Annotated in this window: 54 protein-coding genes and 1 pseudogene (2 of these 55 cut by a window edge); 21 read left to right on the top strand and 34 right to left on the bottom strand. The window is 48.0% G+C overall.

Annotated elements, in window-relative coordinates; translation table 11 throughout:
• A protein-coding gene (locus tag C2M24_RS14995) for a cation:proton antiporter domain-containing protein (protein ID WP_105215950.1) crosses the window boundary here: on the top strand, positions 1-186 show its 3' end. 1,716 nt of this gene lie to the left of the window's left edge; the window shows 186 of its 1,902 coding nt (coding positions 1,717-1,902); its start codon lies beyond the left edge, outside the window; it ends in the stop codon at positions 184-186.
• 154 nt (positions 187-340) lie between these two features.
• Here C2M24_RS14995 and C2M24_RS14990 read toward each other — a convergent pair whose 3' ends face one another.
• From C2M24_RS14990 to C2M24_RS14945, 9 genes are all read right to left on the bottom strand, one after another.
• The gene (locus tag C2M24_RS14990; RefSeq protein ID WP_105215948.1) at positions 341-736 is read right to left on the bottom strand and encodes a hypothetical protein; all 396 of its coding nucleotides are present in this window, start codon (positions 734-736) and stop codon (positions 341-343) included.
• Between the two features lie 279 nt (positions 737-1,015).
• Complete coding sequence (locus tag C2M24_RS14985; protein ID WP_105215946.1) at positions 1,016-1,429, bottom strand: hypothetical protein; 414 nt, start codon at positions 1,427-1,429, stop codon at positions 1,016-1,018.
• Between the two features lie 120 nt (positions 1,430-1,549).
• Positions 1,550-2,854: a zonular occludens toxin family protein gene (locus tag C2M24_RS14980; RefSeq protein ID WP_105215944.1), complete on the bottom strand. Its 1,305-nt coding sequence runs from the start codon at positions 2,852-2,854 to the stop codon at positions 1,550-1,552.
• Positions 2,854-3,261, bottom strand: coding sequence for a DUF2523 family protein (locus C2M24_RS14975; protein WP_105215942.1), 408 nt, complete (start codon positions 3,259-3,261; stop codon positions 2,854-2,856). Before C2M24_RS14975 ends, C2M24_RS14980 begins: the two co-directional genes overlap by 1 nt.
• Positions 3,258-4,622: a hypothetical protein gene (locus C2M24_RS14970; RefSeq protein WP_105215940.1), complete on the bottom strand. Its 1,365-nt coding sequence runs from the start codon at positions 4,620-4,622 to the stop codon at positions 3,258-3,260. The genes C2M24_RS14975 and C2M24_RS14970 overlap by 4 nt, the downstream gene beginning before the upstream one ends.
• 121 nt (positions 4,623-4,743) lie before the next feature.
• On the bottom strand, positions 4,744-4,992 hold the full coding sequence (locus C2M24_RS14965; RefSeq protein ID WP_199775732.1) for a hypothetical protein: 249 nt from the start codon (positions 4,990-4,992) through the stop codon (positions 4,744-4,746).
• A 373-nt stretch (positions 4,993-5,365) separates the two neighbouring features.
• Entirely contained in the window at positions 5,366-5,662 is a 297-nt protein-coding gene (locus tag C2M24_RS14955; RefSeq protein ID WP_105215936.1) for a single-stranded DNA-binding protein, read from the bottom strand.
• A gap of 2 nt (positions 5,663-5,664) precedes the next feature.
• Positions 5,665-5,910, bottom strand: coding sequence for a hypothetical protein (locus C2M24_RS14950; protein ID WP_105215934.1), 246 nt, complete (start codon positions 5,908-5,910; stop codon positions 5,665-5,667).
• An 8-nt stretch (positions 5,911-5,918) separates the two neighbouring features.
• The gene (locus C2M24_RS14945) at positions 5,919-7,061 is read right to left on the bottom strand and encodes a phage/plasmid replication domain-containing protein (protein WP_199775731.1); all 1,143 of its coding nucleotides are present in this window, start codon (positions 7,059-7,061) and stop codon (positions 5,919-5,921) included.
• Positions 7,062-7,192: 131 nt separating this feature from the next.
• Here C2M24_RS14945 and C2M24_RS14940 point away from each other — a divergent pair, with 131 nt between their 5' ends.
• From C2M24_RS14940 to C2M24_RS14915, 6 genes are all read left to right on the top strand, one after another.
• Positions 7,193-7,558, top strand: a complete 366-nt coding sequence (locus C2M24_RS14940) for a hypothetical protein (RefSeq protein WP_105215931.1) — start codon at positions 7,193-7,195, stop codon at positions 7,556-7,558.
• 261 nt (positions 7,559-7,819) lie between these two features.
• Positions 7,820-8,200, top strand: a complete 381-nt coding sequence (locus C2M24_RS14935; protein ID WP_105199003.1) for a response regulator — start codon at positions 7,820-7,822, stop codon at positions 8,198-8,200.
• A gap of 5 nt (positions 8,201-8,205) precedes the next feature.
• Positions 8,206-9,114 carry an AAA family ATPase gene (locus C2M24_RS14930; RefSeq protein ID WP_105199004.1) on the top strand — a complete coding sequence of 303 codons (909 nt, stop codon included), beginning with the start codon at positions 8,206-8,208 and terminating at the stop codon, positions 9,112-9,114.
• 1 nt (position 9,115) lies between these two features.
• Positions 9,116-10,105 carry a DUF58 domain-containing protein gene (locus C2M24_RS14925; protein WP_158683788.1) on the top strand — a complete coding sequence of 330 codons (990 nt, stop codon included), beginning with the start codon at positions 9,116-9,118 and terminating at the stop codon, positions 10,103-10,105.
• A complete protein-coding gene (locus C2M24_RS14920; protein WP_158683787.1) occupies positions 10,098-12,035 on the top strand; it encodes a transglutaminase family protein in 1,938 nt (645 codons plus the stop codon). Before C2M24_RS14925 ends, C2M24_RS14920 begins: the two co-directional genes overlap by 8 nt.
• Positions 12,036-12,037: 2 nt before the next feature.
• Positions 12,038-13,354 (top strand): Na+/H+ antiporter family protein, encoded by a 1,317-nt coding sequence (locus C2M24_RS14915; RefSeq protein ID WP_105215925.1) that lies wholly within the window; start codon positions 12,038-12,040, stop codon positions 13,352-13,354.
• A 194-nt stretch (positions 13,355-13,548) separates the two neighbouring features.
• Here C2M24_RS14915 and C2M24_RS14910 read toward each other — a convergent pair whose 3' ends face one another.
• From C2M24_RS14910 to C2M24_RS14900, 3 genes are read right to left on the bottom strand one after another with little or no spacing between them, the layout of a single operon-like run.
• Complete coding sequence (locus C2M24_RS14910) at positions 13,549-13,986, bottom strand: acyl-CoA thioesterase (protein ID WP_105199008.1); 438 nt, start codon at positions 13,984-13,986, stop codon at positions 13,549-13,551.
• Positions 13,979-14,839, bottom strand: a complete 861-nt coding sequence (locus C2M24_RS14905) for a M23 family metallopeptidase (protein WP_105215923.1) — start codon at positions 14,837-14,839, stop codon at positions 13,979-13,981. Before C2M24_RS14905 ends, C2M24_RS14910 begins: the two co-directional genes overlap by 8 nt.
• The gene (locus C2M24_RS14900) at positions 14,832-15,689 is read right to left on the bottom strand and encodes a 6-carboxytetrahydropterin synthase (RefSeq protein ID WP_105215921.1); all 858 of its coding nucleotides are present in this window, start codon (positions 15,687-15,689) and stop codon (positions 14,832-14,834) included. The genes C2M24_RS14905 and C2M24_RS14900 overlap by 8 nt, the downstream gene beginning before the upstream one ends.
• 238 nt (positions 15,690-15,927) lie before the next feature.
• Between C2M24_RS14900 and fabA the strand changes: the two genes are divergently transcribed.
• Complete coding sequence (gene fabA, locus C2M24_RS14895; protein WP_105199010.1) at positions 15,928-16,443, top strand: bifunctional 3-hydroxydecanoyl-ACP dehydratase/trans-2-decenoyl-ACP isomerase; 516 nt, start codon at positions 15,928-15,930, stop codon at positions 16,441-16,443.
• A gap of 57 nt (positions 16,444-16,500) precedes the next feature.
• Here the strand turns inward: fabA and rmf are convergent, their stop codons facing one another.
• Together rmf and C2M24_RS14885 are read right to left on the bottom strand one after the other, a co-directional pair.
• Positions 16,501-16,671: a ribosome modulation factor gene (gene rmf / locus C2M24_RS14890; RefSeq protein WP_105199011.1), complete on the bottom strand. Its 171-nt coding sequence runs from the start codon at positions 16,669-16,671 to the stop codon at positions 16,501-16,503.
• A gap of 471 nt (positions 16,672-17,142) precedes the next feature.
• Complete coding sequence (locus C2M24_RS14885; RefSeq protein ID WP_105216161.1) at positions 17,143-18,960, bottom strand: protein kinase domain-containing protein; 1,818 nt, start codon at positions 18,958-18,960, stop codon at positions 17,143-17,145.
• Between the two features lie 168 nt (positions 18,961-19,128).
• On the opposite strand from C2M24_RS14885, the gene C2M24_RS14880 reads away from it, so the two are divergent.
• On the top strand, positions 19,129-20,868 hold the full coding sequence (locus C2M24_RS14880; RefSeq protein ID WP_105215919.1) for a hypothetical protein: 1,740 nt from the start codon (positions 19,129-19,131) through the stop codon (positions 20,866-20,868).
• Between the two features lie 63 nt (positions 20,869-20,931).
• On the opposite strand, the gene C2M24_RS14875 is transcribed toward C2M24_RS14880, so the two are convergent.
• The 7 genes from C2M24_RS14875 to C2M24_RS14845 all read right to left on the bottom strand — a co-directional run bounded on the left by C2M24_RS14875 (position 20,932) and on the right by C2M24_RS14845 (position 28,486).
• Positions 20,932-21,705, bottom strand: coding sequence for an SDR family oxidoreductase (locus tag C2M24_RS14875; protein ID WP_105199013.1), 774 nt, complete (start codon positions 21,703-21,705; stop codon positions 20,932-20,934).
• Between the two features lie 2 nt (positions 21,706-21,707).
• Positions 21,708-22,595 (bottom strand): 3-hydroxyisobutyrate dehydrogenase, encoded by an 888-nt coding sequence (mmsB, locus tag C2M24_RS14870; RefSeq protein WP_105199014.1) that lies wholly within the window; start codon positions 22,593-22,595, stop codon positions 21,708-21,710.
• A 9-nt stretch (positions 22,596-22,604) separates the two neighbouring features.
• The gene (locus C2M24_RS14865; protein WP_105199015.1) at positions 22,605-23,738 is read right to left on the bottom strand and encodes an enoyl-CoA hydratase/isomerase family protein; all 1,134 of its coding nucleotides are present in this window, start codon (positions 23,736-23,738) and stop codon (positions 22,605-22,607) included.
• Positions 23,738-24,514, bottom strand: coding sequence for an enoyl-CoA hydratase (locus C2M24_RS14860; RefSeq protein ID WP_105215909.1), 777 nt, complete (start codon positions 24,512-24,514; stop codon positions 23,738-23,740). The genes C2M24_RS14865 and C2M24_RS14860 overlap by 1 nt, the downstream gene beginning before the upstream one ends.
• Positions 24,515-24,523: 9 nt before the next feature.
• A complete protein-coding gene (locus C2M24_RS14855; RefSeq protein WP_105215907.1) occupies positions 24,524-25,681 on the bottom strand; it encodes an acyl-CoA dehydrogenase family protein in 1,158 nt (385 codons plus the stop codon).
• Positions 25,682-25,739: 58 nt separating this feature from the next.
• Positions 25,740-27,230 carry a CoA-acylating methylmalonate-semialdehyde dehydrogenase gene (locus C2M24_RS14850; protein ID WP_105199018.1) on the bottom strand — a complete coding sequence of 497 codons (1,491 nt, stop codon included), beginning with the start codon at positions 27,228-27,230 and terminating at the stop codon, positions 25,740-25,742.
• Positions 27,231-27,292: 62 nt separating this feature from the next.
• Positions 27,293-28,486 (bottom strand): thiolase family protein, encoded by a 1,194-nt coding sequence (locus C2M24_RS14845; RefSeq protein ID WP_105199019.1) that lies wholly within the window; start codon positions 28,484-28,486, stop codon positions 27,293-27,295.
• Between the two features lie 293 nt (positions 28,487-28,779).
• Here C2M24_RS14845 and C2M24_RS14840 point away from each other — a divergent pair, with 293 nt between their 5' ends.
• The 9 genes from C2M24_RS14840 to C2M24_RS14800 all read left to right on the top strand — a co-directional run bounded on the left by C2M24_RS14840 (position 28,780) and on the right by C2M24_RS14800 (position 40,181).
• Positions 28,780-29,196 carry a MerR family transcriptional regulator gene (locus C2M24_RS14840; protein WP_105199020.1) on the top strand — a complete coding sequence of 139 codons (417 nt, stop codon included), beginning with the start codon at positions 28,780-28,782 and terminating at the stop codon, positions 29,194-29,196.
• Positions 29,197-29,201: 5 nt separating this feature from the next.
• On the top strand, positions 29,202-30,377 hold the full coding sequence (locus C2M24_RS14835) for an isovaleryl-CoA dehydrogenase (protein ID WP_105189734.1): 1,176 nt from the start codon (positions 29,202-29,204) through the stop codon (positions 30,375-30,377).
• Between the two features lie 8 nt (positions 30,378-30,385).
• Entirely contained in the window at positions 30,386-31,993 is a 1,608-nt protein-coding gene (locus C2M24_RS14830) for a carboxyl transferase domain-containing protein (protein ID WP_105215902.1), read from the top strand.
• An 8-nt stretch (positions 31,994-32,001) separates the two neighbouring features.
• Positions 32,002-32,778, top strand: coding sequence for an enoyl-CoA hydratase-related protein (locus C2M24_RS14825; RefSeq protein ID WP_105215900.1), 777 nt, complete (start codon positions 32,002-32,004; stop codon positions 32,776-32,778).
• Between the two features lie 3 nt (positions 32,779-32,781).
• On the top strand, positions 32,782-34,746 hold the full coding sequence (locus tag C2M24_RS14820) for an acetyl/propionyl/methylcrotonyl-CoA carboxylase subunit alpha (RefSeq protein WP_105215898.1): 1,965 nt from the start codon (positions 32,782-32,784) through the stop codon (positions 34,744-34,746).
• Complete coding sequence (locus C2M24_RS14815) at positions 34,746-35,657, top strand: hydroxymethylglutaryl-CoA lyase (RefSeq protein ID WP_105215896.1); 912 nt, start codon at positions 34,746-34,748, stop codon at positions 35,655-35,657. The genes C2M24_RS14820 and C2M24_RS14815 overlap by 1 nt, the downstream gene beginning before the upstream one ends.
• 18 nt (positions 35,658-35,675) lie before the next feature.
• Positions 35,676-36,377 (top strand): CoA transferase subunit A, encoded by a 702-nt coding sequence (locus C2M24_RS14810; protein WP_105199023.1) that lies wholly within the window; start codon positions 35,676-35,678, stop codon positions 36,375-36,377.
• A gap of 10 nt (positions 36,378-36,387) precedes the next feature.
• Complete coding sequence (locus C2M24_RS14805; protein WP_105199024.1) at positions 36,388-37,047, top strand: CoA transferase subunit B; 660 nt, start codon at positions 36,388-36,390, stop codon at positions 37,045-37,047.
• A 350-nt stretch (positions 37,048-37,397) separates the two neighbouring features.
• On the top strand, positions 37,398-40,181 hold the full coding sequence (locus tag C2M24_RS14800) for a M16 family metallopeptidase (RefSeq protein WP_105215894.1): 2,784 nt from the start codon (positions 37,398-37,400) through the stop codon (positions 40,179-40,181).
• 415 nt (positions 40,182-40,596) lie between these two features.
• Here the strand turns inward: C2M24_RS14800 and C2M24_RS14795 are convergent, their stop codons facing one another.
• The 8 genes from C2M24_RS14795 to C2M24_RS14760 form a co-directional block, all read right to left on the bottom strand.
• The gene (locus tag C2M24_RS14795) at positions 40,597-41,304 is read right to left on the bottom strand and encodes a DUF6920 family protein (RefSeq protein ID WP_105215892.1); all 708 of its coding nucleotides are present in this window, start codon (positions 41,302-41,304) and stop codon (positions 40,597-40,599) included.
• Positions 41,305-41,831: 527 nt separating this feature from the next.
• Positions 41,832-42,278 (bottom strand): hypothetical protein, encoded by a 447-nt coding sequence (locus C2M24_RS14790; RefSeq protein WP_105215890.1) that lies wholly within the window; start codon positions 42,276-42,278, stop codon positions 41,832-41,834.
• A gap of 123 nt (positions 42,279-42,401) precedes the next feature.
• Positions 42,402-42,620, bottom strand: a complete 219-nt coding sequence (locus C2M24_RS14785; RefSeq protein WP_105199027.1) for a DUF6500 family protein — start codon at positions 42,618-42,620, stop codon at positions 42,402-42,404.
• An 82-nt stretch (positions 42,621-42,702) separates the two neighbouring features.
• Positions 42,703-42,972 (bottom strand): hypothetical protein, encoded by a 270-nt coding sequence (locus C2M24_RS14780; protein ID WP_199775730.1) that lies wholly within the window; start codon positions 42,970-42,972, stop codon positions 42,703-42,705.
• Between the two features lie 281 nt (positions 42,973-43,253).
• Entirely contained in the window at positions 43,254-43,520 is a 267-nt protein-coding gene (locus C2M24_RS14775) for a hypothetical protein (protein ID WP_105215888.1), read from the bottom strand.
• Between the two features lie 104 nt (positions 43,521-43,624).
• On the bottom strand, positions 43,625-43,939 hold the full coding sequence (locus tag C2M24_RS14770) for a hypothetical protein (protein ID WP_105199029.1): 315 nt from the start codon (positions 43,937-43,939) through the stop codon (positions 43,625-43,627).
• 80 nt (positions 43,940-44,019) lie between these two features.
• Positions 44,020-44,490, bottom strand: a complete 471-nt coding sequence (locus tag C2M24_RS14765) for a GNAT family N-acetyltransferase (protein ID WP_105199030.1) — start codon at positions 44,488-44,490, stop codon at positions 44,020-44,022.
• A gap of 117 nt (positions 44,491-44,607) precedes the next feature.
• Positions 44,608-44,937, bottom strand: coding sequence for a hypothetical protein (locus C2M24_RS14760; protein WP_105215886.1), 330 nt, complete (start codon positions 44,935-44,937; stop codon positions 44,608-44,610).
• A 435-nt stretch (positions 44,938-45,372) separates the two neighbouring features.
• Between C2M24_RS14760 and C2M24_RS14755 the strand changes: the two genes are divergently transcribed.
• Together C2M24_RS14755 and C2M24_RS14750 are read left to right on the top strand one after the other, a co-directional pair.
• The gene (locus C2M24_RS14755) at positions 45,373-45,708 is read left to right on the top strand and encodes a zinc ribbon domain-containing protein YjdM (RefSeq protein ID WP_105199032.1); all 336 of its coding nucleotides are present in this window, start codon (positions 45,373-45,375) and stop codon (positions 45,706-45,708) included.
• Between the two features lie 294 nt (positions 45,709-46,002).
• Positions 46,003-49,335: a S8 family serine peptidase gene (locus C2M24_RS14750; protein ID WP_105215883.1), complete on the top strand. Its 3,333-nt coding sequence runs from the start codon at positions 46,003-46,005 to the stop codon at positions 49,333-49,335.
• 232 nt (positions 49,336-49,567) lie between these two features.
• On the opposite strand, the pseudogene C2M24_RS14745 reads toward C2M24_RS14750, so the two are convergent.
• A pseudogene (locus C2M24_RS14745) lies at positions 49,568-51,579 on the bottom strand (urocanate hydratase).
• 15 nt (positions 51,580-51,594) lie between these two features.
• Positions 51,595-53,088: a histidine ammonia-lyase gene (gene hutH, locus C2M24_RS14740; protein ID WP_105215875.1), complete on the bottom strand. Its 1,494-nt coding sequence runs from the start codon at positions 53,086-53,088 to the stop codon at positions 51,595-51,597.
• A gap of 162 nt (positions 53,089-53,250) precedes the next feature.
• On the opposite strand from hutH, the gene C2M24_RS14735 reads away from it, so the two are divergent.
• Positions 53,251-54,144, top strand: a complete 894-nt coding sequence (locus C2M24_RS14735; RefSeq protein ID WP_105215873.1) for a LysR family transcriptional regulator — start codon at positions 53,251-53,253, stop codon at positions 54,142-54,144.
• Between the two features lie 215 nt (positions 54,145-54,359).
• Here C2M24_RS14735 and sucD read toward each other — a convergent pair whose 3' ends face one another.
• From sucD to odhB, 3 genes are all read right to left on the bottom strand, one after another.
• The gene (sucD, locus tag C2M24_RS14730) at positions 54,360-55,232 is read right to left on the bottom strand and encodes a succinate--CoA ligase subunit alpha (protein ID WP_105199038.1); all 873 of its coding nucleotides are present in this window, start codon (positions 55,230-55,232) and stop codon (positions 54,360-54,362) included.
• A complete protein-coding gene (gene sucC, locus C2M24_RS14725; RefSeq protein ID WP_105199039.1) occupies positions 55,232-56,398 on the bottom strand; it encodes an ADP-forming succinate--CoA ligase subunit beta in 1,167 nt (388 codons plus the stop codon). Before sucC ends, sucD begins: the two co-directional genes overlap by 1 nt.
• Before the next feature lie 180 nt (positions 56,399-56,578).
• Positions 56,579-57,671 carry the 3' portion of a 2-oxoglutarate dehydrogenase complex dihydrolipoyllysine-residue succinyltransferase gene (odhB, locus tag C2M24_RS14720; RefSeq protein ID WP_105215871.1) on the bottom strand. It continues 404 nt past the right edge of the window, so only the last 1,093 of its 1,497 coding nucleotides appear in the window; its start codon lies beyond the right edge, outside the window; its stop codon occupies positions 56,579-56,581.

Genomic DNA, 57,671 nt, shown 5'->3' with positions numbered 1-57,671 from the left:
ACCGCAGAGGCCTTTGATGCCAATTTGCCATTTCAGGATAATGATGAGTACGTGAAGTTAGTGAAAGACTATATGCAGCAATACGCGCCAGAATTAAAAGAGTCGGTTGCACGCATCATCAATACCGAGAAACAATCCGGTACCAGCGACAAAAATACTGACGCTGACTCAACAGACAAGTACTGAAACTCGGCAAAGAATACCTTGGTTAATCAAGAACAGGTAAAAAGGGCTGCGCAAACACATTTCTTATTAAGAGGAGAACCCTGTTTATACTTACAAATACGCCATTTAACATAAAAGGTATTCTAAGCAGGGCAATGAAGCCCTGCGGTAAATGTTACTCCTGAAAAGCTACGAGTATATTTAGTAGCTTGTCCTGCAGCTCGTGAATTTCCTCTACCGCGAGCTTTTGTTTTCTTAGCTTCTTGTATTCCGCCTGGTAATGCGTAGCAGCCCAGCTTTTACGATGGTGATAAGCACAATCACCAGCTGACATTGAGCCGTAAGGCGTAACCAAAAGATCCCCTTCAATTTTAAAATGCTGCCAAGGGCCATTAGCGGGAAGGTAACCCCGTGCGATGATGGAAACTAGGCTTTTAATTGGCTTAGGTGCTACGCCAGTATTCCAATACTTGCGATATGTCGAGTAAGAAACACCAAGCTCAATAGCAGCTCGTTTATGGTCATAACCAAAAGCAGTTCTAAGGTCTCTTTTAAAGTTATTATCGGACATCAAAATAACACTCCATTTTGTACCTGATATAGGTTTTTAATGTCAAAAAAGTACGGGATTCCATACCAAAGTGGGGGTGTCACTACACCCCCCACTAAATTTTGAACAACTGACACAGTGAAGTGAATTTAAACTTAGAAAGGTTTATCAGGGGTAGCGCGCTGCGCTAGGGGTGCATTTTTCCAAATGCAGATTGTATTCGCTTCGCGGGTTACGGCCAATTAGCAATATGGAAAATATCACTACTGGGGAGTGGCCTACATGGCGCAGGCGCCATTGTCACTTTTCAGAATGTGAGATATCTATAATTTCCAGTAATAATTTTGCTCTACCCTTTTCAGAAAGAGCACGAAAAGAATCAATAAATTCTTTCTCTATCTGAGTTATACGAACGGGCCGCTTAGGTTCTTCAGACTTCTTACGTCCAGCACCTTTACGTTTTCCACCATGAGCGCTTGGCTCAAAGTCAGATTCAACAAGACCAGTATGCATTATTAAACCGCGTTTATAATAGATATCGGCAACGTCTTGACGGCCAGATTCTGTGTTTATAGACGGTAGGATAGGGAAATTAATGACCTTGTTGCCGTATTCAAAGCGCATATTACCAAGACCAGCCACGCCAATAGCATCATTTGCACTGTTCTTAAACAAAACTGTTTCTGATAAAGGGATGATTTCGATAGTAACCATTTTGATTCTCGTAACGCTTTTCAAGTAATGAAGGAATGATAGTTCAACTTGATTTAAGTTACAAGAATCAAAATATTTTTTTATCGAGAAGTTTTTTTTGGTGACATCGCCTCGCTACGCTCAGGCTCCGCTAGGCGAGTCGCTGTCACCAAAAAAACTGATTGATGTGTTTATATTTCTTGGCAGGGCCTTTTGTTGAAGGAACGGTGAGCAACTTATCTTCTTTGAAAGCCCTGATTTAAAAATATTAACAGCACAATCATTTAGATAATGGACTGTATAACCAAACAAGCGAAAATCCTCAGAAGTAGCGCTGTAGTGCTGGCCGTCTATATCCAAGGTAAAAGTTAAGTCCCTGCCAACAACGTTGCCGTTACGATACTTAGTCAAAGAACCTGTGAATATTGCATGGTTAGCGCCGTAGGGTAGCTCTAAAGCATCAGACTGCCTAGAAGCAGCCTTATTGCTGTTAACGCTATAAGCATTACCAGAATCGACTTTAACACCCTCAACAACGATTTGAGAGGCGGCTTTATCATCGCCCAAAGTAGCGAAATAATAGGCGAGAAAACCAATAGCACCGAACAAGCAAAAAGTTGGAAAGGCCATTTTAGGATTGAGAAAGAAATTTTTGCCTTGTCCTTTTGTAATATTACCTGTGGCCGTGGACTTGTAGCACTGGTGGACTTCAAGGGGGATTTTCCGCCAGACTTTGGACTCGCCTTTACCTGGGGTTCGTCCGTTAAGTGTTGGGTTGTGTTCGTGGATTCGGGGCCGTCTGTAGAAATAAGGGATAGAGGCGATTCCATCGAAGTATCTGTGATAGTAGGCGTACTGGGCAACGTTTCGAATGAACTTGTTGACGGCGGTAATATCTGGGGTGCAGGCAATGATATCCCAGTTGTACTTACGGTGTCGCATGAATGATTCTTGGAGGTTTGCGGGGTAAATAATATGGCCTTTTGCATTAAATAATTCCTCGCCTAAGTCGTCTTTATCGCCTGATGTAAGTTCTTCGGGTTTTAAGGTATCCAGTTTGTGTAAATGGTACTCGTACCAAGCAGGTGGTAACGAATCCTCATAGGTATAAATGGGCTGATAGTCATAATGATCAGCGTTAAAACTGCGGGTATTTGGATAAATGTCTTGCACTTCATCCATGATGATAAGTGCGCCAACTGGCATCCAGTGATACCAACGTTGCCAGAGGTGTTTACCTTTCTTAGTCTGTGATGATAAGCGCCAGAGCTGCGCTTCTTCGGGAAAAGTCTCTTGCAAGGCTTCTTCGATTTCTTCAAGCGGAAGTATGCCCTCAATGTTAGTTACTACTAAGCGGCCCTTACGTAAAGCAGGCAATACCTCAAACCAAACAGCGCTTGCTGATTTGAATGAGCCGGGTGAACCGTGGAATATTGAAGCGGACATTAAATAAACCTCATGACAAAGCGGGCGACATAAGCATTAGCAATAATATTCATGCAATCCATTATTCTTAAATCAACAAGGGCGGCACGAACGTCATTGGGTAGCGCGTTCATTCTGGAGGTGACTTGAGATGCAAACTCTAAGTTTTGAAGTATTTGTTTAGCAACTGCCCAGCCAAGTTTCATAGCCTCTAACTTTATGCCAAGCCAGATAAGAAGGTACTGCTCGAAAGCGTAGGCCATGAGCCTAACGACAAAGTCAGGTATATCCGTCTCAAAGAAGTCCCAAAAATCGGTGACATAGTCGCCGAGCATCTGTGCAGCACCTTGATCGCCAGCATAAGAATCGGCAAATGCCAGACAAGGAAAAAGGAGGAAAATAAAATAAAGGTATGCAGGCTTAATCATTCGCGATTACTCCCTAGTAGTATAAAAACGGCCATTACGGTAGCAATAAATAACAGTACAGGAGCAATCGTTTGAAATGACTCCCTGAATCTGGAAAGTGATATATCTACAGCCTGACCTTTTATATTTAGCGGCCTAGATTCGTAATCGCCTACAGGCGGTGAACCAAATGTAATGAATTCTGATGCCTCAGATTGAATGGTGCCCCAGTAGTCGGTTAGGTCAGTTCTAGCAGTTTCAATTTTCTCTGATAAAGCATGCATATCTGATTCGGTAAAGTAATCAGACAAAGGGCCAGTCTTGCGCTCTGCGGTAACGGTAAATGATGCTTCAGGATCGTCTAGCTGGTCTATCTTGTCACCAATAGACTTTAGTAGCTTGTTGCCTTCATTGGTTAGCCTATTTCCTTCTTGGGCTGTGCCGATTAACTGGCCAATTGCAGTAGACAGCTCAGAGTCATCAAGCGTCCCATTTTCATCAGTATCGACTATCGGCGGTGTTTCAGTTGGTTGACTACCGTCATCAACACAAGCGAAAAGATCATCTATATAGCCGCAGTTAGAAGCGCATTTGTTGTATGAATCACCAGTTAGGGTGTCTGTGAAAACAGAACATTTATCGTCTGGATCAGCTTTGCAGTACTGGCCATTGGTTGTTTGATAGCAGCCATCTGGATCTGGCTCTATAGGTTCTTCTGGTAAGGGTTCTTGTGTGTCACATTTCACACCTTCCGAGCTGCCCAGTTCAGGCGGTATACGATACATGCCATTTTCAACTGAATAAGCGCACTGGCCTGGGCCATTTGGATTATCAAAACAAGCATAATCTGAGCTATCAACAGTAAAGTTAAGAATTGATAGAGAGTCATCGGTAATAGATGGGCATGAATCGTCATTATCGGGTTCAAATAACTTGGCACACATGGTCTGGCCGTTACTATCGACCTTAATAGTATGCTCTGGGTACGAGACGGGTGGACAAATGTAGCCATCGACAATAGCCGTTTTGTGTACGTCTGCATGATATAAATATTGGTGCTGCTGCCAAGCGCTGCTAGTGGTCACGGTAGCAGTGAATTTAAAAGCGACTTTTTTATATTGAGAGTCATCTTGAGTAACAATTTCTTCAGCAAAAACATATGTATAACCTGCATAACCACCGACACCCTCCTCAGTAGTTGATTGTAAACATACGCTATAATCTGTGCCTGCAACGTCGAATGATGGTTGACCATTATATTTACAGTACGTAACACCAGTAAAAGTGTGCGGTTCAGCAGGAACTAAATCAAAAGGATCTATAGTTTGACCATAAGAAAAAAAAGCGCTTATAAGCGCTACGGTAAATAGTAGAAATCGCATAGTAAGCGCCTTGGTTAGGAGAGGAAAGAGCCAGTATTTAACTGGCCCTTACTCCGCTTGTAAACCCAGCAATAAAGCAGTAGATGAGCATACAAGCGAAAAGTATTGTTGTTGCCACTTACTAGCGGCCTAACAAACGAAGTACGTAACCAGCACCACAGATAACAGCGGCCAGAGCAATTACACCCACAACGGCAGCGGTGACGTTGGTAGATGCATCAGTCTGAGCGGCAGTGATAGCAGCCGTATGGTCGGTAGCAAAAGCAGCACCAGAAGCAGCAACAGCAGAAACACCAGCAGTTAGCTTGGCACCAGTTTTAGCAAGCTTGGCTTGCAGGATATTAAGTTTTTTCATAACGTTGATTTCCATTAGTTTTTGCCCAAAAAGCGGACGACATGGCCGATTGAATGGCCGATTATAAAAGTGATTAATGCCGAGGCATGAATCATGGCGAACAAGTCGCCGTCAAACGCAAACAAGCTATTAAGCGTGTTCACAACACTGTTATCGCTAAGCGATTGAAGCTCAGTGGTAGTAAGTAGAACGAAATCGCAGAGTTCTTGCGTGGAAGTTACTAGCGTTCCGTCTGGTTGAGTTGTTACACACTGAGCCACAATTACTTACCGTTTAAATAAAGCGTAAATTAAGACGCATAAAGCTATGAACAAAAGCACAATTCCAACAGAGGTGAATTGTGCGGTATCAGCTGTTGACGAAACAGAACTTACATAAGGGTGCATGGTTAACTAGCCTTGCTAAGTTCATGCGGCTGGGCCGGTTTTAGAACTAAGTTGCGCTTTAACTCCAAATCGCCCCAGCGGCCAGCTTGGAAGCTAAGAGGGTCAAGAACATATTTACCAACGGGCAAGCAATCAGTGTGAGCATCAAAGCTCAAGCGGAATTCTTGAGGAAAAGCTCCGCCGTTGTACATATAGGCTCGCTGGTCGTACACATCGCGTTGCTTGTCGGTGCCACGTTGTACGGTGCGCGGAACAGGCTGCTCATGGCCCTTAACGATTTCAATGATTAGTAGTGACATGGTTAGTTCTCCGGGTAGTTATCAAGCGCGGTGCGCTGGCTTTGTAAAAATTGAATTCTGTTACGCTTTTCAAGTGCGTTAACTGCTGCCAAAGCGATAGGCATCATAAGTGCACACGTAAAAGCGCCCTCAGCCGTTGGGTACTCATGTATTGCTAGAGCAAACAGACCTAATAGAAAGAAAATCAGGTAAGAAACCAACGTGAGGATGTTGACGGTTGATTTGGCTGCCGAGTTTATGAGTGACATAAGAGTCCTTAAGCGACTAAGCGCAAGTGATTAGAAGTAGGGCGCTGATACCAGTGAGGGTATGCAAGTTCGCCCGTTTCGATTTCGACAGCGCGAGTAACCACTACTGGAGAGAAGCGGCTAGCGTCGAAGATGTTTTTAATATCGATACCGATTTTGCGAAGTCGGGCGCGGTGCGTCTTCACCTGGCTTTTGCTGAAATCGAAAATTTTACCGTGTGACCACTCGAGGGCGTACATGGCCGTAGTATTAGCGGCCTTAGTAGTGCCGCAAACGTTGTTGCTTAATAGCTGCTGCGAAATGCTTTCTAAGTTCATGGCGGTCACCTGTAAACGTGCGTCTATATCTCTGAATTCTTGGTGCTGTGTCTTAAGTTTAGTTTCGTCAAATAGGCCCCAGTAACGACAGTCGTCACGGGTTAATACTTCGGCTTTAAAGGATTGTTCAAATCGAGCCACGCCCTGAGCGCGGCAATAATCTCGTAGGCTTAATAGATACTGATACTGCTCAGATGAACGACCATATTTATTGGCGATTTTTGGCAGTGTGAATAAATCGAGTTCGTTGGCCTTGTCGTAGACCTTGGAGTAAATAAGGGGAGCGTTACCTTTTTCTGATTTCCAGTCACATGTACAGCCATTGGTGTACAGGTTCGGAATCGAATTACGATAGCGCAGGGTGCTGATACCCTTAATGTAATCTTTGGCGTAGCCGCCAGTGGTCTTGTTGCTGGTAACGTCGATGCGGGTAAAAATTGCCCCGTCAGAAAACTTCCTGTTTTTCTTCGTTTCGGGGCATTGCCCATACCAAACCTTGGTGCATTTAGTGAAGGGAGGAAGGCCAAGCGACAACAAGATGCGATTAAAAACGGCCATGCAATCATCTAAAGAGCCAATCCCTTCGAGGTTGTCTAGTCTATCGAATTTGGAAGGGTTGCCGCTCATAGTGATGCGATGGCCAGAGATGGCAATAGACACGGTGCTACAGTGTGAGCCTTCGTGCTGGAATTTAGGCTGGATGATTTTACCGAACTCGCCAGTTTCAACGTTAAGGCGCTGGTAAACATCCATATTGATAATAGGCAGAACGAAGTCAAAGTCCTGATGAACTGTGATCCAGTCGTAAAATATGTGATTTAACGAATCTGACATTCTGCTATCCCTAATCCAGTTCGCAACATTACGAACTGAGTGGGAGTTTAGATAACAATTATGCGAACTGTCAAGTTAACAAAGTTATGAATTTGGCCATATACTATTAAAAAAATTAAGAGGTAAACACGATGGGCTTTAGCGCAGAGCTAATTGATAAATACAAAGCACACAAAGAATATACGCAAGATAAACAGGTCGTATCTGACTTAGATAAGTGCCATAAGAGCTGTATTAGCGAGATAAGATCAGGAAAAAGGCACCTAACAGCAACGCAGTGTATTTTTTTGGCAAAGCAAGTAGGCATCGATCCAAAGGAAGCATTGTTGGAGTTAGCCATTGAGAAAGCAAAAACGAAAGAAGAAGAGTCTATTCTCAAGGACACCCTAAAAAAGATTAGTGCTGCTTGCATCCTAACCATTGCCATTGCGGCAGCGCACTTATCAGGCCCAACGATGGCCCCGCTTATGCGGAACTGGCAATTTAACATAATATAAATTATAGGTTATTAAGGCTTATAAGCAGCAGCACGAATCCATACGCCTGCATATGTCCAATACTAGACGGTATCGGACATTTTGATGATTTATATAAGTATTATTCGACTCATCTCTATAGCACTAACTATCACAGCGGCTATAGCTTCACATTAAATGTCGATTAAATTCACGATAAGTGTTCAATCATGCCTTGGTTGTATTGAGCAAATGCGCCTTATCGCATAGTATTGTTTAAAACAGCAATAAAAAAGATGCATTATGGAGTTTGTTCGCCCGCTGGAGCCAATTCTGATTATCGATAATGATCAGTCCATGCGTAGTTCTTTAGCCGCGATTCTCACCGAACTAGGTTATGACCAGATCACCGGTAGCGCGGATATTAACGACGCTAAACCTTTACTCGCTCAACTCGATCCCAAGGTTATCTTCGTTGATATTGCCTTACCTGACTGCGACGGTTGCGACATTATCAGCTACCTGTCGGAGCTACACCCGCACAGTAAAATCATCCTTTGTGCCGATCATAATTCTTACGAAAACGTTGAGCACAACTGGGAATTTGGCGCCGAGGAATACATAAGTAAACCTTTTAACGCCAACAAAGTCGACATGGTTATGAAGCGTTTAGAGCTTAACTAATCCCTATGCAAGAAAAATTAAAACAACTGACGCTGGGTTTAGCGGATGTCATCTATGGCAAAGAACAACAAATAAAACTCGCCCTATGCGCCATGCTATCCCGTGGCCATTTATTGCTTGAAGACCTGCCTGGCATGGGTAAAACAACCTTGTCTCACGGTTTGGCGCAAACCCTAGGCATGAGTTATCAGCGTATTCAATTTACCAGTGACTTATTGCCCGCGGATATTCTCGGCGCCAGTATTTTTAACACCAAAGAGCATAAGTTTACGTTTCATAAAGGCCCTATTTTCAGCCAAATTGTGTTGGCGGATGAAATTAACCGCGCCGGCCCTAAAACTCAAAGCGCCTTGCTTGAAGCCATGGAAGAAGGCTGTGTCAGTATAGACTCAGAGCGTTATACCTTACCGGAACCTTTTTTCGTAATTGCCACGCAAAACCCGCAGCATCAATCCGGTACCTTTCCACTTCCGGAATCCCAGCTGGATCGCTTTTTTATGCGACTTAGCCTGGGCTTTCCACCGGCAGACGCAGAAAAACTGCTGATCAAAGGTCTTGGTCCGCAAAGGCATAAAGCAATAGAGCCTATTATCAGCTGCACCGAGCTGCAACAGATGCAAAATCACGTGGATAATATAAGTATCGCCAACACAGTGGTCGATTATATTCTCGCCTTAGTGACTCTGACTCGTCACGACCGTGATATTACCCATCCTTTATCACCGCGAGCCAGTATCGCTCTGGCCCAAGGCGCTAAAGCCTGGGCGTTTTTGGAAGGCCGGGATTATGTGATGCCTGAGGATGTGCAGGCAGTTTTTTCCAGTATCTGTGAACATCGCGTCAATCCACATGACAATTACAGTCAGGCCAGCGTGTGCGACGATATCTTGCGCCGGGTTAAGGTGCCGCTCTAGTATGACCGCCCTGCTGCGCAAGGCATTCGCCCCACTCCATCATCAATTACAAGATTGGCTGCTAAGGGATAAACATAAAACCACGTCGCTCACCTTAGGACACAGCACGGTTTACGTGCTGCCCTCAAAGCTGGGTTTTGGTTTTATCCTGGTGGCTGCTCTGAACTTTATACTTGCCGCCAACTATCAAAATAATCTGGTACAACTGAGCTCCTATTTAATGTTAGTGCTGGTGCTTATGTCTTTGATCCAATCCTACGCCAATATCAAAGGGCTGCAGTTGCAATTTAAAGAAGTGGCCAGTGGTTACGCCAATCAAGACCGCACTTATCGCCTCAGTCTGGCTAATCAGCAACGTAACAGCTATGCCATTCAATTACAGTGGCAAGGCAGCACGACTTTGGTTGAGAAGGTTGAAGATAGCAGCCAGGATGTCTCCATCCAGGGTGGGAAGCAAGCGCGAGGCTATTATAAGGTACCGAGATTGAAGGTGTTTTCCACCTATCCCTTTGGTCTCGCAAAAGTATGGAGCTACCTCGATGCGAACGCCGATTATTATGTCTACCCTGCTCCTCAGCCCCATAATCATGGTTTAAGCAAGCAAGCACTTGATGACTCGCCGCAACAAACTTCCGGTGCTTTAAGCCAGTCCGGTAATGACGAGTTCGATGGTCTTAAAGAGCACAAACAGCTCGCCGATTATCGACGTATTTCCTGGAAACACTTTGCCAAGCGAGAGCAGCTTTTAGTCAAAGAATTTATCACCGAGGCCGACAGCGCCTACCTAGTAGATTTTGAAAAGTTCCCTGGCGATGTTGAAAATCGTTTAAGCCTGATGGCTTACAGTATTGAGCAGGCGCAAATCCAACATATGCCTATCGCCGTCGCACTGCCGGGCCTTATACTTGCCTGTAATAACAGTGATGAGCATTATGTCAAGGCGCTGCGTGCCCTCGCCCTTTATAAAAAGCGGGGCTCACACCATGAGTAATTTTGCCAGCAGCGCCCTTAGCTTTATTTATATCGGTATCCTGATGATGTTGTCGGCCGAGTTGCCGACCATGCTATTGAGTCTGTTGCTCTTGTTATGCCTTTGGAACCTGCTATTAGCAAACAAGGGGCTCACACGCCCAGCCATGCTGGCAACCAACCTGCTGGCGGCTGCCTTATTGGCGGTACTCTTTATCACAGTAAATTTAAAACAAAGTGTCTTGTTGTTTGTGACCATGCTGCTGCAGGCAAGTATTTTAAAACTCTTGCAGGCAGAGAGTGCTAAGCAACAACAAACCGTGATAGTGCTGACTTTTTTCTCTATCTCCACCGTGTTTCTTTATCAGCAGTCCTTGTATAGCACATTACTTGTAGGCGTTTTTTTCGTCACCTTAACCATTGCCCTGGCTAGCCTCAATGGCTTGCCAACCACACGTTTAGCCATGCGCAAGAGTATTTATTCGCTCTGTATTGCCGTGCCTCTTGCGGCCTTGATGCTGGTGTTTGTGCCTAAAATGCCGGCATTTTGGCAGTTACCCGGCGCCAATACCGCTAAAACCGGCTTGAATGAGCGCGTCGACCCTTTTGATATCGCCAGTTTGGCAAAATCCGATGAACTGGTATTTCGCGCCGAGTTCAATGATGATCAAGCAGCTCCGCCTTATTATTGGCGCGCCATGTTGCATACCAGTTTCGACGGCAAGGCCTGGGTAAAGGAAAAAGCCCCGGCCTACGAGCGTCAAAATATAGATTGGCCCGCCTATACAGGTTCTGCACAAATATACCTGGAAAAAAGTGCCAACGCTTGGCTTTATACGCTAGGCGATGGGGTTAGCCCTGCCGCCGATGTCAGAAACATCAATGACGGTTTATTGCTGCGCCAAGACCCATCCGCGTCGAACTTTAAATATCCATTGCGTTATCGTCCACAATTGCCCGCGGCGCTAAGCCAATACGAATATCGGTACTACACCCAATTACCACTACAAGGCAACCCGCTGGCCCGTAACCTGGCCAAGCGTTTGCTAGCGAAAAGTGATAATGTCGAGGCTTTTATCAGTGAGCTCTATGGGCATTACCGCTATCAAGGTTTTACTTATACCCTGACCCCTACACCCATTACCGGCAGCAACAGTCTGGATATTTTTCTCACTCAGACTCAGCGAGGCTTTTGCGGTCATTATGCCAGTGTCAGTGCCTTTATGATGCGCAGCGTAGGCATTCCTGCTCGTTTGGTATCCGGCTATCTGGGTGGAGAAAATGTCGGCGACAGTAATTATCTTTCTGTATATCAATACGATGCCCATGCCTGGGTGGAATATCACGATGGTGAACAGTGGCAACGTTTTGATGCCACCTCAGTGGTCGCTCCTGAGCGCCTCAATGGCTCTTTGTCTCAAGTCGACCAGCTGCAACAGGAGTTTCGCGCCAATCTGGATCTCGGACTATTACAGCTTAGTGGCTTTAAATCATTAAACTGGCTGCGGATTCAATTAGAGAAAATTGACTACCGCTGGACCAAATGGGTGCTTGGGTTCGACCAGGAAAAACAAAATAACTTTCTAAAAGAGTTGCTAGGCAGTCAGTTTGCACAATACAGTATGGCCCTTGTGGTTATTGGCATTGCCCTGGTATTATTTGTTATCTTGATCCTCAGTTCACGTCACCGCAAGGTGCAATTGACCTTCAGTGCCAAGCAGTTGGCCAAGCTATTTAATGCCGCCGATAATTCATCTCTTTTATCACCAGAGCAACTTACACCCGTGGCCCAGCTAAACTATCTGGCAACGCATACGCCAAGACTTAAAACACAGATGGAGCAAATTTCTCGTTTTTACATCCAAGCCACCTACGAGCAGAAACCGCTCACAAAAAAACAGCGCTCAGAGTTTAGAAAAGTAGTAAATAAGTCAATAAAAATCATAGGGTAAAAATGAATTCAGTCATTGTCGGCGTATTTCTTATGCTGTTATTGACCCTGTTTCGGGTCAATGTCATTGTCGCCATGACGGTCGCGGCGCTTGTCAGCGGCTTGGTCGGTGGGCTTTCCCTTACCGATACGGTCACAGCTTTCAACACAGGTCTCTCCGGCGGCGCTGAAATAGCCTTGAGCTATGCCATGCTCGGCGCTTTTGCCGTCGCCATCGCCAAGTCCGGACTGACCAATTTATTGGCGGCGCGCTTATTGGTGTTAATGGGCAAAGAGCAAACATCGGAGCGTTTTTTATCCTTCGCCATTATGGCCGTGGTGCTGTTTTGCGCCTTAAGTTCGCAAAACCTGATCCCCGTACATATCGCCTTTATTCCGATTTTAATTCCGCCACTTTTGGCGATTTTTAATCGTTTGCAGATGGACCGCCGTGCCATTGCCTGTATTCTTACCTTTGGTTTAGCCACCGCTTACATGGTACTGCCCTACGGTTTTGGCGGTATTTATCTATACAATATTTTGCACCTTAACCTGGTTGAAAATGCCTTAGTTATCGACAAAAGTGCCGTACCACAGGCCATGATCATCCCTGCCATCGGCATGTTTGTGGGGTTATTGGTGGCGGTGTTTATCAGTTATCGTCGCAAACGTGAATACAATCACACCTTGGTGAGCGAGGCGAAATCCTTAGAAGTTGAAAACCCAGGCAAGGTATTACTGGTCGGCACCTTGGCTATTGTTTTATCCCTGATCGCCCAGTTTATGAGTCAGTCTATGATCCTGGGTGGCTTGGTTGGGGTTATGGTCTTTACCCTTTTTGGTATCGTCAAATGGCATGAAAATCAGGATGTGTTTTCTAAAGGCGTGGCCATGATGGCGATGATAGGCTTTATTATGATCTCCGCTCAGGGCTTTGCCGAGGTCATGAAGGCAACCGGCCATATAGATACTTTGGTCAGCGGCGCCGCAGATATGATAGCCGGTAATAAGCCCGTGGCGGCACTGCTAATCCTGTTAGTTGGCTTGATGATCACCATGGGCATAGGCAGCTCGTTTTCCACCGTGCCCATTATCGCCGCCCTCTTTGTGCCCTTGTGTTTGCAACTGGGTTTTTCACCCATGGCTACCGCAGCCCTTGTTGGGACAGCCGGTGCGTTAGGGGATGCCGGCTCCCCTGCTTCGGACTCAACCCTAGGGCCAACATCGGGCTTAAATGTCGATGGCCAACACGACCATATCTGGGATTCAGTGGTGCCAACCTTTATCCACTTTAATATTCCCTTAGTCCTGTTTGGTTGGATAGCCGCCATGGTTCTTTAGACAAGCCAAGTAAGATTCAAAAAGAGCCGCATCGCGGCTTTTTATCCTTTGTAATACCGCAATTTGTCATTCACTTGAAAAACTTTAACTAATGTTTAGTTGGGAAAGCCAAGGTTGATCATGTCAAACCGATAGTATGATGTGTTCATTATGCGTGGGCAGATTAAAAAAGGGAGCCTTAGCTCCCATTCTTATTAGTCTTGAAATCCGTTTATCATTCGCTCGCAGACTACAGGAGTTGGCCTGTGGTTTTCATCAACGGCAACAAAGGTAAAGCTGCCACGAATGGCTAAATGCTTGTTATCTTTATGCATGGTCTCAAGGAAGATTTCGACATCCACCTTTAAGCTGGTGTTACCTACGTGTACTACCTTAGAAACTAACTCGGCAAAGGTACCGGCAGGAATAGCTTCTTTAAAGTCAACGCGGTCTGATGAAATGGTTACCAAAGGCTTGCGACAAAAGCGGGTCGCAGCGATAAAGGCGACCTCATCCATCCAGGCCAAGGCATCGCCACCGAACAAGGTGTTGTGGTGGTTGGTACGCCCAGGAAACACGGTTTTGGTTACATGGGTAATTGAGTCTTGAATACGCTGTGCAACAACGGCATCTTTATCTAGGGTATTAGTCATTCGTGTTAGCTTCGCTCGCTAAAGTGTCTATCATCATAAGTTGCGGGTCTAATCGGGTGTTAAACCAGTTAAAACGCCAGTCTAAATGCGGGCCTGTTACCCGCCCTGTGGCACCAATTTGGCCGATGCGCTCGCCTGTTTTTATCATTTCGCCTTTTTCCACCAACACCTTGTGCATATGGATATAGGTTGAACTGATACCGTGGCCATGATCGATAATCACAGTACCACCTGAGTAATATAGGTCCGGATGAGCGAACACCACGCGTCCTGGTAAAGGTGCATAAATGGGCGTGCCCGTCTTATTGGCGATATCCAAACCGAAATGAGGGCGTTTGGGCGTACCGTTGAAGTATCTTTGGCTGCCATACACACCAGAAATTCGACCTTTGGCTGGGCGATACACGGGCGCTATAAAATCTGTTAAATCCGATTCATTGGCGCGGGCCTCACGAACCATGGCTGCGTCGCTGCGAATGCGCTCCAACACCTCTTTAGGTGGTTCTACGTACTTTTGCTCCACCCCTTCGATTTTATCTATCTTATATTCGCGTTGGCTGACGTTAAAGTCCAGCTGCTGCCAGTTACCCTGCTTATCAAGCCATTTTAGCTGCTGCTGAGGCTCTGCATCACGGTCTATACCAAAGACAAAATAGCCTTCAGCGCTGCGTTTAAGTTCACGCTCGGCAAACACGACTTTTTGCGCATGGGGCAATTGGCCAATAAGCATGGCACCTTGTGTCAATGTCCCCTTAACCAAGGGCTGTGGCAACTGCGCAGCCTTGGCCGCGGCCGGCGAACTACTGATACATGCTAGGGTAATTAAACTCGAACAAATGAAGCGTTTAAGCATAACTGATGGATCCTTTCCCTACCCCTTCATAAGCCGTTACTTTAATCTGCTTGTCTGGGTATTCTCGTTTTAATTCTTGCGCCATAAAGTCGGCAATACATTCAACCGTGGTATCACAAGGGAGTATTTCAACGCGATCGGCGCTAATGGCCAGCTCAAATTCGCCCTGAGTTGAGCGATAACGGCTGCAGAGGTCACCCTCTTTGGCTTGTATATGTTGCAGTTGCGTCGCTTCAACCTGATCTTCTGCACTAAGCAGGTAGATATCTTCCCAGCGGTCAGCCCACTGTTTTTGCAGGCGCGGCATTGCCATCCCATCGAGCTCTATACCCAGGGTGCTGCGATGACCGTGAATAATACGCTGACAATTGCCATCGTGCTTTTTCAGGCCGTGAGAATAATGATAATAGAAGCTGTTGCTTGGCTCTGGGCGTAAATGCAAACCCATGCCGGTAACATTTGCAGGTAATTGCGGGGTGATCAAGGCAATAAGATGTGCGATTAAGGCCTGCTCATCAATGCGCGGCGCATCGATTTTGCTTACCGCTTGCAGCGGTGCACTCATAGCCAGATGCTGGTTGGCACCAAAATGCGCATCAAGAATCACCATGTCGTCATTTTCAATCAGGCTTATATCCGCCTGCATTGGCACGGCCAGGGTATGGTCGACGCTGTCATCGATAATGCGCTTTATCTGCTTTTTTACCAAGCCAAAATCAAGCACCATGGACTCATCATTCAAAGCACCATCCAGGGTCAAATCAACAATCCAACTTTCTCCTACCGGTCCACGGTCGGGACAAAAATATGAAAAATCGATAACGGTAAGATCGTTGACAAACAAAGTCATAGGTCAGCCTAACAAGCAATTGATAATTTTGCCCAAAATTATACAGAGGAAAGGGTTAAATTGCTGCCCTTTTGCGGATTTATTGAAGATTCTCGCCCCTTTAACAGCGACACAACGCCAGATTCACATAAATTAAATAAAAAACCTGTAAATCTAGGCCATTAAATGACTGCTCAGAGTTGTTTAGCGTACAGGTGTACGCTAAAGTAGCTGCAAATTTTCAAACAATAAGTGTGTTATGGAACGTAAGAATAGCTACTCGAAAGAAGACTTGGTGTTGTGTGGTGAAGGTAAAATGTTCGGCGAGAACAACTGCCGCCTTCCTAGCGACAATATGTTAATGATGGACCGCATCGTTTCTATTACCGAAGACGGTGGTGAGCATGGCAAAGGTCAAATCGTAGCCGAGCTGGATATTGACCCATCACTGTGGTTCTTTGACTGCCACTTCAAAGGCGATCCGGTTATGCCTGGTTGTCTTGGCCTTGATGCTATGTGGCAAATCGTGGGCTTTTTCTTAGGTTGGTCAGGTGGTCCTGGGCTAGGTCGCGCACTGGGTGTGGGTGAAGTTAAATTTACCGGTCAAATCCTACCTACGGCGAAAAAAGTAACCTATCGCATCGATATGAAGCGCGTTATTAAGCGTAAACTATTTATGGGTATGGCCGATGGTACGGTAGAAGTAGATGGCCGCGTTATCTATGAAGCGAAAGATTTAAAAGTAGGTCTTTTCCAAGATACCAGCGCGTTTTAATCATCTGCATTAACGCTACAAAAAACGCCGCTTTATAGCGGCGTTTTAATTGAAAATTTAGACTTTAAATTGGGCTCGTTCTTCGATGGCCTCTCGCCACCCGCCAAGCCATTGTGATCGCGGGTCGAGCTGTTGGTAGGGGCAGTTTTCTTTTGAGCGGCCTGCCAAGCCTGCTTTATAACCTTGAGAATGGGCGCGTTCTAGACGATCACGTTTTTGTCTCTTCATAGGTAAAGTCCTCACCATTGTAGTTTCGTCATTTGTAGTGTTTTTATCATCTACAAGTAATGGATAATTAATAGAACTGTCACTTTAGATAGCCATACTTATTACCACATTGGGTTATTTCGGCTAAATGAGCAGTTATTGACTGCGAAAAAATAAGTGGCCGTACCTCTGTTTCTTCGACCGATTACATGGACTCCGTAATAAAGGCATCGTCGGTAGTGCTAAAAACCCGTGTAATTGACGGTAATATTTTTTTGCACAAAACGGACAATACTTACAACTACTGACAGCAAAAGCGACTAATAAGTTCCGCTGTCCCTAAGGTCAATCTGCCGTCTCTTGAGACAGTTTTCAAGTCTTATTTTTTTGTCTGACTAGATATAATATGTGCGGGAATTGATAGAAAAGAAAAGTGGCGCAGATCTTTATGAAACTGCGCTGGCGTACCCCATTCTTATGTTAATTTTTGCATCAACTATGTTTTTTTGGGTTCTTTGATAAAAAATAATCCGGCTGTTTTGCGCACAGCGAAAACTCCCGAGTGTTCTTATAAGGCAGCTTCATAAAGCCTGCCACACCTACCCCGTCTATGCTCATGGCATACTGCATAATTTCATTCAGTAACTGGGTAAACCGCGCTTCCTGAGAGGCATCAAGCAGGCGATAATAATGGTGTATTTTCAAACGCTGAGCTAATGACTCAAAGATAATACAGCCTGTATGGTGAATTTTATTGAGCTCGAAAACGCATTGAATGATCTTTTTCGGCAGTTGCAACTGCTCGTCCGGATCCTTGCCATCCTCAAAGTAGGAGTGCGGCCTTAGCATTTCCTTGGTGGGAATATCCGTTACGTCATAACTCAGCTCAGGCAACTGCTCAAACACAAAGGCGCCGGTGTCGTCTCGCTCTAGCTGAATAGTTTGCCTGGCATCAAACAGACAACACTTAAATAAGCCCTTTTGTTCTATGCCCTGGGCCAGTTTCACCGTGTTATCCACCGCATCCTGAAACGCCAGTTGCAGGGATTCGTCATAAAGGATCAGGCTGGACTCAACAAACAGGTTATCCTGTTTCCAGTGAAAACTAAGGCCGCCCACCACAGGGTATTTAGCCAGGCGGCTAATGGCGGCAAGAAACGCTTTTTCCGTGTCGCCGGTGTCGAACAGGAACTCCCGATAATACCGCTCTAATTGAGCATCATTCACATCGGTTAAGCGCTTATCGCTGTCGGCCTGGCGCAGAAACTGTTTACGCGAGCTATATACTACTGTGTCGGGCAAGATATCGGCCACCGAGCTCCAAAACGGGATCAGCGACTTAGAGGGTACGCGCTGCTGGACCGGCACAAAGGCTCGCGCCATGGCCGGCATATTACGAATAAAATAATCACCGGCCTTGTCCCGCGTGGCCTTGTCCTTACTGAGCATGCCATCGATTACCCTGGCGAACTCCACAGGCAGGCCCAAAGAGCTTGCTGGAATAACCTGGGCGCCAAAGCGACATGACTGAGCCGAAGCCAGCGCATAGAGCGTTGACGCCACACCTTGCTCGTCAAAACGCGGCGACGATTTAGCACCCGACATCTGCTCATCACCGATAAAGTACACATCCCCCATACGGGCATTGGTGTTGGTAATATCCGCCGACATTAAATCCATCACATTGGCACCCACTGGGTGTCCTTCGGCATCCAGCTGGGCATAGACGGAGCTGCCCCAATCGACCAAGGATAAGGTGCTGCTATCAGGGTCCCACACCAGGTTCGAAGGTTTAATATCGCCATGAACCACGGGCGTGGGCGTAATGCCGTTTCTATGCTGGCGCAGCAGCAAAAGTAATTGGTGTAATTGCAACCCCAGAGCCAACAGTTGTTTTGCGGATATCTTTCCTAGGCGCAGGGAGAAATGCTCTAGGTCGTGACCCAAGGAGCGTTCCATCATCAGGATCCCCTGTTTTTTTATGCGCTCAAAGGCATAAAACTTAGGGATCATCGGATGATCGAAGCGAGACAGCATATAGGCTTCGTCTTCAAGACGATCGCGCACCGATTGCGCTAAGGTAATACGGGAAAACTTAAATACCCACTGCTGCTCTTTGTCATCAACACCGGCAAACACAAAGCCATAAGCACCAGAGCCGATCAGCTCGACATCCCGATACCCCAGCATGGTCAGTTGCTTAATACAAATATTAAGCCATTGCTTATGTTTTTTTGCATCACGATGTGAGAGCAGATAAATGGACTGCTCTTCATTGATGTAAAAATTCGTGATCGGCCGTTGCGCCACCGCCACCTCAAGGTTTGTTAAAGTGCTAACTATCTGCTCAGTTTACGCTTTTTTTGAGCTATTCGAAATAATAGGAAACAAATTCGTCATTCCCGTGCGCTTGTTAAGGGCCACACATTAACGTATTCTTTTTGCTCAAAATAATTATCAACTAGAAATGGAGTTCTTATGAAGAAAGTCCTTATTGGTGCTGCGGTCGTTGCCGCCTTAGGTGGTGGTATCTATTACCAGCAGAATAATCAGTCCAATGCCAAAATAGATCTTGCCGAGCTAGACTATGTGCCCTCTGACACTGTGTTTTTTGCCTCTCAGCTTACCCCCTTCCCCTATGAGCAATATGCCAAGCTGTTACCCGCAACCGAGTTGAGTGAAGAGCAACGCGGTCAGTTTAGTGAAATTACCGAGGCGCTAAAACAAGACGGCGACAAGATTGCGGTGTTTATCGCCGAGCTGCTAAGCAAGTACGAGCAGGCCATAGCCACACAAAGCGCCGATAAGATATGGGGCTTTGGCAGCGAATTGCGTTACCTTAGCTACGCGGTTGGTATTATGCCCGTAGCCCGCATCGAACTGGCCGAGCCAAACACCTTCGTCAACACGGTGAAAGAAGCTGCAGACAAAGCGGGGATAAGCCACGAAGAAAAAACCCTGAATAACACCGCTTATACCCGTTTTATCCTTGAAGCAGAGCAAGGCCAGTCTCTTGAGCTAGTCCTCAGCGTCCAGGGGCAATGGTTAACCCTCACCCTGAACAGCGATATGGTGAGCAGTGAAGACGATCTCGCCCTGGCACTCGCTGCTAAAAAACCAACTAGGTCATTGGCGAGCACAGGTCGCCTGCAGGAATACGCTGATAAATATGGCTGGGATGGCAGCTCGGTCAATTTTATCGATAATAAGGCCTTGGTTTCGGCCCTGGTTGCCGAGAAACCTTCACGCCTAGGTACCATGATCGACACCTTTATAGCCAAAGCAGGTAAAACCAATGCCTTGGATGCGGTACGTACTCCAGGCTGTAAAAAAGACCTGCCCGCCATCGCAACTAAGTTCCCGGGCCTGGTCTGGGGCACATCAGATCTGGAAGTGACCAGCAGCCATGCTAACTTCGATGTCGATGTGATTTTTGAAAGCAGTGATAGCGACCTTCTTGGAGCATTAGCGACCCTGCGTGGCTTTATTCCTAAGCATGTTACCGATGCTGACGACGCCATTTTGAGCCTAGGCTATGGCATTGACGTAGCAAAGGTGGGTTCGCTAACCAACACCTTATGGAGCTCCTTCACTCAGGCCGAGTTTGAATGTGAACCCTTATTAATGGCCCAAGAGCAAGCACAGGGAGCCAACCCTATGGCCATCGCCATGGCCACGGGTATGTTTGCAGGGGTTAAAGGTGTCAGCTTCACCATTAATGACCTGGACTTGGATTTGACCAACCCACACGTTCCCGACATCAAGCAGTTCAGCGGCCTATTTACTCTCAGTGCCGACGATCCTATGACGCTGATCAATACCGCTAAATCTCTGGTACCTCATATGGCAGGTGTAAATGTGCCGAGCGACGGTAGTCCAGTCTCGGTAAACGAACTACTGGAAATGGGCATGGAGCACGATTTAGACGTTAAACTGGCCGTAAAGGGTAATCACATTACGCTATACACCGGTGAGCAAGCCGAGCAGCAGGTTGGCGCTTTGGAAAACGAAACGCTTGCAGCCAATGGCCTTCTCGGCATGACGGTTAACCTCGCACCATTAATGAAGATTGTCGTTGCCGCCAACGAGGCGAATGGGCAAGAAACGCCGCCTGAACTTAAGGCCCTGGCCAAGCAGGACATTTCTACCTCAATGACCACAGACATCAATGGCCATGGTTTACAACTAAGCTCAAGCTCGCATATTCGCAAGAACTAACAAATAGAAAGCAAACACAAAAAAGGCGGTCATTGACCGCCTTTTTTACGTCGAATATACGTCTTACAAACGAATACCGCCGTCGATTTCAACCACACGTCCGGTGAAGAAATCGTTTTCAAAGATATACTTGGCGGTATGGGCGATTTCCTCGGCTTCACCAAGACGACCAACCGGCTTCATCTTCACCAAGCGCTCTTTCGCTTCTGGCTTCATGGCATCCGTCATCTTGGTACGAATAACGCCTGGGGCAATGGCACCCACGCGAATACCAAAACGACCCAGCTCTTTGGCCCAGCTGGTCGTCATGGCAACCACGCCAGATTTAGCCGCAGAATAGTTGGTCTGACCCATGTTACCGGCACGAGCCACACTGCTCATGTTGATGATAACGCCACCCTCGCCGCTTTCAACCATGTGTACCGCAGCTTCACGGCCACATAGGAAAACACCGGTAAGGTTAACGTCAATAACAGACTGGAACTGCGCCAGAGACATCTTATCAACCACCTTGCCTTCTTTGGCCTTGATAAACAGACCGTCGCGCAGAATACCGGCGTTATTGATAAGGCCATGAATGGCACCAAAGTCTTGAGCGATAGCGGCAAAAGTTGCTTCCACTTCCTGCTCAACACTGACGTTGGCTACATAGGCTTTAATTTTTGCATCCGCATTGGTACTGGCCTGACGTAAATGAGTCACGGCTTCATCCAACAGAGCACTGTCCATATCGATCAGGGCCAACTGGGCGCCTTGCTCGGCAGCCATTTGCGCCATGGCGAGACCCAAACCCTGGGCGCCACCGGTGACAACTATGGTTTTATTATTTAAATCCATGCTTATTTCTTCTCAAATAGGGTAAAAATAGCGCTGAAGTCTTTTGCTCCTGCCCCTTGGTTTTGCAACAGGGTGTAGAGGTTTTTGCTAAGCGCACCAAGTGGTGTTACCGAGCCTGAGTTTTGCGCCGCTTCTAAGGCCAGACCCAGGTCTTTAGCCATCAAATCAACCATAAAGCCCGGCTGATACTGGTTGCTTGAAGGCACAGAATCAATCACACCCGGACATGGGTTATAAAGCTCTAATGTCCAGTTACGGCCTGAGCTATTAAGCATTATCTCAGACAGCACTTTAGGGTCTAAACCGTGATTAATACCCATTTGCAGGGCTTCACTGGTTCCCGCCATCAAGATACTCAACAGCATATTGTTACAGATTTTAGCCACTTGTCCGGCGCCAATGGCACCGGCATGGAAAATATTCTTACCCATGTTTTGCAAAATCGGCTCAACGGCGTCGAAATGTTCCTGCGCGCCACCGACGATAAAGGTTAAGGTACCCGCCGCGGCCCCTGCTACGCCACCGGAAACCGGCGCGTCGACAAAGGCAATGCCCTTGTCCATTAGCGCTTCGCCAAGGCTCTTGGCACTGGCCGCATCTATGGTTGAGCAGTCGATCACAATGGCATCGTCACCAAGGTGGTTAATTAAGCCATCTTCGCCTAAATAAAGTGATTGCACGTGCTTGGCCGCAGGCAGCATGCTGATCACAAAGTTAGCACCCTGAGCGACATCATTGGCGTTCTTACACGCCGTTGCCCCTTCCTCAGCCAATTGGCTGACCACATGCTGGTTTAAATCAAATACTTGCACTTGGTGGCCGGCGGCAATCAGGTTACGCGCCATTGGCGCGCCCATATTACCCAGGCCGATAAATCCTATTTTAGCCATGCCTTTCTCCTAAGCTAAGCTTGCCAACGGGTGGCTCTCACCCATGGGTGCAAAAAATCGTTCAATTACATCCGCAGGCACACTCTCTAAAGTGGGGTATTGCCACTTGGGTGCCATGTCTTTATCTATCAAGAGTGCACGAACGCCCTCTTGGAATTCACCCACCTCACAGCAGGTCACCGACATGCCCAATTCCATTTGGAAACAGGCTTTAAGGGATAAACCCTGAGCGCGTTTAAGCTGTTCGAACACCAGATGCGCGCTAAGCGGGCAACCGTGTTTCAGGGTTTTAATGGCCTTGGCGAGCCACTTATCGTCGGTTTCAATAGCGCTCAGGTAATCCACCTTGGCTGCCAGAGTGTCAAACTCGGCAAGCTTAGTGATAACTGCCTGATGCTTACGCAGGCCACCTTTTTCCATCGCCTTAGACTCGCTTTCGAATTTCTTCAGAAGCTGAGTCAGCTTATCGTGATTAAGGGCTGAAACCTGGCCCCAGCTTTGCTCACACAAGGTGCTTAGCAGCTCGACAAAGCGCTCGCTGTCGATGCTGTGATCCGCCAAACTTGCAAAACGAGCATCATCGGCATTCATCAGCGCCCCGGTTAGGCCGAGGAACAAACCCACCTGGTCCGGCGCTTTTTGTAAGAAATAGCTGCCGCCCACATCCGGGTATAAGCCTATGGTGATTTCCGGCATGGCGAGCTTAGAGCGCTCGGTGACGACACGGTGACTGGCGCCGGCCATCAGACCCATGCCGCCGCCCATGATAAAGCCATCACCCCACACGATGATCGGCTTGTCATAGCAGTGGATGGCATAGTCCAGACGGTATTCTTCGCTAAAGAAGGTCTTACCATAGTCTTTGGGCTCACCCGTGGCCATAGCGCGGTGCAGGCTGACCACATCGCCGCCGGCACAAAAGGCTTTTTCGCCGGCGCCCTTGATGATCACCAGGGCAACCTCGTCATCGCTTTGCCACTTGGTCAGCTGCTCGTCGAGCAGGCGGATCATATTCAGGTTTAAGGCATTGAGTGCTTTTGGCACATTTAAGGTAGCAAGGGCGATTTTTGCGCCATTGCTACACTGAGCCAGCTCAAACACCACCTCTGATTCTGGGTTATTGAGAGGGATCAGTGTATCCATTAGCCGTTCACCCAGTTCGCTTTGCGTTTTTCCAAGAAGGCATTTACACCCTCTTTTTGGTCTTGCGTGTCGAACAACTTCACAAACAGTTCACGCTCAAGCGGCAGTGCACTGGTGATATCGCCGTGACGACCTTTTTGAATCAGTTCCTTACAGTAGCTCACCGCTACAGGGCTTTGGTCGCCCACTTGCTCAGCAAGGGCCATGGCTTTATCAAGGGCACCACCTGCCGCTACCACTTCTTCTACCAGACCGATTTCTTTGGCCTTGTCGGCTTTAATGCGCTCGCCGCACAGGATCATGCGCTTGGCCCAGCCTTCGCCCACCAGCCATGACAGGTTCTGCGTACCACCGGCACAAGGAAGCAGACCCACCTTGGCTTCCGGCAGTGCCATTTGCGCTTGCTCTTCAGCGATACGGATATCACAGGCCAGGGCCACTTCCAGACCACCGCCCATGGCATAACCATTGATAGCGGCAATCGACACACCGCGGAAATTGCTTAGCGCTTCAAAGGCGGCACCAAATACTTGTGACATCTGCGCCGCTACGCCCTTGTCACCACTGGCGAATACATTTAAGTCGGCGCCGGCAGAGAAAAACTTCTCACCCTCGCCTGTCAGTACCAAGGCAAAGATGTCTTTATCGGCGTTAAGGGCTTCAACCTGCTCTTTAAGGCTGATTAGCGTTTGTTCAGTCCAGGTGTTTGCCGGCGGATTACTCATGGTAAGGACGGCAATGTGCCCTTTTTTTTCTAGTTGAATTTGTGCTGACATAACTTCCTCCTAAAGAATTTCGTTCACTTCATCGGCCAGAATGCGTCTAGCAACGATCAAGCGCATGATTTCGTTCGTACCTTCGAGAATTTGGTGAACACGTACATCACGCAGATGACGCTCAAGCGGGTATTCTTTGATGTAACCGTAACCACCGTGGATCTGCAGTGCATCATCACACACCTTCACGCCCACATCGGTAGCAAAACGCTTGGCCATGGCGCAATAGGCTGTTTTTTCGCTATCGCCACTGTCCAGTTTAAAGGCCGCCAGGCGAACCATTTGACGTGCTGCCACCAAGTCGGTGTTCATATCCGCCAGTTTAAATTGCAATGCCTGGAATGCCGCCAGCGGCTTACCGAACTGCTCACGCTCTTTAAGGTAGGCTTTTGCCGTGTTCAAGGCTTGTTGTGCGGTACCGATTGAACAGGTGGCGATATTAATACGACCGCCATCCAGGCCCTGCATAGCAAACTTAAAGCCTTCGCCTTCGTTACCTAACAGGTGATCGGCCGGAATACGTACGTTTTCAAAGGTAACCAGACGAGTCGGCTGGGCGTTCCAGCCCATTTTCTCTTCGGCTTTACCATAGCTGATACCTTCTGCATCGGCAGGTACCACAAAGGCGCTAATGCCTTTGGGGCCTTCTTCACCGGTACGGGCCATGACCACCAGCACTTCTGTACTGCCGGCGCCGGAGATAAACATTTTTGAACCCGTGATATAGTAATGGTCACCATCACGTACGGCCTTGGTTTTAAGTGAGGCCGCATCCGAACCGCTGCCTGGTTCAGTCAAACAGTAAGAAGCCAGTTTTTCACCGGTTACCAATTCTGGGCAATAGATGTCTTTGGCCGCTTGGGTACCGAAACTTGCCACCATCCAGGTCGCCATGTTGTGAATGGTCAACATTGCCGTGGTGGCGGTACAGCCTTTGGCCAGCTGCTCAAAAATGATGCTTGAGTCTAGACGAGAAAGACCTAAACCACCGGCTTCTTCCGGGGTGTAAAGGGAACAAAAGCCAAGCTCACCGGCTTTTTGAATGGTTTCTTTGGGGAAAATATGTTCCTGATCCCACTTTGCTGCAAAAGGGGCTAGTTCCTGGCTGGCGAAACGCTCGGCCATATCGGCAAAGGCCAGTTGATCTTCACTAAGATTAAAGTCCATAACACACTCTCTTGTACTACATGCTTATCGGGCCGCTCCTTGGCGACCCGTAAAGAAATTATTTAAGGTGAATACTCATGTTTGGTCCACTTACCACGTCGTCTTCAAACCAACGTGCAGTAATGGTCTTGGTCTCGGTATAGAAACGCACGCCCTGCTTACCATAGGTATGCTGGTCGCCGTAGAACGAGCCCTTCCAACCGGTGAACGAGAAGAATGGCAATGGCACAGGGATTGGCACGTTAACACCAACCTGACCTACTTCAATGTGGTGCTGGAACTTACGTGCCGCAGCGCCGCTGGCGGTAAAGATAGAAGTACCGTTACCGTATGGGTTGTCATTGATTAGGGCAATGGCTTCGTCTAGGGTGTCTACAAACACACAGCACAATACCGGACCGAAGATTTCTTCGCGGTAAATCGCCATCTCAGGCGTGACATTGGTGAACAGCGTAGGTCCAACCCAGTTACCTTCTTCATAGCCTTCAACGGTAAAGTCAGAACCATCAAGCAGACAGTCGGCGCCTTCTTGCTTACCTTGGGCAATTAGCGACAGGATACGTTGCTTCGCGGCGATGGTTGTTTGCGGACCATAGGCTGAGTCAGCTTGGTCCCAAGGACCTGGCTTAACCACACTTAGTGCATCTTTAAGCTCATCAACCCAGTCTTTCGCACTGCCAACGAATACGGCTACCGAAATACCCATACAACGCTGACCGGCAGCACCTACCGATGAACCAACCAGGTTATTGATGACGTTTTGTTTATGCGCATCTGGCATGACGACCATGTGGTTCTTCGCACCCACACAGCATTGCACGCGTTTTAGGTTTGCCGTGCCCTTGTCATAAATGTACTGACCAACACCACAAGAACCTACGAATGAAATCGCACGGATATCCGGATGCTCTAGTAGCTGATCTACCTGACCCTTGGTGCCGTGAACTACCTGCAATACGCCCTTAGGTGCACCGGCCTCTTCGAAAAGCTCTACTAAGCGCATCGGCGTTAGCGGGTCTTGCTCAGACGGCTTCAATACGAAGGTGTTACCGCATACTATAGCCAGTGGGAACATCCACAATGGGATCATCGCCGGGAAGTTAAAGGGTGTTACACCGGCACACACGCCTAATGGCTGAATAAGTGAATAAGTGTCGATATTACGAGCAACGTTCGATACGGTTTCACCCATCATGTTAGAGGGTGCGTTAGCCGCTTGCTCAACCACTTCGATACCACGCCATACATCGCCCTTGGCATCCTCAAAGGTTTTACCAAGCTCATGACAAATAATGGTGGCCAGCTCGTCGTGGTGGTCTTTTAGTAACTGGGCGTAACGCATCATGATACGCGCACGCTCACTTACCGGTACTTCTTTCCAGGTTTGGAAGGCTTCTTTGGCCGAAGCAATGGCCTCAGTTACTTCTGCTTCGGTGGCCATAGGCACTTGTGCAAGTACTTCCTGGTTAGCCGGGTTTACTACGTCTAACCACTGAGATGTTTCAGATTGGCGCATTTCGCCGCCGATATATAATGGTACCTTGTGCATAATACAGGTCTCCCCAAATTGACTGCGCGCCCGGAATTTTAGTTATACGGGCGCTGAAAAAATTAAAGTGCTTCGACTGCCAAGGCCACGGCTTCGCCGCCACCGATACATAAAGAAGCAACACCACGGCGTTTGCCCTGGTTACGCAATGCGTGAATAAGTGTGGTCAGGATACGTGCGCCACTTGCACCGATTGGGTGACCCAGAGCACAGGCACCACCATTGACGTTCACCTTGTCTTTATTCAGACCCATTTCATTAATGGCCAACATGGTTACCATGGCAAAGGCTTCGTTGATTTCCCACAGATCCACGTCATCCGTGCTCCACTCTAGTTTAGCCAGTAGTTTCTCCATGGCGCCCACAGGGGCAATGGTGAATTCCGCTGGTAAACGCGAATGCGTGCTATGACCGCTGATACGGGCGATAGGTGCAAGACCTAATTTCTGTGCCTGCGCATAGCTCATTACTACTAAGGCCGAGGCACCATCAGAAATTGACGATGAGTTAGCCGCAGTAATAGTGCCGTCTTTTTTAAATGCCGGACGAAGTGAAGGAATTTTATCTGGGCGGGCATTACCAGGTTGCTCATCGGTATCAACTACCAGGTCGCCTTTACGCGTGCTGATGGTATGGGCAACAACTTCGTTGCTGAATGCACCGCTGCCGATAGCCTTGTTGGCTTTTTCCAATGACGCTACGGCAAACTCGTCCATTTGCTCACGGGTAATGTCGTATTGATCCGCCGTAGCCTGGGCAAAACAACCCATGGCCAGGTTATCGTACGCATCTTCAAGACCATCCATCATCATATGGTCTTTTACTTCACCGTGACCCATGCGCATGCCGCCACGAGCCTTAGGTAGCATATAAGGCGAGTTAGACATGCTTTCCATGCCACCAGCCACTACGCTGTTTACGCTGCCAGCTTTAATAAGGTCATGCGCCAACATAACAGCTTTAAGACCAGAGCCACACACCTTATTAATGGTGGTCGCACCGGTGTGCTTGTCCATACCAGCCTTAAGCATAGCCTGACGCGCCGGCGCCTGACCCAGACCCGCAGGCAGAACACAGCCCATAATGACTTCATCGATCTCACTTGGGTTAATATTCACACTCTCGAGCGCGCCTTTAATAGCAGTGGCACCAAGTTCGGTGGCACTTGCGCCGCTCAAGGCGCCCATAAAACCGCCCATGGCGGTACGCTTTGCACTGACAATTACAATGTCGTTATCGTTTAACTGTGAGCTCATATTCGGGTCTCCATAATCAATTTCACTTGAGCATACATAAAATTTACGTTTACGCCAACGTCAATTAGACAAGTTTAAACTGTACACTTTGTGAGCTGTAAACTTATCTAACCAGCCTCACCACCCCTGTTAAAACACCCTCACCTTTTTCTCAAGGCCAATAATAACCTGCGCTTGAGCTCATATTTGTGTTTTTGTACCTCTCCTAAAGAGAGTTGAAATCCAGCTTTACCTTTACGTAAACTTCACTTATATTGGTGTTAATATTTTGTAGTAGATAAGACTAAATAACGATGACTGAGCAAAGCCAAAGCCCCAACGAGCAAATGGAACAGACTTTCTCCATCAGCGATCTGGCAAAAGAATTCGATATCACCACCCGCAGTATTCGTTTCTACGAAGACCAGGGACTGATCATGCCACGTCGTAACGGCCAAACCCGCATTTACTCAAAACGCGATAAGGTCCGTTTAAAGCTGATCTTACGAGGCAAACGCTTAGGCTTTAGCCTTGCCGAAACCGGCCGTTTGTTCGAGCTTTACGACGCCGACAAATCCAGCGCCAAACAGTTAGTCACTATGTTAGACCTTATCGAAGAGAAAAAAGCACACTTAATACAGCAAATGGACGACATTAAAGTCGTACTAATGGAACTCGTAACGGCCGAAAAACGCTGCCGTGAAACTCTCTCACATTTACAACAGGATTAATCATCATGAGTACTATCTCTCTATATAAAGAGCTTAACTTTGGCCTAGGCGAAACCGCCGACATGATCCGCGCCCACGTTAATAGCTTTGCCAGTGCCGAGATCGCGCCTTTAGCAGAGCAAACCGATGAACAGAATATGTTTCCTAACGAGCTGTGGACCAAGTTTGGTGATATGGGCCTGTTAGGCATGACGGTTAGCGAGGAGTTCGGCGGTGCCGGTCTGGGTTACCTTGAGCACGTAATTGCCATGGAAGAAATCAGCCGTGCCAGCGCCTCTATTGGTCTGAGCTATGGTGCTCACTCTAACCTGTGTGTAAACCAAATCTTCCGTAACGGTAATGAAGAACAAAAAGCAAAATACCTGCCTAAACTGATCAGCGGTGAGCACATTGGTGCCCTGGCCATGAGTGAGCCAGGTGCGGGTTCTGACGTTGTTTCTATGCGCTTAAAAGCAGAGAAAAAAGGCGACCACTATATCCTTAACGGCAATAAAATGTGGATCACTAACGGTCCGGATGCCCACACCTATGTAATTTACGCCAAAACAGACGCTAACGCCGGCCCTAAAGGCATCACCGCCTTTATCGTTGAACGTGACACCCCGGGATTCACGCAAGCGCAAAAGCTAGACAAACTAGGTATGCGCGGTTCAAACACCTGTGAGCTGGTATTCGAAAACTGTGCGGTTCCAGAAGAAAACATCCTGGGTAACCTAAACGAAGGCGTTAAGGTGTTGATGAGCGGCCTTGATTACGAGCGCGTGGTTCTCTCTGGTGGTTCACTGGGTATCATGCAGGCTTGTATGGATGTGGTTGTGCCTTATATCCATGAGCGTAAGCAATTCGACACGCCCATCGGCCAATTCCAACTTATCCAGGGTAAGATCGCCGACATGTACACGCAAATGAATGCCGCACGTTCATACGTGTACACCGTAGCCCGCGCTTGTGACCGTGGTGAAACCACACGTAAAGATGCCGCTGCGGTTATTCTTTACGCTGCCGAGCTGGCAACCAAGATGGCCCTGGATGCGATTCAAATCCTAGGTGGTAACGGTTATATCAACGAATACCCTACAGGCCGTCTACTGCGCGATGCCAAATTGTATGAAATCGGTGCCGGTACGTCTGAAATTCGTCGTATGTTGATCGGCCGCGAACTGTTCAGCGAAAGCCGCTAAGGTGTTGTATGACCATTCTATCTTCAAGCATAAACCCTAAGGACCCGCAGTTCGCCGTCAATGACGAAGCGATGCGTGCCCTGGTTCAAGACCTGCATGACAAGGCGGCCACCCTGCGCGGTGGCGGCGGCCCTAAATATGTAGAACGTCACCAAAGTCGCGGCAAGTTATTTGTGCGCGACCGTATCGAACACTTGCTCGATGAAGGCTCACCCTTTTTAGAGATTGGCCAGTTCGCCGCGTTTGGCGTGTATGAGCAAGACATTCCCTGTGCCGGCGTTGTCGCCGGTATCGGCCGCGTTCAAGGCGTCGAGTGCATGATAGTGGCTAACGACGCCACGGTTAAGGGCGGTACCTACTTCCCACTGACGGTGAAAAAACACCTGCGTGCCCAGGAAATTGCCGAGCGCTGTCACCTGCCCTGTATTTATCTTGTGGACTCAGGCGGTGCGAACCTGCCGGAACAGGACGAGGTATTCCCAGACAAGCTGCACTTCGGTCGCATCTTCTTTAACCAGGCGCGCATGTCGGCCAAAGGCATAGCGCAAATCGCCGTGGTCATGGGTCTGTGTACCGCAGGCGGTGCCTATGTACCGGCCATGGCCGATGAAAGCATTATCGTTAAAGAGCAAGGCACCATCTTCTTGGCCGGTCCACCGCTGGTTAAAGCGGCCACCGGTGAAGAAGTAAGCGCCGAAGATTTGGGCGGTGCGGATGTGCACTGTAAGGTGTCCGGTGTGGCGGATCACTATGCCGATAACGACGAGCATGCGTTGTCTATCGCCCGTCAGTGTATTGCCCGTTTAAATCATGTGCGCCCACTCGCGCCCGTGTTAAACGAGGTGAAAGCACCGCGTTACGATATTCATGAGCTTTACGGCATTGTCGGCAGCGACCTGAAAAAGAGCTTCGATGTACGCGAAGTTATCGCCCGTATCGTCGATGATTCATCCTTTGATGAATTTAAACGTTACTTTGGTGAGACCCTGGTAACTGGCTTTGCCCATATCTACGGTCACCCGGTTGGTATTGTTGCCAACAATGGCGTGCTCTTTAGCGAGTCGGCGCAAAAAGGTGCTCACTTTATCCAGCTGTGTGCCAAGCGCAACATCCCACTGATTTTCTTACAGAACATCACCGGCTTTATGGTTGGTCAGAAATATGAAGCCGAAGGCATTGCCAAGCACGGCGCCAAAATGGTGACCGCGGTTTCTTGCGCCGAAGTGCCTAAATTTACCGTGTTGATCGGTGGCTCCTACGGCGCCGGTAACTACGGCATGTGTGGTCGCGCCTACGATCCAACCATGATGTGGATGTGGCCTAACGCCCGTATCTCGGTCATGGGTGGTGAGCAAGCCGCCGGCGTACTGGCTCAGGTGAAACAAGATGGTCTTGCCCGTCAGGGTCAATCCATGAGCGATGAGCAAGTGGCCGAGTTTAAAAAGCCCATCGTTGAGCAGTATGAGCGTCAGGGTCACCCCTACTACGCCAGTGCGCGCCTATGGGATGACGGCATTATCGACCCAGCGGATACCCGCTCGGTTCTCGGTTTAGCCCTTGAGGCAGCTGCCAACGCACCACAAAAAGACACCGAGTTCGGTGTGTTTAGAATGTAGGAGGCGCTATGTCAGTTACACTCAATATTAGTAAAAGCCGTATCGCCACACTGACTCTGCAGCGCGTCGAAAAGCACAATGCCTTTGACGATGCGCTAATCAGCGAAATGATCCGCTTAATCGAGCATGCAAGCACACTTGATATTCGTGCCTTGGTGCTTAATAGCGAAGGCAAACACTTCTCCGCGGGTGCCGATCTGAATTGGATGAAATCCATGAAAGACAACTCCTTCGAAGACAACGTCGCCGACTCGCTGGAGCTTGCCAAACTCATGCATGTGCTGCACACCTGCCCGCACCCCACCATTTGTTTGGTGCAAGGCGCAGCCTTTGGTGGAGCCCTGGGTCTAATCGCCAGTTGTGACATTGCTCTTGCCAACCCGACTGCCAAATTCTGTTTGTCAGAGGTAAAACTTGGCCTGATCCCGGCTGTGATCAGCCCGTATGTGATCAAAGCCATCGGCGAGCGCAATGCCAGACGTTACTTCTTAACCGCTGAGGTCTTTAACGCCGATAAAGCGCACGCCATGGGACTGATCCACGAAGTGTGTGAAGACCTGCAAGCGGAATGTGACAAATTCCTCGATATCATTACCGACAATGGCCCCATGGCCGTTAAAGCAGCGAAGAACTTAATTAATGACGTTGCCGGTAAAGACATAGATGCCGACCTGCGCCATTTAACCGCCGAGCGCATTGCCGCCATTCGCGTAAGCGACGAAGGGCAAGCGGGCTTAAACGCGTTTTTCAATAAACAAGCGCCGGCTTGGCAACAACAAGGATAACTCATGCTAAAACGAATTCTTATTGCCAACCGAGGTGAGATCGCCTGTCGCGTTATTCGCAGCGCTAAAATGCTGGGCATGCACACCATTGCCGTCTATTCCGACGCCGATGCCAATGCTCAGCACGTACAAATGGCCGACAGCGCCTACCACATAGGCCCGGCACCGAGTAAGTCGTCTTACTTGGATATGGACAAGCTGTTTGCCGTTGCCGAACAGGCCGGCGCCGACTGCATCCACCCGGGTTATGGCTTCCTCTCTGAAAATGAAGCCTTTGCCGCACAGTGCGAGCAAAAAGGCATTACCTTTATTGGTCCCTACGCCAAAAGCATCGAAGCCATGGGTTCAAAAACCCGCGCCAAAGAGATTATGGCAGGCGCCAACGTGCCTTTGGTACCTGGCTATTACGGTGACAACCAAGACCCGACTTTCCTCAGCGATGAGGCCGATAAAATCGGTTACCCTGTACTTATCAAGGCCGCTTATGGCGGTGGTGGTAAGGGCATGCGCGTCGTACGGGATAAGAAAGACTTTATCAGTGCCCTGGAAGGTGCCAAGCGTGAAGCTATCAGCAGCTTTGGTAATGACCTGGTGTTGATTGAGCGTTATGTCGATAATCCGCGTCACGTGGAAGTACAAGTATTTGCGGATAAACACGGTAACTGCGTGTACTTGGGCGACCGCGACTGCTCATTGCAGCGCCGCCACCAAAAAGTGATTGAAGAAGCCCCTGCTCCCGGTCTGAGTGACGCCATGCGTAAAAGCATGGGTGAAGCGGCGGTACGCTGTGCTCAAGCCATCGATTATGTGGGTGCTGGTACGGTTGAGTTCCTGCTGTGTGGCGAGGAATTCTTCTTTATGGAAATGAATACCCGCTTGCAGGTAGAGCACCCGGTTACCGAAATGGTCACGGGCGTGGACCTGGTGCAATGGCAAATCGCCACTGCCGGTGGTGACACCCTGCCTCTGACCCAAGAGCAAGTAACAATCACAGGTCACAGCTTTGAAGCCCGTTTATACGCCGAAGACCCAAGCGAGCAGTTTATGCCTTCAAGCGGACGTCTGACGCATTTACGCTTCCCTGAGCAAAATGCGAACGTGCGTATTGATACAGGTGTTACCTGTGGAGATGAGATCAGCTCATTCTACGACCCCATGGTTGCCAAGCTGATCGTCAAAGGCGATAACCGAGCGCAGGCGCTGTCACTGTTAGAGCGCTCACTACGTCATACCTATGTCGGCGGCGTTAAAGCCAATACCGGCTTCTTAGTAGCCCTGTGCGAGTCACAGCCGCTGCAAGATGCCACCATGGACACCCACTTTATCGACAATAACTGTGACAGCCTGACTCAGGCGCCACAGGCCGATGTGCATGCGTTAGCCATGGCTGCTTGGGTGTACTATTGTCATCTACAGGGTACCAGCAAGGCCCCGGCTGCAACTTCGCCGTGGCAGAGCCTATCTGGCTTTAAACTAAACTCCATCAACGAGATCACCGTACCGCTGGCGGATCATCAGCTGGTGTTACATGTAACGTCAACCGGTATCAAGGTCGATATCGACGGCCAAGGCCATAGCTTGAGCGGTGAGTATCAAGGTCAAGGTCATTATATTGCCGTGGTCGATGGTCAGCGCCTAAGCGCCGATGCACAAATCGATGACGAAGCACTGAGCATCATGTATCAAGGTGCCCAGTATGACTTTGCCCTGACTTCTAAACATTATGTTGGCGCCGAGCAAAGCGGTGGCGATGCCCTGGCAGCACCTATGAACGGCACTGTGGTTAAACACCTGCTGGATATTGGCACCGAGGTAAAACAAGGCGATGCCATAGTGGTGATGGAAGCCATGAAGATGGAATATACCCTTAATGCGCCATTTGATGGCGTGCTTAGCAGTTATTGCTATGGCGAGGGCGAATTGGTCAGCCATGGTGCCCTGCTTGCTATCGTTGAGGAGCAAGAATAATGGCCTTTGCACAACAGGTGCGTATCGTTGAGGTAGGTGCTCGTGATGGCCTGCAAAACGAGATCAATGTCAGCCTTGAAGACAAGGTGACCTTGATCAACAGCCTGGCCAAGGCGGGATTAAAGCATATTGAGGGCGGTGCTTTTGTATCGCCTAAATGGGTGCCACAAATGGCGGACTCCAGTGCGGTGTTTGCCGCTATTGAGCGCCATGATGATGTGTTGCTCAGTGCCTTGACGCCAAACTTAAAAGGCGCGGAATTGGCATTGGCAGCCGACGTTGGCGAGTTTGCTATTTTCACCGCCGCCAGCGAGGCCTTTACGCAAAAGAACATCAATTGTTCAATCAGTGAAAGCATTGAGCGCTTCCGCCCTGTGGTAGAGCTTGCCAAGGCAAACAACATCAAGGTACGCGGCTATGTCAGCTGCGTTCTGGGTTGCCCTTACCAGGGCGCGGTAGCGCCTGAGCAAGTGCTTGAAGTGTGTAAACAATTGTTGGCTTTGGGCTGCTACGAGGTAAGTCTCGGCGATACCATAGGCGTGGGTACGGCCAATGAGGTTGAGCAATTGCTTGACCTGCTGCTTAAACACCTGGATGCCAGCCAGTTGGCGGTGCATTTCCACGATACCTATGGCCAGGCCATCAGTAATATCTATGCCGCCTTAAAAATGGGCATTAGCACGGTAGACAGTGCGGTTGCAGGCCTTGGTGGCTGCCCTTATGCCAAGGGTGCGTCAGGAAATGTTGCCACCGAAGATGTGGTCTATCTACTGCAAAAGCTTGGCATAGACACAGGAATTGATTTAAAAACACTGGCCCAAGCAGGCGCGACCATTTGTAAGGCGCTAAACAAGCATCCACAGAGCAAGGTGGCCAACGCCATACTTGCCGATTGTGACCAAGAACAATAAACCTAGGAGTGCTTAGACATGTCCGGATTCGATAAAGTAGTAACAAGTTATGCCGACGCCATGGCAGGACTAAAAGACGGCGATACCATTATTGCCGGTGGTTTTGGGCTGTGCGGCATCCCCGAAGGTCTAATTGCCGAGATTAAGCGCATGGGCACCACAGATCTTACCGTGGTTTCAAACAACTGTGGTGTTGATGATTTCGGTTTAGGTGTGCTGCTTCAAGATAAACAAATCAAGAAGGTCATCGCCTCTTATGTGGGTGAAAACGCATTATTTGAAAAGCAGTTGCTTGACGGCGAGCTGGAAGTAGAGCTTACGCCTCAGGGCACACTGGCAGAAAAAATGCGCGCCGGCGGCGCTGGTATCCCAGCATTTTACACCGCCACAGGCTACGGTACGCCAGTTGCCGAAGGTAAAGAAGTAAAAGAATTTGACGGTCGTCCCTATATTCTTGAAGAGTCTGTTACCGGTGAATTTGCCATTGTGAAAGCGTGGAAAGCAGACCGTTACGGTAACCTGGTATTTCGCCACACGGCGATGAACTTCAACCCTATGGCCGCCACTGCCGGTAAGATCACCGTGGCCGAGGTAGAAGAAATCGTTGAGCCGGGTGAATTAGAGCCAAGCCAAATTCACACCCCGGGCATTTATGTAAACCGCGTTATCAAGGGCAACTTTGAAAAACGCATTGAACGCGTTACCACACGTAAAGCCTAAGGAGATTAAAATGTCATTAAACCGTGAACAAATTGCTCAACGTGTTGCCAAAGAATTGGCCGACGGCTATTACGTGAACCTGGGTATCGGTATCCCTACTCTGGTTGCTAACTATGTACCAGAAGGCATTGAAGTCATGCTGCAGTCGGAAAACGGCCTGCTGGGTATGGGTCCTTACCCAACCGAAGACGAGCTTGATGCAGACATGATCAATGCGGGTAAAGAAACCGTTACAGCAGCTAAGGGTGCAGCAATTTTTAATAGTGCCGATAGCTTTGCCATGATCCGTGGTGGTCATGTAGACTTGACCGTCTTAGGTGCATTTGAAGTTGATCAGCACGGCAATATTGCCTCGTGGATGATCCCGAAGAAGTTAATTAAAGGCATGGGCGGCGCAATGGACTTGGTTGCCGGCGCGAAGAACATTATCGTTACCATGACCCATGCCAGTAAACACGGCGATTCTAAGTTACTAGAAGAATGCTCACTGCCTCTTACCGGCGTGAATTGTGTGAAGAAAATAGTAACAGACTTGGCCGTGTTAGAAGTCAAAGACGGCGCTTTCCATTTGCTAGAGCGCGCCCCGGGTGTTAGTGTTGATGAAATCATCAGTAAAACAGCGGGTAAACTCATCGTCGAAGGCGATGTACCAGAAATGAGCTTTGACTAACGGATAGCTTGGGAGCCCTCCCATAGCATACCCGTAAATGTACCGTCCTCATTCCCAGTGCTAGTTGGCACTGTGTTACCCAAAACCCCTCTTTTGAGGGGTTTTTTTTCGCCACTATTACGCATAATTTAGCCATTAAACATTTACTTACATATTTTTTACGGCAGATTATCGCGTTCAATTTAACCGTTCCGAATATAGTGGTAGATTAGCGGTGGATAATACCAATTCTGTTATGTATGTGATCAGATATAGCGGTGGATAAATCATGATATTTAGCCCGTTAGAATAATTAGCTATTTAAGTGAATTGGTATAAATAGGACACCAACAATTTTAATAAGGATCTCCATGAATAAGATGACCCTCAGTGCCCTTAGCGTGGCAGTGATGATTTCCCTTAGCGGCTGCTCGGCCACCAGCGATACGCAAACCTCAGCAAAGCAACAAGTTGCACAAAATGCCGCTAACCTGCCTTTCGTTGATATCAAATATGATTCATTTACCCTGGATAACGGCCTTAAGGTTATCGTCCACACCGACCGCAAGGCTCCTATCGTTGCGGTCAATGTTTGGTATGACGTGGGTGCTAAAAATGAAAATGTTGGCAAAACGGGTTTCGCCCATTTGTTTGAACACCTGATGTTTAATGGCACAGAGAACTACGACGACGAATATTTCGGTCCCTTTGAGCGTGCCGGTGCCACAGAGCAAAACGGTACCACCAACTCAGACAGAACCAACTACTTCCAAAACGTGCCTACCCCAGCAATCGATATGGCACTGTGGATGGAATCTGAGCGTATGGGTCATCTGCTTGGTGCCATTACCCAAGAAAAACTCGATGAGCAACGCGGCGTAGTACAAAACGAAAAGCGCCAAGGTGAAAGCCAGCCTTACGGCAGCATGTGGGACAATATCTGGAGCAACACCTTCCCTCAAGGTCACCCTTATTCCTGGTCTGTGATCGGCTCCATGGAAGACTTGAACGCGGCGTCACTAGACGACGTACACCAGTGGTTTAAAGACTACTACGGCCCGAATAACGCGGTACTTGTGCTTGCCGGTGATATAGATGTTGACACGGCAAAAGAAAAAGTTGCTAAGTACTTTGGCGATATTAAGCCGGGTAAACCCGTTGCCAAGCTAGAAAAATGGATCGCCAAACGTGACGAGCAAACCCGTTTAGTAATGCAAGACCGCGTGCCGGCATCACGTATCCTCAAGGTTTGGAACACGGCGGAAAAAGGCAGTGTGGAAGGCGAATACTTGTCGCTACTGAGCGATGTGCTCGCCGGTGGCAAGAACTCACGCCTTTACCAGCGTCTGGTGTATAAGGAGCAACTGGCTTCAAGCGTCTTTGCTTTTAACTATCAACGCACCCTTGCCGGTCAGTTAATGATAGGCGCCGATGCCCTTGATAAAGCCAATATCGATAAGATTGAACAGATCATCGATGAAGAGGTAGCCCGTATTATCGCCGAAGGTCCAACGGCCGCAGAGCTAAGCCGCATTAAATTTGCCAATGCCGCTGGCTGGGTAAAGAATGTGGAAGGCGTGGGTGGCTTTGGCGGTAAGTCAGATGTATTAGCGTCCGGCGCCGTTTACCATAACGACCCTACCTATTATAAAGAGGCCTTTGCCATTACCGCCAATGCAACACCGAGCGATATCCAAATGGTGGCAAGCAAATGGTTAAGCAGCGGTGACTTTGTGCTGACCGTTCACCCCTTTGCCGAGCTGAGCGCCAGCGAGCAAGGTGTGGATCGCAGCACAGGTGTACCAAGCGCCGGCGAGGTCCCTGCCCTTGATTTGCCAAGCGTTGACACCTTTACCCTAAGCAATGGCTTAGAAGTGGTACTGGCTAAACGCAGCGACACCCCGGTTATCAACATACGTTTAGACTTTGCCGGCGGTACCGCAACCGACGCCAATGATAAGCCTGGCGTTGCCAACTTTGCCGCCAACATGCTTGATGAAGGCGCAGGCTCGCGCGATGCACTGCAACTGGCCGCCGAGCTCGAATCTTTAGGTGCGTCTATCTCGGCCAATGCCGGATTGGATAAAACCTCGGTGATGATGTCGGCCATGACCACCAACTGGCAGCCAAGCCTGGCACTGTTTGCCGATGTACTACAAAAGCCACGCTTCGCTGACAGCGATATAGAGCGTGTGCGTAAGCTGCTGCTTCAAGGTATTAAGCAAGAAAAAGCAAGCCCAAGCTCCAATGCCCTGCGCGTTTTACCGCCGCTGCTATACGGCGAAAACCACCCTTACGGTAAGCCGCTAACCGGCTCAGGCACGGAGCAATCGGTAGCGCAAATCAGTCGTGATGACTTATTAGCCTTTACTTCGACCTGGTTACGTCCGGATCTGGGCCGTTTAGTCGTGGTTGGTGATATCGATCAGGCCGAACTACAAACATCCTTGGAAACGGCTTTGGCAAGCTGGGAAAAACCACAAACAGCGGCACCGAAACTTGATATCGCCGATGTGGCCATTCCTGAAAAAGCACGGGTCTTTGTATTGAACAAGCCTGAGTCGCCGCAATCCTTGATCATCTCTGGCCTATTGGGTCCAAACAGCCAATCATTAAGTGCTCAGGATGAAGTGACCCTGGATATGATGAACACCATCATAGGCGGCAGCTTCACCTCGCGCATGAATATGAACCTGCGTGAAGACAAGGGTTGGTCGTATGGCGCGCGCACCATTTTAATGGATACCAAGGCGCAAAGCCCCTTCTTCGTTTACGCCCCGGTACAAACCGATAAAACTAAAGAGTCAATTCAAGAGATCTTGAAAGAGCTTAACGCTTATATTGGCAATAAACCGGCAACCGATGAAGAGCTGGCCAAGGTGGTATCGAATAAAACCGCTAAACTACCTGGTCGTTATGAGAAGAAGTGGTCGCTGCTTAACTCGCTAGCGGATGCCTACAGCAAAGACCGTGACGTAAACTATCTGGAAAATTACGCCGAGCTGGTTCGCAAGCCAGATACAAACACCCTGGCCGCCGAGGCGAAGAAGGTAATTAAACCTGAGCAACTGACCTGGGTGATCGTCGGTGATGTCGCCAAGATCAAAGAGCAAATCGAAAGCTTGAACCTAGGTGAAGTAACTTACCTGGATTAAGCTCTGAGTTTAATCTTAAAAAAACTAAGCCCCTGCCTGTGCAGGGGCTTTTTTATGGGTCACTTATCTCGCTCTAAAAGTAGCTGCAGATTCCAGACTACCTCCCACACATGACCATCGAGAACCTGAAAATAGCCAGCGTAACCACCCCAGAAAGGCTCGGTAGCTGCTGTTACAATATTGGCACCAGCCTACTCAGCTTGCGATATTACTTCATCAACTTCAGACCGGGACATTACATTCTGGCCGACTGAGAACTCATGATCGCCGGGGCTCATCAAGGGCATGCCTGTATCATGTGCAACACTGCGTCTTAGCCAAAGCGTCAATTAAATACCCATTCTGTTTTCGACTATAGCTGGTTTGGCGGCTGCAACAATGGCCAGTAAGTAAACTTCTGAGGCTGGATTCTTCCCTAGCCTTTGCGCACCTCTTGCTGATCTTCCCCTGAAACTCTAAACACCTTGATAGAGACGATTTCCCCCTGCCAATATTCAAATGGCCCGTCGGGCGTGTCCCATCTAACAGTTGCTCTTCGTGGGAGCCGCATACCTGCGATTTCTAGATACTCTTCAAATACCCCGACCCAAGGTTGGCGTCCGATACCCTCACGCACACGCGTCTCACTGCGCGAACACATGATATCGCCCTGAGCATCGAAGATCAGATCAACATAGGTCTGTTCATTAGCAAACCAAACACGAACTGTATCTTCCTCTAACTCTTTAAAGTTCAAAGTGGAATTTTCAAAAAAAGCATAGGGACACCATGGCAGCTCAGCCAGATAACGCTGAATCTCACCTTGATCTATGCTCGGGCCCTGTGCACTGGCTACTGGAATAACTCCCCAGAGCTTGACCCCTAACTTACCTCGCTGGCTCTGGTACGCATCTAACACTTTGACCCAAAGAAATGGAGCGAGCTTAACGCGTGCCGTCCACTCGAACTCCACGGCTTTCGCCGAAATAACTTGGGTGGCCTGAAACGGAGCCCAGGGCTTATCCGGCTGCAATCTCATCCGCCCCTTTTGCGTAAGCTGCACAGCAAGCACGCCTGCGGACTCGCCGGTAGTGTTTCTACCGGCGAATTTTAAAACTTTTTCTGGAAGCTGAAATTGAGTCATGGGGGCCAGACGCTCTTTTAAAGGGCAAGCAAAGCTTGCCACCTAGCTTAGGCTATACCTAAACCATTACCCCCTAAACATGAAAAATCAAGAATGGATGAAAATGCAGGGCGCTGCGAATCACATTTAAACGCCCTGACAAAATTAGCTTTTAGCCATATAACTTGGATTACCAGCTAAAAAGCTAGTATTGTCAAAGCTTGGTTTCCCGCATCTTAGCGCACCGTCTAACCTTGTTAAGCGCTGAAATTCAGCAGTAAGAAACAGCTTTATATGACAGTGGAGGTCTTGAGATTCATGTCTAAATACTGCAACCAAATTGTCCGGGCTTCCAGCGTCTTCATACACCTGGGCTAGGCGACATTGATATGCGCTTAATATCGGTTGTGATAGCAGCGCATCACCCAGGTTCACAACCAGCCATTCACATTTTGCAGTCATAATATGCTGCCCAGTATTACCCTAAGCAGAAAAGTCATAACTGGCTGATATGTTAAGCGAAGTAAAATAAAGCGAAGGATTGTTCGTTATTGAATGGCCTTGTTATGTTTCTCGGCGAATTCTTGCAAAAGCACTGAGTATGCTGATTGCTTCTCAATGGTTTCACCATTTTCAATAACTTGGTAAGTATCATAAAGCCCGCCATGTGCATTTAGATAATCAATAACTTCAAGGTAAAAAGACTCTATAAGCTCCTTATCTCTGCTGTTTGTTGGTAGTTCAAGTTGAATTCCAACTATAGCAACCTTTGCAAATAAGTTACTTCGTAACGTACTTATAGCGCCATCGGTATCTTTTTCCTGTTCAAGTTTTTTTAAGGCATAAAGAAAAAAACGGCCATTATCCACATGCTCTTTCGTATATGACGCACCATTCATTTGAAATGTCATTACAGCCCCACTAAATAGGCCTGCTACAAAAACTAAAATAACAAAGAGACCAATGCCAACCCAGGTTGAAAATTTAGACTTCATCGAATTTTCCTTAAAATAGAAGACTGACAATAAACACCATACAATGCTTGATTAAAATTTTTCAAGCACAAATAAAACAAATAATTATTCCACCGCATCTAGAATTTAAATTTTCTGTGCCGATTACAAGCCATTTTTGATCATTTCTTTTATCTTCTTGGCTTTAACGAAATGATCTAATTTATGTGTTTGTATCCACCAAGTTGCTGCTTCCATAAGCTCCTCAGGATTATCATTCTTATTCTTAAAAAATGCGTAAAAGGACAATCCAACTTGGTCACCTTTCGAAGCGATTTTCTTATCACAGATCTCAATTATTCTAGCTCTTAATTCTTGCCTCATTGAGTAAAATACAAACCTCTAAATCTGAAAGAAAAGCAACACCAGCCTAACACGCCGCATGTTGACTCATTTGCACACCTTGTTAGTTTTGAGCGTCCAAAGCTCGTTTTAAAGCTTCAGCATTTTTGCAGCCAATATAAACATATTTGCCATTACGCAGCTTTAACTTTAACGCCGTTCCTACCGATGCATTATACAACCAGCCATCACTCAGCATTCTGATACCTATACCTTGATACCACTTACTGTGATAAAGCGAGGCTTCCACAATGTCTGCCACAGCCAATTTTTTACGCCAAAAGCCAAACCTGAAATACCAGCTCAATACCTTACCCTTGAGTTCAATAGTCATTGAATAGAACAGAAGAGCAATCAAGCTGTTTATAGATAGCGCAACTAATGTTCCGTAATTATTACCGGAAACAAAACGATATAAACACTGACTATAATTAATATAATCAGCAATACCTTATTAAACTCCCTGCTATAGAACATAAATAACATTCCTTGATAGAGCTAACGCCGTAATAAATAGCGCAAATAGCAGGCTATAATTGGCGACGAAGGAGAGCAAGCCATGCGTTTTGCGTCCATATAATTATTGACTTGTTATATGAATTTAAACCCAAAATACTATGAAAGTGTTGCGACAAATAAGACCACAAAAAACAAAATTACACATATAGCTAGAATATTTCCGATGATTGCCAGCGGCTTTGGCAATTTTGTAAATGAACCACCTGCCAGAAAATATCTTTTTGGATTGGAATTGACTAATCCAACCAGCTCATCTTTTTGGTGTTTATCAAGCTGAGAGAAATCTTTATTAACTTTTCGCGAATGACGAACCGCTTTTAATAAGATAAAACCAACGATTATTACGATGACGATTTCAATCATACTCAAAATTCATATAACGCTTCGCTAATTGGCTGCCGCAGCGCAGCGTAGGCAATCCCGTGAAGGCCACGCTTTTTGTGGCCGAAACGACATTTAGCAATTTGTTATATGTTTTTGCATTTGCTTTGTTCCTGGTTGCCACTTGCTTTTAGGTGAACGTCTTTAACCGAGGGGTTGGCATTTGCAAGTGCTATATAAACCTCAGCAACCATAACTGGGCCGGCACAATAATCAATGTCTAACGTTACCAATGAAAACCTTAGTTGTTTCAGCTTGCCTTCTAATTCTGCTGAGTTCAGCTCTTCATCCGAGCTGTTGATTGAATAGCTGGTTTCCTTTACAAAAATCGTGACTGACTCATCGGCAAGTACTTTGCCACTGATTACCAAAAGAAACACTAAAACCAGAATGTAACGCATAAATCCTCCAAAACGTTGGTCTTCCCCATCAAAAGTAAACCCAAAATGCCAAGCGTTGGGAATCAGCCTTAAACGCTTTGTTAGCAATCAAACTTTAATACCATTGGAATATCAACCATTCCTTGCTGATTTCTGATGCCTTCTGTTCGTTTAAAACCAAAACGCAAATATACGTTTTCCGCATTTACCGCAGAGTTGACTGTAAAGGCACCGCTATTCCCGTTTTTTATTGCTTTTTCTTTAATCGTTTCCCACAGTTTTCGGGAAAGTCCGTTACCTTGAAAATTATCGTCTACGAATAGATGATACAAATGTGAGTTGTCTCGAACCCCCGCCACACCAACCACTTCATTATTCTCGGTTACCGCGACAACATAGTCATAGTTTGTAGACAGATATTTTTCGATATTTTCCTTTGACATTGAATCAAGCAAAATACTGTGTACAGTCGCATCACAAGTTGGGCAAACATATTTGTTTGTTAAGGGTAAAATCAATTCACTGATTGACTTCGCATCACTAATTTCTGCATTTCTGATATTGATGCTCATTATTTATCCTGATTGCTAACGCCCAGCACACGGGCGGCTGAAATGAAGCGAAGCGTAATGTAAGCCGTCCGGCCCGGCGCTTTTTGCCGGGCTAACGTGCTGCTGCTTGTTAGGCATTTACCCTCCGAGCCTTGCCGCCATATTGTGCAATGGTGAATATGCAATAAAAAGCACTACACAAAACACCACAAGTAGCGCACCCGATTTTTTACTTTGCACCGAGCCTTTTATGAATAGCGCGACCGCAAGAATAACTGAGGCCGCCATAAGTAAAAGAAAGAGGCAGCCTAGCAAAAACTCGATAATGTCTGAGATTCCGTACGGCGCATCTGGCTCTATATACATGCCCGCATAAATATAAGCACGAAAGTAAAGCATGAACACAAACAACAAAAATGTAAGCGCTCCAAGCCAAATGCTTGATTTCGTACCTTTGCTCAGGATCATAGATGCCTAACAGCTTATTAGTGCGAATTCCCGGTTAAGGAAGTTATCCACAGCAAGGGTAACTCTCACTAATAAAGATTTTATTTAATAATAACACCAAGTTATCAGGTATTTTTCTCACACGCAATCAAGAAAAAGTCATAAAAAACGAGCCTTCACTGGCTCGCTATGCAATTTATTTTTTTAATAAATATCAGATACCTATATTTCATTGGCACATAAACGAGCCATTTTTTTCATTACATAACGTGCCAAAACAAGCACCTACTAACTCACAGGGATCACTCATTCCCGTTAAGATTCGCGCTTTCGATCTCGGCTTGATATGTAATTATTACTGCGGCCTTAATTCAGCGCCTATTTTCACTGCGCGCTCGATCCCTGTGCTGAGAAGTTTTATTATTGGCGTACAGTAAACTAAAGAGCCCGAGCATTATGGCCCACCCAGCTTGTTTAAATTGTAATTCCCCCTATGTGTACCAAGATCAAAATCAGCTTATTTGCCCCGAGTGTGGCTATGAGTGGGACCCGGCTCAACTGGCCGAAGAAGAGCTTATCACCGCCAAGGATGCCAACGGCACCGAACTGAATGCCGGCGACAAGGTGACGCTGGCTAAAGACCTTAAGGTCAAAGGTAGCTCCATGATTATGAAAATAGGCACCAAGGCGCAGATCCGCAGCATCAAAGACAGCAAAGACCACGAACTGGATTGTAAGGTTGATGGCGTCGGCGAAATGATGATCACCGCCAAGTTTGTTAAAAAAGCCTAATCAAGGTTAATCATCGCCTCTTTGCGGCTGGCCTTTCCTGCCAGCCTTTAACACCCCCCTAGTCTTCTTTTTACATTAGCGGTCAATAGGTAAGCTGTTGATTGCGAACTTTTAATTGCATCTGACATAAATAAAGACGTTCAAAAAAGCAAAAAAGCAGTACTAAATTACTAATTTATTTGTTGCTGTTTTGTAAACTTTAACTAACCTAAATCTGGTACTAAAGGTCAATTGGAATTGGGTCGTATCTTTTTGCCCTCATAAACTCTTCCCTTTATTAATATAGGTTCGACAATGAACAGACAGATCACAACAACAACCAGCGCAGTTGCTCTTGCCATTAGTTCCGCGCTAAGCTTTTCGACCCTTGCCAACGACTTAACTATGGCGCCAAATCAACCCTCGAAATTAAATACGCAGCTAAACGTACAGCAAAAAGCAATTCAAACTAATACTGAGCGCCGTATATATATCGTTGAACTTGAATCCGCACCCGTGGCCACCTATGAGGGTGGCGTTAAGGGCCTAGCACCAACCAGTAATAAAATTACCGGGGCAAAGAAACTCAATACTCAAAGCAAGCCGTCACAGGCCTATAGAAAATTTTTAAAAGAGCAACAACGCCAGCTATTAGACAGCACCAAGATGAATAATCGCGTCAAATACGATTATCAATGGGTGTTTAACGGCATGGCGCTGGAGATGAGCGCTGCCGAGGCTAAACGCATGGCCAATATGCCAGGTGTTAAAAACATTGCCCTGGAACGCCATGAAACCCTAAATACCGATTCTGGACCACAGTGGATTAATGCCGATGTTATTTGGGGCAATTCACCGAGCAATGTACCCCATTCTCAAGGCGAAGGCATAGTGGTAGCTGTGCTTGATACCGGTATTAATGCGGATCACCCTTCATTTGCAGCAACAACCTCTGACGGCTATCAACATATCAATCCTTTGGGCTCTGGTAACTATGTACCCGGCAGCTATTGCGATATTGCCGATGCCAGTTTTTGTAACGACAAGCTTATTGGCGCCTGGTCGTTCGTCCCCTTTGACGCTAACTATCCATCGCCAGAGGACAGTGACGGGCACGGCTCACACACCGCCAGTACGGTAGCGGGAAATCACCTAAGTGCTGAAATATACGCACCGACAACAAGCATGACGCGCGCTATCTCAGGTGTTGCACCTAGGGCTAATATAATCGCCTACGATGTGTGTATCGAAACCTGCCCAGGCTCAGCGCTATTGGCCGCTGTAGAGCAAGTTGTAATTGATGCCTCCAACTTACCCAATGGGATTCACTCGCTTAACTACTCCATCTCTGGTGGCAGCAATCCCTACAATGACTCCGTTGCCCTGGGCTTTCTTAATGCCACTGCCGCCGGTATTTATGTCGCTACCTCTGCCGGTAATGGCGGGCCCGGCGCATCAACGAATGGCCACAATGCGCCCTGGGTAGGCACTACGGGCGCCAGTACACACACCCGCGTACTGGCCAATAGCCTAATCGATATGAGTTCGGATACCGACGGCCTCGCCGATATACATAGTGTTGGATTCACTTCGGGCTATGGCCCTGCACCCATTGTCTATGCGGGTGATTACCCGACCAATAACGGCTCCAGCAATGACACCCAGCCCGCTCAGTGTCTAGAGCCTTTCCCTGCTGGACACTTTGACGGTCAAATCGTGATCTGTGACCGCGGCGCCATCGCCCGGGTGGCTAAAGGTGCCAATGTTGCCGCCGGTGGTGCTGGTGGCCTGGTGTTGGCTAATTTAGCTGCGCAGGGTGAGTCGGTCTCGGCCGATGCTCACTTTATTCCAGGTATTCATGTCGGCGCCAGTGACGGCGATACCCTCAAGGCTTGGGTTGCCTCTGTAACTAACCCGGTCGCGTCAATCAGTGGCTTCAGCGCCCAAGATGATGCGCAAAGCGCAGATATCATGGCTGACTTTAGCTCTCGCGGCCCAAATAATCGACTTGATATAATAAAACCAGACATAACAGCACCTGGCGTCAGCATCTTGGCGGCGGTAAATACCAATGATCCGAGTGACCCCGCAGAATTTGGGTTCCTCAGTGGCACATCCATGTCTTCCCCCCACCATGCTGGGGCTGCGGCTATTTTATCGGCGGCACGTCCCGACTGGAGCCCTTATATGATTCGCTCGGCATTGATGATGACCAGTGACAATTCAATGGTGCGCAAGGAAGATGGTGTAACCCCGGCGGACGCCTTTGATATGGGCGCCGGGCGTATTGATTTATCTCGTGCCGCCGAAGCCGACCTGGTACTGGATGAATCACCGTTAAACTTCTTTGCCGCCAACCCGGATACGGGTGGCGATCCAAAAACCTTAAATATCGCCAGTATGCAAGACAGCCAGTGTCTGGCCACTTGTAGTTGGACTCGCACCTTTACCAATGTCACCGCGAACACGGTTCATATGGACTTAACGACACAAAGTCATGGCGACGCCTCTTTTTCGGTTAGTCCCTCTCACCTCAAAGTAAAGGCCGGTGAAACTGCCACTGTGACAGTCACCGCAGACACTCGCTTTGCTAACGGCTGGCAGTTTGGTCAGGTCAACCTTAACCGAGATGGCGATGGCCCGGATCTGCACCTGCCCATCGCCGTAAAAGCCATAGATACCACAGCAGCTGGCGTCCTAAGTAAAACCGTAAGCCAACCACAGGCACAGATAGGCGACACCCTTAACTATGTTATCCAGATAAACAATGGCCCATACACAGACGTTATTAACCTCAGTGACCATATTCCGGAGGAACTCGAAGTGGTTCCGGGCTCGGAATCGGCTGTGATAGATGGTGGCAGCACCCTGACCCCATTTACCATAGAGGGCAATCATGCGAGTTGGAGCGGCACACTCAATACCAGTGGGTTAGCAGTCAATGCCTCACCCGCCCCATTCGGCTATGTTTCTTTGGCTAGCCTGGGCGTTAGCGCCTTTGGTTGTCCAAGCAACTGCGATGATGGTGGCACAGCCTTGAATGTACCTAGCTTTACCTACAATGGTGAGCAGTACAGTTCGGTGATCTGGTCGGTCAACGGTACCTTGGAAGCAGGTACAGCCAGCATGCGGGTGGCTCCTGCCCTCAATGCAAACATGCCAAACAATGCTTTGCCCAATAATCTGTTAGCGCCCTTATGGATGGATCTGAATATGGGTGTCAATGGTGACGGTGCCGAATGGCGCGTTGCCGTCCTCAGTGCCGGCTCTGACCAATACACAGTCTACGAATGGGACAATGTGCCTAAGTTTGGCGATGCCGCCAACCGCTATAGCTTCCAAATTTGGGTTCTCAATGGCCCAACTCAAGGTATCTGGTTCGCCTATGCGCAACTGGGAGATCTGAGTACGGCGACGGTCGGGGCTGAAAACAACAACGGCACCCTAGGCAGTAGCTACTGGTATAATGGCACTGGTACCGCTCCTGCAGTAGGCACGGATTTAAGCGTAGACTCCGTAATCGGTGGTACGGCGACCTTTAGCTTTGATGCCAACGTTAAAAACTGTACAGACGGTTTTGCTAATATCGTTGAGGTTAATCACGATACCAAGCAAGATAAAGCGATGGCAGCGACCAGCTGTAACTGAATCTAACATACTTGCTATTACACAAACGCCACTGTTTTTTGCAGTGGCGTTTTTATATGCCTAGATAGGCATTGAGCAAGCAGTTCGCTGTTGTTAACTCTATCGGCAAAACGCATTGCAGACCGCATTGCAGACAACTTAGTCCCCTACCTAGACTGGTTGGGAGACCATCTAGTAGGGATAAAAAAAGGAAGCACTTAGGCTTCCTTTTTAACTGAATTTGCTTGGCAAATTAGAATGACAAGTTATCGAGGATCTCGTCATCAACCAGGTTTGCCAGGGTTACCTTAAGCTTAGGCGTACGGGCCATTTCACGTTTAATCGCGAAGTTGGCTTCTTCGTTACGGGCCCAGCTACGGCGCGCAATACCATTGTTTACATCGAACAACAGCATGGATTTCAAGCGACGCTCGGCACCTTCGCTGCCATCAAGCAGCATACCGAAACCACCGTTGGTTACTTCGCCCCAACCTACACCGCCACCATTGTGATAGAGACCCAGGTTGCGCCACGGAAACTGTCGCCGATCACATTGTGAATCGCCATGTCCGCGGTAAACCGGCTGCCATCATAGATGTTTGACGTTTCACGGAACGGTGAGTCGGTGCCGCTCACGTCATGGTGGTCACGACCTAGTACGACCGGGCCAATTTCACCGCGATTAATGGCATCGTTAAAGGCTTTGGCGATTTCCATACGACCTTGGGCGTCGGCGTAAAGAATACGCGCTTGTGAACCCACAACCAGCTTGTTTTGCTTGGCGTCTTTGATCCAGGTGATGTTGTCCTGCATCTGCTGCTGAATTTCTTCCGGCGACTCGGCCATGATCTTGTTCAGTACTTCTGCGGCGATGGCATCGGTTTTATCCAGATCTTCTGGCTTGCCTGAGGCACATACCCAACGGAATGGACCAAAGCCATAGTCAAAACACATAGGACCAAGAATATCCTGCACGTACGACGGATATTTAAAGTCGATGCCGTTCTCTGCCATCACATCGCCGCCGGCGCGTGAAGCTTCAAGTAAGAAGGCATTACCATAGTCAAAGAAATAAGTGCCACGGGCCGTGTGCTTGTTTACCGCATCGGCATGACGCTTCAAGGTCTCTTGTACCTTAACTTTGAATACTTCTGGCTCTTCACGGATCAATCGGTTTGACTCTTCAAACGAAATATCAACCGGGTAATAACCGCCCGACCAAGGGTTGTGCAGTGACGTTTGGTCTGAACCCAGGTGAACAAAAATGTCCTCCTCGTAGAAGCTTTCCCACACATCTACAATGTTACCCACGTAGGCGATAGACACCACTTCTTCATTGGCTTGCGCCTCGCGTACACGCTTGATCAAGGCATCCATGTTGTCGATCAGCTCGTCAACCCAACCCTGCTGGTGGCGCTTAATAGCGGCCTTGGCGTTAACCTCGGCACACACGGTAATACAGTTGGCGATGTTACCGGCTTTAGGCTGCGCACCGCTCATGCCGCCCAGACCGGCGGTTAGGAAGATCTTACCTTGCGGGCTCTCACCTTTCTCAAGCACCTTACGGAAGGCGTTCATTACCGTAATGGTGGTGCCGTGTACGATCCCCTGCGGACCGATATACATAAATGAACCTGCGGTCATTTGCCCGTACTGAGTCACACCCAGGGCATTGAACTTCTCCCAGTCATCCGGCTTAGAGTAGTTCGGGATCATCATACCGTTAGTCACTACCACGCGCGGTGCATCTTCTGATGATGGAAACAGACCCATTGGGTGACCCGAGTAAATGTGCAAGGTTTGGTCTTTTTCCATCTCGCTCAGATACTTCATGGTTAACAAGTACTGCGCCCAGTTTTGGAATACCGCACCGTTACCACCGTAAGTGATCAACTCCTCAGGGTGCTGAGCAACGGCTGGATCAAGGTTGTTATCAACCATCAACATAATCGCTGCAGCCTGCTCGCATTTCGCCGGGTAGTCAGAGACCGAGCGCGCCTTCATGTCATAGTTAGGCTTAAAGCGGTACATGTAAATACGGCCAAATTGCTTCAGTTCCTCAGCAAATTCAGCGGCAAGCTCCTGGTGCCATTCTTTTGGAAAATAACGCAAGGCGTTACGTACCGCCAGTTGCTTTTCCTCTGGGCTAAGAATGTCTTTACGCTTTGGCGCGCGGTTTACACCGGCCGGATATGGTTTAGGCTCAGGTAAAACACTAGGAATACCTTGCTTGATTTGTTCTTGAAAATTCATTGTTGTTTCCATAGCTAAAAGGCCTCCTTAGTTCACGCTAAACGCTTGTGCTTTAACTAGTGCGATCATGGCATCGATATCCGGCTTAAGTAGACGGTCTTCTTCAAGCTTGGCTACCTTCTCGCGAATAATGGCGAAGTTTTCTTCGATGATGTCAGAGCACTTGTTCGGACGACGGAATTCAATGGCCTGCGCCGCATACATCAACTCGATGGCAAAGATCTTTTCCAGGTTGCCCAGGATTTGATTCAGTTTTCGACCTGAGATGCTGCCCATGGATACGTGATCTTCCTGACCCATAGAGGTAGGTACGCTGTCCGCTGATGGTGGGAAGCACAGTGATTTGTTCTCTGTTACCAAGGCCGCAGTGGCATACTGAGGGATCATCATGCCCGAGTTAAGGCCACCTGAAGTGGTCAATAAACGCGGCAGACCGTGCAGGCCTTCAAGCATTAGGTAACAACGGCGGTCGGAGATATTGCCAAGCTCGGCTGCAGCAATCGACGCATAATCCAATACCATGGCCAGAGGCTGACCGTGGAAGCTACCGCCAGAAATCGCTTCTTCTGCACTGATCACGATTGGGTTATCGGTCACCGAGTTCATCTCGATTTCTACCAGCTCTTTAAGGTGGTTAAAGGCGTTACGTGATGCGCCGTGTACCTGCGGGATACAACGCAGCGAGTAAGGGTCTTGTACGCGATCGCAGTCAGTGTGTGCAGCCATGTTTTGTGAGCCGTTGAAGAACATACGCATACGCTTAGCGACTTCGATGTTGCCTTCAAACGGACGAGTTGCATGCAGCTCTTCTCTAAAGGGTGAGCCACTGCCCTGCATGCCTTCGATGCTCATGGCACCGGCTAAATCGGCTAGATCAAGGAGGTAACGCATCTTGGTCAGCGCCGTGATACCGTGTGACAGAATAAACTGGGTACCATTGATAAGAGCCAGACCTTCTTTGGCGTGCAACTCAAGCGGCGCTAGGCCATTGGCTTCAAGCAAATGGGCCGCAGGCACGGGTTTGCCATCTTGCCAGAATTCACCTTCGCCAATAAGTGGCAAGAATAAGTGTGAAAGCGGTGCCAGGTCACCCGACGCACCGACCGAGCCCTGCTCTGGTACCACAGGAATAAGGTCAAGCTCTAGGAAGGCCAACATACGCTCTACCACTTCCAGGCGAATACCCGAGAAGCCTTGGCTTAGGGCGTGCACCTTAGTGATCAGCATCAATTTAGAAATTGATTTAGCGATAGGCTCACCCACACCTACGGCATGAGTGATCAAAAGGTTCTTTTGTAAAAGATGGGTTTCTTCTGGTGAGATTTGCGTATCGCACAAAGGGCCAAAGCCAGTGTTGATACCGTAAACGGCCTTATCTGAAGCGGCCATCACGTCGACATTCTGACGGCTTTTATTAATTTTATCTAAGGCTTCCTGGCAAAGCTCGGCTTTAATGCTGCCATCATTGATGCCGTTAACAATATCAAGATTTAGCTGGTCTACACCATATCTAAACGTCATCTTATTCTCCTAACTTGTTGTCTGTACGAAGCAATACTTGCTTAATTAAACCATGCTAACTTGCCAGAGATGTTTTATAAATACATAATATTCGTAATTCATTCCGGTTTTATCGAACTAAACTTATCTAATTAAACATCCATCTCGAATTAAGGGGATCAAGTGCAAGTCCATGATGTAGACCTACGCTTACTGCGTATCTTTGTGGCCATAGTTGAGTGCGGCGGTTTGGCGGCGGCGGAGTCGCGCCTGAGCATCGGCCGCTCCACCATAAGTTCACATTTATCGGACTTAGAGGTACGCCTGGGCATTAAACTCTGTAAACGCGGGCGCAGCGGTTTCGAGCTTACGGAGCCCGGGCGCATCACCTATCAGGCCTCTTTGGAGCTGTTACAGCAATGCGAGGCCTTTGCCAGCACGGTCGCGACCTCAAAAAATGAATTATCCGGTCGGGTTAGTCTGGCGATCATAGATACCCTGGTCAGCGACCCCCGTTGCGCCGTTGCACATGTTATTGCCGAGCTTAAGGAGCGAGGCAGCAACGTTCAGTTCGATATCAATGTGTGTGAGGCGCGGGAAGTTGAAACCTCTGTAGTCAATGGCCGGGCGCTGGTGGGCATAGGCGTCAGTCGCCATCATTTAAGGGGCCTTGAATATTACCCGCTTCATGATGAAACCAACTACTTGTATTGTGCGGTGGGCCATCCCCTGTTCGACTGTGACCCCTCCGCCTTGAGTGATCCGCTAGCTGATGCGGAAGTGATCACCAGTAACTATATGCGTGACAGAGAAAGCCGCAACGATGGTTTAAATTATCAAAACAGTGCCATCGCCTACCATGATGAAGGCATCGCCCATTTAATTTTATCCGGGAAGTTTATCGGCTATCTGCCCGAGCATTATGCCCGGCATTGGGTTGATAAGGGGGTGTTTAAAGCCATCGAGCCCGAAGTGTATCGCTACACCATACCGGTAGTTTTGATCACTTCTAAAAATAACTCAGCCTCGCCACTGGCGCAGGCATTGATAGAAGAAATGAAGCGCTGCCACCTGTAGGTCGGGATTTTATCCCGACAAAAAGGCACTATTTTCATCTTGTCGGCCTGAAGGCCGACCTACAAAGCAGCAAAAGTCACACAATCCCATTGTAGGTCGGGATTTTATCCCGACAAAAAACACATATTCTCATTTTGTCGGCCTGAAGGCCGACCTACAAATCGACCTACAAAAAACCCGCCAAGAGGCGGGTTTTTCTTAAGCGTTATGCGAGATTACCAACCGGTTTTCTCTTTAAGCGCTTTACCGATATCAGCAAGTGAACGTACAGTTTGTACGCCAGCTGCTTCAAGGGCTGCGAACTTCTCGTCAGCAGTACCTTTACCACCGGCGATGATGGCACCAGCGTGGCCCATACGCTTACCCGGAGGAGCAGTAACACCAGCGATGTAAGATACTACAGGCTTAGTGACGTTTTCTTTGATGTACGCCGCCGCTTCTTCTTCAGCTGTACCGCCGATCTCACCGATCATTACGATAGCTTCAGTTTGCGGATCTTTCTCGAACATCTCTAGTACGTCGATGAAGTTAGTACCAGGAATTGGGTCACCACCGATACCTACACAGGTAGACTGACCGAAGCCAGCGTCAGTAGTTTGCTTAACCGCTTCGTAAGTAAGAGTACCAGAACGAGATACGATACCTACTTTACCAGGCTTGTGGATGTGACCAGGCATGATACCGATCTTAGTTTCACCCGGAGTGATAACACCTGGGCAGTTAGGACCGATCATGCGAACGCCAGTTTGGTCAAGCTTAACTTTAACGTCAACCATGTCTAGCGTTGGGATACCTTCAGTGATACAAACGATAAGCTCGATGCCAGCATCGATAGCTTCAAGGATTGCATCTTTACAGAAAGGTGCTGGTACGTAGATTACTGATGCAGTTGCGCCAGTTGCTTCTACTGCGTCACGTACTGTGTTGAACACAGGTAGACCAAGGTGAGTTTGACCGCCTTTACCAGGTGATACACCACCTACCATCTGCGTGCCGTACTCAAGTGCTTGCTCAGAGTGGAAAGTACCCTGACCACCAGTGAAACCTTGGCAGATTACTTTAGTGTCTTTATTAATTAGTACAGACATTATTTGCCCTCCGCAGCAGCAACAACTTTTTCAGCAGCGTCTGTTAGAGATTCTGCAGCAATGATGTCTAGACCTGAGTTCGCAAGAACGTCACGACCTAGTTCAGCATTAGTACCTTCAAGACGTACAACTACAGGAACGTTTACGCCAACTTCTTTAACTGCACCGATGATGCCTTCTGCGATCATGTCACAACGTACAATACCGCCGAAGATGTTAACTAGAACAGCTTTAACGTTGTCGTCAGAAAGGATGATCTTAAACGCTTCAGCTACACGCTCTTTAGTCGCGCCGCCACCAACGTCTAGGAAGTTAGCTGGCTTACCGCCGTGTAGGTTTACGATGTCCATAGTACCCATTGCTAGGCCTGCACCGTTAACCATACAACCTACGTTACCGTCTAGTGCAACATAGTTAAGTTCCCACTGTGCAGCGTGAGCTTCACGCTCGTCTTCTTGCGAAGGATCGTGCATAGCGCGGATTTTAGGCTGACGGTACAACGCGTTACCATCAACACCGATTTTACCGTCTAGACAGTGAAGGTTACCTTCTTCTGTGATTACTAGAGGGTTGATTTCAAGTAGAGCGAAATCGAAATCGTTGAACATGTTCGCAAGACCCATGAAGATCTTAACGAATTGCTTCATTTGTGTTGGGTTAAGACCCAATTTGAAGCCTAGTTCACGAGCTTGGTAAGCTTGAGGACCAACTAGAGGATCGATCTCAGCTTTGTGAATTAGTTCAGGCGTTTCTTCTGCAACTTGTTCGATTTCAACACCGCCTTCAGTTGACGCCATGAAAACAACTTTACGTGAAGCGCGGTCGACAACAGCACCAAGGTAGAGTTCGTTAGCAATGTCTGTGCAGCTTTCTACAAGGATCTTAGCAACTGGCTGACCGTTTTCGTCAGTTTGATAAGTTACTAGGTTTTTACCTAACCAGTTTTGAGCGAAATCTTTGATCTCTTGTTTGCTGTCAGCAAGTTTTACACCGCCCGCTTTACCGCGGCCACCGGCGTGAACCTGACATTTAACAACCCATTTGTCACCGCCGATTTTATCGGCAGCTTCAGCAGCTTCTTGAGGCGTGTCACATGCGTAGCCTTCAGAAACTGGTAAACCATATTCGGCAAAAAGTTGTTTTGCCTGATACTCATGCAAATTCATGATGCTTTATCCAATTTTTTGTACTAAAAGAGCTGAATAAATATGCAATTTATTCAACCATCCCAAATTGCGCACCTAGTATAGTTCTCATGGCAATGCTTGAAAACCCTAGTACGACTAAAGGTGGCAAAAAAAAGCTGCGACAAGGGTCGCAGCTTAATTTATATGCAATTTTGACGCTTATACGTCTAATAGAAGACGTGTAGGATCTTCTAACATCTCTTTGATGGTTACCAAGAAGCCTACCGACTCTTTACCATCGATTTGACGGTGGTCATACGATAGTGCTAGGTACATCATAGGTAGGATCTCTACCTTACCGTTAACCGCCATAGGACGGTCTTGGATCTTGTGCATGCCTAGGATTGAAGACTGCGGCAAGTTGATGATAGGCGTAGAAAGGAGTGAACCGAATACACCACCGTTAGTGATGGTGAAGTTACCACCTGTCATATCTTCAACAGTTAGTTTGCCATCGCGGCCTTTGATCGCTAGATCTTTGATGCCTTTTTCGATTTCAGCAAGAGACAGCTTGTCACAGTCACGAAGAACCGGAGTCACTAGACCACGCGGAGTCGATACCGCGATGCTGATGTCGAAGTAGTTGTGGTAAACGATATCATCACCGTCGATTGACGCGTTTACTTCTGGGAAGCGCTTAAGTGCTTCAACAACTGCTTTCACGTAGAAAGACATGAAACCTAGACGGGTACCGTGACGCTTCTCGAATACTTCTTGGTATTGCTTACGAAGATCCATGATTGGCTTCATGTTTACTTCGTTGAAGGTAGTCAACATGGCTGTTGAGTTCTTCGCTTCAAGTAGACGATTAGCAATGGTCTTACGTAGACGTGTCATAGGAACACGCTTCTGCGTACGGTTGCCAACAGGAGCAGGTGCAGCAGCGGCTGTGCTCTCTTGCTTAGCAGGCGCGCTCTTGATGAAGGCATCAACGTCTTCTTTAGTTACTCGACCATTTTTGCCAGAACCCTTGATTTGCGAAGCATCCAGGCCTTTCTCAGCAATTAGGCGGCGTACAGAAGGCGTTAGCGCATCGGCAGCGCTGTCGTCACTTGACGCTTCAGCAGCAGGAGCTGCGGCGGCTGGTGCAGCACCGGCTGTGGCGCCAGCGATTAGCTTACCAATTACTTGTTCACCAAGTACTGTGTCACCTTCGCCATGGATGTGCTCACCCATTACGCCATCTTCAGGTGCTACCACCTCAAGAACAACTTTGTCAGTTTCGATATCAACCAGGTTTTGGTCGCGGCTT

This window comes from Pseudoalteromonas sp. T1lg22 (assembly GCF_002964645.1).
In the GTDB taxonomy this organism is placed as follows: domain Bacteria; phylum Pseudomonadota; class Gammaproteobacteria; order Enterobacterales; family Alteromonadaceae; genus Pseudoalteromonas.
Note: the sequence above shows the minus strand (reverse complement) of the source record. Positions and strands in the feature narration are given on the sequence as shown.

Bases quoted from the DNA above. Each gene is read 5' to 3' on its own strand.
- C2M24_RS14990 (WP_105215948.1), bottom strand. From the start codon at position 736: ATGTCCGATAATAACTTTAAAAGAGACCTTAGAACTGCTTTTGGTTAT.
- C2M24_RS14985 (WP_105215946.1), bottom strand. From the start codon at position 1,429: ATGGTTACTATCGAAATCATCCCTTTATCAGAAACAGTTTTGTTTAAG.
- C2M24_RS14980 (WP_105215944.1), bottom strand. From the start codon at position 2,854: ATGTCCGCTTCAATATTCCACGGTTCACCCGGCTCATTCAAATCAGCA.
- C2M24_RS14975 (WP_105215942.1), bottom strand. From the start codon at position 3,261: ATGATTAAGCCTGCATACCTTTATTTTATTTTCCTCCTTTTTCCTTGT.
- C2M24_RS14970 (WP_105215940.1), bottom strand. From the start codon at position 4,622: ATGCGATTTCTACTATTTACCGTAGCGCTTATAAGCGCTTTTTTTTCT.
- C2M24_RS14965 (WP_199775732.1), bottom strand. From the start codon at position 4,992: ATGGAAATCAACGTTATGAAAAAACTTAATATCCTGCAAGCCAAGCTT.
- C2M24_RS14955 (WP_105215936.1), bottom strand. From the start codon at position 5,662: ATGTCACTACTAATCATTGAAATCGTTAAGGGCCATGAGCAGCCTGTT.
- C2M24_RS14950 (WP_105215934.1), bottom strand. From the start codon at position 5,910: ATGTCACTCATAAACTCGGCAGCCAAATCAACCGTCAACATCCTCACG.
- C2M24_RS14945 (WP_199775731.1), bottom strand. From the start codon at position 7,061: ATGTCAGATTCGTTAAATCACATATTTTACGACTGGATCACAGTTCAT.
- C2M24_RS14940 (WP_105215931.1), top strand. From the start codon at position 7,193: ATGGGCTTTAGCGCAGAGCTAATTGATAAATACAAAGCACACAAAGAA.
- C2M24_RS14935 (WP_105199003.1), top strand. From the start codon at position 7,820: ATGGAGTTTGTTCGCCCGCTGGAGCCAATTCTGATTATCGATAATGAT.
- C2M24_RS14930 (WP_105199004.1), top strand. From the start codon at position 8,206: ATGCAAGAAAAATTAAAACAACTGACGCTGGGTTTAGCGGATGTCATC.
- C2M24_RS14925 (WP_158683788.1), top strand. From the start codon at position 9,116: ATGACCGCCCTGCTGCGCAAGGCATTCGCCCCACTCCATCATCAATTA.
- C2M24_RS14920 (WP_158683787.1), top strand. From the start codon at position 10,098: ATGAGTAATTTTGCCAGCAGCGCCCTTAGCTTTATTTATATCGGTATC.
- C2M24_RS14915 (WP_105215925.1), top strand. From the start codon at position 12,038: ATGAATTCAGTCATTGTCGGCGTATTTCTTATGCTGTTATTGACCCTG.
- C2M24_RS14910 (WP_105199008.1), bottom strand. From the start codon at position 13,986: ATGACTAATACCCTAGATAAAGATGCCGTTGTTGCACAGCGTATTCAA.
- C2M24_RS14905 (WP_105215923.1), bottom strand. From the start codon at position 14,839: ATGCTTAAACGCTTCATTTGTTCGAGTTTAATTACCCTAGCATGTATC.
- C2M24_RS14900 (WP_105215921.1), bottom strand. From the start codon at position 15,689: ATGACTTTGTTTGTCAACGATCTTACCGTTATCGATTTTTCATATTTT.
- fabA (WP_105199010.1), top strand. From the start codon at position 15,928: ATGGAACGTAAGAATAGCTACTCGAAAGAAGACTTGGTGTTGTGTGGT.
- rmf (WP_105199011.1), bottom strand. From the start codon at position 16,671: ATGAAGAGACAAAAACGTGATCGTCTAGAACGCGCCCATTCTCAAGGT.
- C2M24_RS14880 (WP_105215919.1), top strand. From the start codon at position 19,129: ATGAAGAAAGTCCTTATTGGTGCTGCGGTCGTTGCCGCCTTAGGTGGT.
- C2M24_RS14875 (WP_105199013.1), bottom strand. From the start codon at position 21,705: ATGGATTTAAATAATAAAACCATAGTTGTCACCGGTGGCGCCCAGGGT.
- mmsB (WP_105199014.1), bottom strand. From the start codon at position 22,595: ATGGCTAAAATAGGATTTATCGGCCTGGGTAATATGGGCGCGCCAATG.
- C2M24_RS14865 (WP_105199015.1), bottom strand. From the start codon at position 23,738: ATGGATACACTGATCCCTCTCAATAACCCAGAATCAGAGGTGGTGTTT.
- C2M24_RS14860 (WP_105215909.1), bottom strand. From the start codon at position 24,514: ATGTCAGCACAAATTCAACTAGAAAAAAAAGGGCACATTGCCGTCCTT.
- C2M24_RS14855 (WP_105215907.1), bottom strand. From the start codon at position 25,681: ATGGACTTTAATCTTAGTGAAGATCAACTGGCCTTTGCCGATATGGCC.
- C2M24_RS14850 (WP_105199018.1), bottom strand. From the start codon at position 27,230: ATGCACAAGGTACCATTATATATCGGCGGCGAAATGCGCCAATCTGAA.
- C2M24_RS14845 (WP_105199019.1), bottom strand. From the start codon at position 28,486: ATGAGCTCACAGTTAAACGATAACGACATTGTAATTGTCAGTGCAAAG.
- C2M24_RS14840 (WP_105199020.1), top strand. From the start codon at position 28,780: ATGACTGAGCAAAGCCAAAGCCCCAACGAGCAAATGGAACAGACTTTC.
- C2M24_RS14835 (WP_105189734.1), top strand. From the start codon at position 29,202: ATGAGTACTATCTCTCTATATAAAGAGCTTAACTTTGGCCTAGGCGAA.
- C2M24_RS14830 (WP_105215902.1), top strand. From the start codon at position 30,386: ATGACCATTCTATCTTCAAGCATAAACCCTAAGGACCCGCAGTTCGCC.
- C2M24_RS14825 (WP_105215900.1), top strand. From the start codon at position 32,002: ATGTCAGTTACACTCAATATTAGTAAAAGCCGTATCGCCACACTGACT.
- C2M24_RS14820 (WP_105215898.1), top strand. From the start codon at position 32,782: ATGCTAAAACGAATTCTTATTGCCAACCGAGGTGAGATCGCCTGTCGC.
- C2M24_RS14815 (WP_105215896.1), top strand. From the start codon at position 34,746: ATGGCCTTTGCACAACAGGTGCGTATCGTTGAGGTAGGTGCTCGTGAT.
- C2M24_RS14810 (WP_105199023.1), top strand. From the start codon at position 35,676: ATGTCCGGATTCGATAAAGTAGTAACAAGTTATGCCGACGCCATGGCA.
- C2M24_RS14805 (WP_105199024.1), top strand. From the start codon at position 36,388: ATGTCATTAAACCGTGAACAAATTGCTCAACGTGTTGCCAAAGAATTG.
- C2M24_RS14800 (WP_105215894.1), top strand. From the start codon at position 37,398: ATGAATAAGATGACCCTCAGTGCCCTTAGCGTGGCAGTGATGATTTCC.
- C2M24_RS14795 (WP_105215892.1), bottom strand. From the start codon at position 41,304: ATGACTCAATTTCAGCTTCCAGAAAAAGTTTTAAAATTCGCCGGTAGA.
- C2M24_RS14790 (WP_105215890.1), bottom strand. From the start codon at position 42,278: ATGAAGTCTAAATTTTCAACCTGGGTTGGCATTGGTCTCTTTGTTATT.
- C2M24_RS14785 (WP_105199027.1), bottom strand. From the start codon at position 42,620: ATGAGGCAAGAATTAAGAGCTAGAATAATTGAGATCTGTGATAAGAAA.
- C2M24_RS14780 (WP_199775730.1), bottom strand. From the start codon at position 42,972: ATGACTATTGAACTCAAGGGTAAGGTATTGAGCTGGTATTTCAGGTTT.
- C2M24_RS14775 (WP_105215888.1), bottom strand. From the start codon at position 43,520: ATGATTGAAATCGTCATCGTAATAATCGTTGGTTTTATCTTATTAAAA.
- C2M24_RS14770 (WP_105199029.1), bottom strand. From the start codon at position 43,939: ATGCGTTACATTCTGGTTTTAGTGTTTCTTTTGGTAATCAGTGGCAAA.
- C2M24_RS14765 (WP_105199030.1), bottom strand. From the start codon at position 44,490: ATGAGCATCAATATCAGAAATGCAGAAATTAGTGATGCGAAGTCAATC.
- C2M24_RS14760 (WP_105215886.1), bottom strand. From the start codon at position 44,937: ATGATCCTGAGCAAAGGTACGAAATCAAGCATTTGGCTTGGAGCGCTT.
- C2M24_RS14755 (WP_105199032.1), top strand. From the start codon at position 45,373: ATGGCCCACCCAGCTTGTTTAAATTGTAATTCCCCCTATGTGTACCAA.
- C2M24_RS14750 (WP_105215883.1), top strand. From the start codon at position 46,003: ATGAACAGACAGATCACAACAACAACCAGCGCAGTTGCTCTTGCCATT.
- hutH (WP_105215875.1), bottom strand. From the start codon at position 53,088: ATGACGTTTAGATATGGTGTAGACCAGCTAAATCTTGATATTGTTAAC.
- sucD (WP_105199038.1), bottom strand. From the start codon at position 55,232: ATGTCTGTACTAATTAATAAAGACACTAAAGTAATCTGCCAAGGTTTC.
- sucC (WP_105199039.1), bottom strand. From the start codon at position 56,398: ATGAATTTGCATGAGTATCAGGCAAAACAACTTTTTGCCGAATATGGT.